This is a genomic window from Paenibacillus borealis (assembly GCF_000758665.1).
Lineage (GTDB): Bacteria > Bacillota > Bacilli > Paenibacillales > Paenibacillaceae > Paenibacillus_AQ > Paenibacillus_AQ borealis.
This window is the reverse complement of the sequence record NZ_CP009285.1, coordinates 2,595,219-2,652,889: the sequence shown is the minus strand read 5'-3', so window position 1 is coordinate 2,652,889 and position 57,671 is coordinate 2,595,219. Positions and strand designations below refer to the sequence as shown.

Genomic DNA, 57,671 nt, shown 5'->3' with positions numbered 1-57,671 from the left:
CCTTGCCTTCAATGACAGCCTGGATCATATCCCGCGGCATGCCTACACCATCGTCGATGATACGGATGACCACCAGACCGCCTTCCAGTGCTGCTTTGATGATGATGGTGCCGTGTGAACGCTTAGGTTCTATCCCGTGAATCAGTGCATTCTCCACCAACGGCTGCAAAATATTCTTCAGCGTATAACAGTTTCTGACCCCCTCCTCCACTTCAAAAACCGCATCAAACCGGTCCTCGAACCTGAACTTCTGAATCGCCAGATAGGCCCCCACCATATCAAGCTCATTCGCCACCAGGGTCTCCGAATTCCCTTTGTTCAGTACCAGCCGGTAGAATTTGGCCATGGAATCCGACAGCTTCACGATATCCGGCGCCTTTGCCTTGCGGGCCACCCAGGAAATCGTCGCAAGCGTATTGTACAGGAAATGCGGATTGATCTGGGACTCCAGCGCTTTGAGCTCGGCATCTTTTTCCAGCAGCTCGGATTTGTACACGGTCTCGACCAGATCATGGATCCGGGCAGTCATATGGTTGAAGCTAAGTGCCATCTGGGTGAACTCATCATTCCAGACTACGGGAACCGATACGTCAATGGAGCCTTCCCGCACCTGCTTCATCGCCTTCAGCAGCACCTTCATGCGTGACAGCAGCTTCACCGTCAGATAATACACCAGCAGGCTCAGTATAATGAGTGCGGCAATCAGCACCATGAAGCTGGTCCGAATCGACTGGTTCACTTTATCCACGAAGTTGCTGACCGGAAAAACACCCACAAGACGCTGATCGGGGCCTGTAAGCGGTACCGCAATCACTATGGACCTGACCCCGCCTACCGTTGCCAGCATATTCAGACTGCTGTTATCCCCGGGCATCACCCCAGTCAGCTGCTTAACCATCTCATCGGTCAGCCTATTGTTGTTATTGGAAGCAACCTTATTATTATTGTCGAGGACGAGAACGCTTCCAACCTCCGGGTTGGCATCCTCCAGCGGCTGGAACAGCACACTTTGTGTCACCTCTATTTCGACCAGCCCGTTAACCTCATTATTGCGTCCGGAGAGTATCTTCCGGTTATACGAGAAGACATCGGCTTTGGCTTCCACGTCAGGCCTCGTTGTCAGCAGCTTCTCTAAATGCAGCCCCCGCCAGTCCGTAGAGTTCTGGGAATCCTTCATAAACCTTTCATACTCCCCATCCCCGCGAATACGGTTCATGCTGTAAAAGCCATCATACAGCTCGAAGATCTCCGGAATTGTCGGATTATTCATATAGACATGAATCGAATGGATGTACGTATTCTGCCGCATAATGTTGTCTACAATCGGGGCAACGTTGTAACGGTAGTCCTGAAGCTGAAAGCTCTCATTAATAAAAGCGCTGTCCAGCAGCGTCTGAATCCTCGAATCAAAAGCGATGATCTCCGAAATGTTCTCAATCATGTCCACCTTTTCATCGATCGTGGTCTTGGTCTGCAGCAGATTCTGTTCCATCACGCTCCGCGCCTGGGAAATAGCTGAATTGTACGCCTGCAGATAAATGATGACCCCTGTGATGATGGACGAGACCGTCAGAATCAGAACAAAGACTCCCACAAACTTCGAGGTCACACTCCAATTGTGAAAAACCCGGGTGATCCGCTTCATGAAACCTGTTAGCCCCCTATATGCCTCAACTCCACCCCATCGTAACACCGGGTTCTGGAATAGTAAATTAGGTTTTATGTTCAAGAGCGGGGTAGACCTACGCTGCTGATTGGCAGAGGGCGTTCTTTGAGCGTGGCCCGCTATGGTGATTAGGCATAATTGTTGTACGGAATACAACTCTGGTTGCCAGTTACCTGGGTGTTTGAACGGATTGTTGTACGAAATACAATAATTGTCCCTTGAAATGGCTGGGAGACGTGGAAATGCTGCAAAAAGTACAACAATTTTCGATTCCGGCCAATCTCACGAGGAAAATGTTGTAGTTTGTGCAGGATTTTTAAAAAGCACCTCTGGGTTAAGATGAGGGGGTTCCTGCGTTGTGTTACTAAGCCGGAGGCCAGTGATTCGCATGGTGAAAAAAGTAAATGATCAAAGCAAACAACCGCCTCCCTGCCGCTGAATAGCGGTACCCGGAAGACGGCTTATGCCGCAACCCTAATAGTACTCAATTAACTTAATTGCATCGTCGTAAGACAGGTGTCATCGCTCTCAAAGGTGGATACTTCGGTCTTGGCTTGTTTCCCGTCATGCGTGACGGTGATCTGAAGCTTCTGGTCGCGCGGGAGCCAAAGGTCGATGAACCCGTTAGGCTGAGACTTCAAGGTCTGCTTCATCACTTCCTTGCCTTCGGCATCTTCAATGTATACGTCGAATTCCTGACCCGCCATTTCCCCCTGGCAACCGGTCAGGCTGTGTGTAGCACACGGATGCGTCTTCTGCACATACGGGGCAACTGACAGGAAGAATTCGTTCTCCGGCAAAGCATAGGTGACTTCATTTGGTCCGCCGCTGTCCACGATGAGCTGGGTGGAGGTGATGGAGGCGGATTGGGATGTCAGCGCGCGCGAGCTGTAATCAGACACCATTTGCTTAATGTCCTGAGCGGCCGCCTGACTGACCGGCTGGCTGCTTCCCTGCGCCCCTTCGACGTCCGCCGTATCCCGTTCCCCGCTTCCGGCATAAATAAAGATTCCGATTGCCGCAACCACTGCACATGTGCCCGCCACGATTTGTTTTCGCATACTCTATATGTTCATCTCCTTGTGGAATTTCAGCCTTAATACAAAATGGGATTTATTAGCCCATTTCTTCCCTCAATTCATGCTCCATAAACAGGATATCACGTTTCATTTCCTTCATGCTAGCTCTGGAAATACGTCCGCTCTCGAACATCAGCTGAATGTTGTCACGCTCCAGCTGAATCCCTGCTCTGGACAGCTCCTGCAGAGCCTCTTCAAACTCCCGTTTGGTGGAGGAGAGTGACTCCGTACGGGTCAATCTCCTTTGCCCCCGTTCATAGCGCATAATCATGGCACTGACCGCTTCGGGTTCGGTGTCCCCCTTACTTTGCAGCTCTCTCAGCTTCTCCAAGACGTATGCAAAATTGGCGGACTGCAGCCGGTTCCATTCCTCACGCCGTTCCTGCCTGCTCAGACGCACCTGCTGAATCACACCTACAAACTCTTCCCAGCTTCTGATTGGAACCAGTTCATTCCTGTACTCCGGATCACGGGTGTGCATAAACAGCTGCTTGTTCAGCCGATTAAGATAACGGTAGGCCGTGTAAGGGTTCACCTGCCGCTGCTTCATCACAGTCAGGGTGTACTCTCTTTGCCACTTGAGCGAAGTAACACCAAGTATCCGCTCCATTTCCTCTGCAGCTTCATTCTTCTTCAGCATGCGGATTCTGGAGGTGTAGGTGCTGATCAAGTGGCTCAGGGCCATTCTGGAATCATCCGTAGCCTGATCGTTTAGACCGGCGACTACGTTACGCAGAATTTCAATTTTGGCCTCTATCTCTTCGGCATTATGCTCGGCTTCATTTTCTTTGCCAAGCAACAGCGGCAGCAGATAGTTGGACGCCAGCAGGGTCCAACTAATCACACCCGCCGCAAGAAAAATAATCAGATCCCTGGCCGGAAACCGGGTACCGTCATCCAGAAAGAACGGCAGTGACATCGTACTCGCGAGTGTGATTGTTCCCCGGACTCCCGACAGAGTGAGAATGAGGGCTTTCTTGAACTCCAGCTTCCAGTGTCCCCGCGGCTCCTCCCCTTCGGGAATATCCATAATCAGCATCCAGATCAGGCGCAGGCCAAGAACGGCCGCTGTTAGTAGTAACGTATACATGATTACCTGGAAATTTCCGATATGCGGATTGTTCCAGACCGTCCGTATAATCTCCGGCAGCTGTGTGCCGAGCAGCAGGAAGACCAGGCCGTTCAAGACGAAGATAATGACGGACCAGGTGCTTTTGGACACGATGCTCAGCTTAGCCACCTCGGGATTCATCTGCTTATAGCCGAAGGAATGGGCAATACCTGCGCTGACGACGGCCAGGATTCCATTGACTCCCAGCTCCTCTGCCGCCATAAAAATTGCAAAGGGCGTCAGAATCTCAATCAGCATATGTAACGTAACGTTCTCCATCCCGAGTCTGCGCAGCCATCTGACTATCCCGTATTTAATCAGCGTGAGCAGCAGCCCCAGCACGACACCGCCGATTGAAATGGTAATGAAGCTCAGGCTGGCTGTTCTGAGGGAGAATGCCCCGGTGACCATGGCGGCCACGGCAAACTGAAACGAGACCAGACCCGAAGCGTCGTTGATCAAGGATTCCCCTTCGAGAATTTGCATCGTCTGATGCGGGATTTTGACCTTCTGCTCCAACGCGCCTACAGCGATGGCATCCGTAGGGGCAAGTGCCGCCGCCAGGGCAAACGCCGCAGCTAAAGGTAGAATGGGCAGCAGCCAATGCAGGAAGTAACCCAGGACAGCTACCGTCAGGAAGACCAGGCCCAGCGCAAGCAGCAATATGGGCTTCTTCAGCTTCCATAATGCCACTTTATCCGCAAGCCTGCCGTCGTTGAACAATAAGGGAGCAATGAAGAGCAGCAGAAACAGCTCCGGGTTCAATGTCAGTTCAAAATGCACAGGCAGCCAGGTCAAAGCCATCCCCAGCACAATCTGAATGATGGGCACGGAAACCGAGGGGATAAACCGGTTCACCAGATTGGACAACGAGACCGCTGCCAGCATCAGCAAAATATACTCAAATAATTCCAAGCGATCAAACCTCCATGTCTGCACTCTCTAGCGCTGCTATAAAAATAAAATTCCTATGTAAACTCAGTATAAACGATCTTCGAGCAAATATCCGCCCCGTGCGTTCCGGGCATGCAAGTCAGGCAGCTTAGTTCACAAGCCGGATTGTTGTAAATTAGGGGTTCTGGGGTTGCGATTACGCACTACGCTGTTCCTCAGAAGTCCCTCCGGCAGTAAAGCGGGCTGCCAAAAGCTCAGCTCACAGTGTGCGGACAGCTACAAATTGTTGCATGTAATGCAGCTTTACTCCTGAATAAACCGGGTGCCCGGAAGGATTGTTGTATGAAATACAGGAATATTTAATATATCGGCTTGGTGGAGGAGAAATTCTTGTATTTCATACAACAATTTTGGATAATAGCCGATTTAACGGGAGAATTGTTGTATTTCGAGCAGGATTTTATTTCAGCGGTACACCATAATATGCAAAAAACCGCCCTTCTCCCCGCATAAATAGCGGTGGCATAGGCGGTCTTTAAAGTGTACGAATTCCCCGGCTTATTTCATAAGCGGGTTAACTTCAAGCTCCATTTGTCCGAGCAGCCCGTCCACAGTGGAGCTTTGCGTGTAGAGACTGTCCAGCAGCATCTGGATCTTCGTATCAATCTGCTGCCAGTTCTTATGGCCCGGCGCAATCCGGGCATCGGCGATCTGGTCGAGTACGGCCAGTTGGATGCTCTCCGGCGAAGGCTTGGAAGCCGCTCTCAGGAATACATCCGATTCAAGCACGGATTTCCGGGACGGGACGAAATATTGCGCGGTAACGCTCATGGCTTCTGCGCTGGTGATGAATTTCAGGAATTCCGCAGCTTCCGCCGGATGCCTGGTCTCAAATACAGAGACTCCCGCATAGCCGAGTGAAGTTCCTGTACCCTTCACACCTGCCGGCATGGGAGCGATATCCCAATCAAAATCGGTAACCGCGCGGGCCTTCGAGGTATAGCTGTATCGGTCCGTATACATCCCGATCCGGCCGCTGTCGAAGGTCAGCTCATCGCCCGGAAGCGGATGGACTTTGTCCTTGAACATCATATCACTGTAGAGCTGCAGCGCCTCTTTCCCTTCCGGGGAATTCAGTGCAAAAACCTCGGCGCTGCTGTCAAACAGCTCCGCGCCATGCGACCAGAACAGCGGCAGCAGCGCATCCGACCAGTTGTTCCAGTCGCGGACCAGCTTGACGCCATAGATGCCGCGCTGCGGATCAGTGATGCTGCGTGCGGCCTTAAGAAATTCCTCGTAGTTCCATTTTCCTTCCTTATACAGCTCCGTTGGCGTCTTCAGACCTTTCTCAAGGAACAGGTCCTTATTGTAATAGATCAGCACCGGAGGCGTGGAGAAGGGGATTCCGAACAATCTGTCCTCCCGCTTGAATATATCAAGCGTTGACGGATAAATATCCGCGTAGTTATATCCGGGGTCTTCTTTGACCTCTGCCGCAATGTCCACCAGCTGGCCGGATTCCAGCAGCTGGGGAATCATCCGCTCCGCCAGCCACCCGGCATCCGGCGCGGTACGGGAGGCCAGCATGATCGACAGCTTCTGCTGATAATCGGCAAACGGAATCGTCATGATCTCTACCTCAATCCCGGGATGGAGCTGTTCATATTCATCCACCAGGCCCTCAACCATTGCCTTCTGCGCATCGTTGCCCCAGATGCTGAACTTCAGCTTCACAGGCTCCTGCACAGCCGCCGTCTCACTTCCTCCTGCTTCTTCTCCGTCCCCGGCTATCCCGTCAGTCGCCCCTCTTCCTGCCCCTGAGGAGCAGCCGGCGGCCAGCAGCACCGCAATCATAAGGCTTAGCAGCCTTGTCCACATCATTACGCCTCCTCCTGCCTGTCCCCGGCGGGTCCGGCATTGTTCATCGCTTCCCAGTTCATCGGCAGCCGCAGCGAGACCGTTACCCCGCGATCTGCCGTATTATCAAGAGTTAAGCCGTAAGGCTCTCCATAGAGCAGCCGGAGCCGCTGATGGACATTGCGCAGCGCAAAACCCTTCTGAATCCGGCCGAAGCCGCCCTGCTCCGTCTCTGGACGGGGCCGGGATTTATTCTGAAACAGCTGTTCTTCAAGCTCCTGCATCCGTTCACCGGTTATGCCAAGACCATCATCCTTGACGGACAGCACCAAGTCTTCCTCTTCTACCGAAGCCGTTAGGACAAGCTGCAGCTTGTCCTGGCCCATGGCATGCTCAATAACATTCTCAATCAGCGGCTGCAGAATCAGCTTCGGCACCACGCAGTAATCAAAAGAAGAGTCAATATGGATCATAGCCTGCAGCTTGTCTCCATGGCGCATGCCCTGGATCCGCAGATATGCTTCTACGAATTTCACCTCATCCAGAACGTACACCATCTGCTCCTGATGGCCTACCGTGTAGCGCAGCAGCTTCCCGAGACTGGTCACCACACCCGAAAGTTCCCGGGTATTGCCCTGAAGGGCCAGCATGTTCACCATTTCCAGTGTATTGTACAGAAAATGCGGATGGATCTGGCTCTGCAGCGCAAGCAGTTCGGCTTCCCGTTCCTTCAGCCGGGTCTCATAGACCTCTTTGACCAGACGGTCGATCTCGCCGATCATCGTATTGAAGCCTTCGGTCAGCTGCCCGATTTCATCGCTCGTAGTGACCGTCGCCCGCTCCAGGAACAGCCCCCGCTTCACCTGCCTCATCTTCGACTGCAGATGGGCAATCGGCTTAATCAGGCGGTTCGACAGCAAAATTGCCGCCGCATAAGCAGCCATCAGGGCTACGATGGAGACAATCAAGGTAGAATTCGTTAGTTCACGTGCGTCCTCCCGGAGCTGCGTACGGGGAATCAGCGAGGTGACCTTCAGTCCCGTATAAGAAGAGCAGGCAGATGCAGTAATATAGGATTCGCCCGAATCGGGAAGCCCCCCTGGCCCTGAGTACAGCATAACCTGATCCTTGCCGGTAATCTGCAGCAGACCGCTCCCGCTCGAACGCACTGTGGATACAATCGAACCGAACCCCCGCGCCGTCAGATCCACCTTGACGATCCCCAGCATGTCATTCGTATAGGGCTCACGGATAACCCGGGCCACGGAGATAATCCCCTGCTTCGCCTCTGTATAATAGGCCGCAGTATGCGGCGGAAGGATGGCAAGACCACCGTCCTCCTGTTCAACCGCCTCCATCCAGTCTGCCATGCTGCGGTCCCACCGCTTCCTGACGCTCTGGTCCAGATTACTGAAGATTCCTCCGTCATTGGTGAACACCAGAATGCTCTCAATCTCACCCCGGTCAAAAGCCAGCGAAGAAATAAACAGATTCATCTTCAGCGTCTCATCTGTAGTTAAATAGGTGTTCGCCGAGCCGTTGCCGCTGTGCTTGCGGAGAATCTGCATCATATCCTCATCGTACAGCGGCGTAAGTGTAAGCCGGTCCAGTTCCTTAATATAATGCTCCAGATTGATATTAATCTGGCTCACAACCTGATTGGAGAGCTCGACGGTACTGCGCTCCACACCGGCAGTATATTTCTTATAGCTGATGGTGCCGATCACGAGAAACGGAATCGTAATCAGCAGGCAGAACAATACGATAAACTTGGTGCGCAGCGGCACATATATAGATTGGTTTGAACCTTTTCTGAATGGCATGCGGACAGCCTCCCCAAACTCTGGATACCCACTCCAACATAGCATAATTCGAGTCCGAAGTCAGAGACGTTCTCCCTGGCTGGCGCAATAGCTTCCTCTACAAAAATACAGCAGACAGCACACCTCTTAAGGTTGCTGTCTGCTTACGTGCATAAGGCTGCTGCCTGAAGAAGTCCGCTCAGCTGTTCTCAAGCTCTCCGGACCAAACCTCCGTCTGCCTCCAGAATTCAGCAGCAGTCAGCGTGCCGCTGTGAATCATATAGGCATAATCCAGCAGATTAGGCAGGCAGGGCAGATCCAGCAGATAGCGGCTGAACGCATGCGCGGCGATCTCCGAGGTCCTGGTCACGCTGGCCCGGATGCGCAGCGGACCCAGGGAGAGGCTGCTGATGTCGTCAAGCCGCTTGTTGGTGTATCCCAGCTCTGTGAACTCCAGATCGTGGAACAGCTCATGCGCGAGATGGATGTCTGTGATTTCCTTCAGCGTGAAGGAACGGCCGGGAAGCAGCACACCGGCACACTGCCGCAGTTCTTCCATGGACGATTTATACAGCGTAATGGCGCGCTCCTTGGCTGACAGCTCAATCTGGGCGCGGAAGCGGATCTGCCCGATGGTGCCCTGCCGTTCATTGAGATTGACGCTGATTCCGCGGTCCCGGCAGATGGCCCCGACATCTGTGCCATAACGGGATTTGAATGAAGTGGCCTGCTCCCTGCCGATCGCCAGCGGGCGCTCTACATAATAACGCCGTTTGCTGTGCGGTATTCTGTGGAACAGCAGATCACTTTTGAGCTCGGCATAACCCAGCACAGCATCGCTTGGCAGTGTACGCGCAGCTGTCTTCATCATCCTGTGCACCTCCTACTGATAGACGACAGCGAGCATTTCACTGTTGTCCTCTAGCAGCTGTGTTTCCACTTCGAGAATGGAGAACAGCTGCTCCTTGGTCTGCATCCCGGTCAGGTCGAGCATTTTTTCCTTATAGAAGACAAAGGTCTTAGGGATGGTCGCATTGGCATCCGAATAGATCGTATTCTCCTCCAGGAACGAGGCAAACCGGTCGGCCATATTCTTCTTCAAAAAAGCCAGATGATACGCATTCGTCTTCTTGAAGCGCACCACGCCCTCGCGGTCCAATACACCGATATGGCTGAGCTTCTTCTTCACCAGCCCGAACATGGACTTCTTGATCTCGCTGGACTCGAACAGGAACCATCTGCCGGAGGCCGCCTTCAGCTCCGTCTTGTCCGCCGGCTGGCCCAGCGCTTCCGCTGCCGTCAGCATCAGCTCGTTCACCGGCACCTCACGGCTGGCCAGATCCTTCGAGCGCAGCTCGGTGGAGCCGGTGGCGATCGCCCGCAGAATATTGCGCTGCGAATCAATCTCGATCGTCACGTCCACCGTAGCCTCATTCGCTCCAGACTGGACGATTTTCTCCATAATCTCTGCCCGGATCAGCTTGATATCCCGCTCCGTGGCACCGACCACAGTCTTCTCGATCTGCTCGCGGACCATCGCCATGCCCACGCCGATCGTGGAGATATACGGCGCATTATTGGCAATCTGGTGCTTGAAGCCCTCCTTCGCAGCCATGGCCGGAACCAGCACCGCTCCGCTGCCTCCGCCGCCCACCAGCGTTATAAAGCCGGTGTCCAGCTCATAATCGCTGATCATCTGATTCACCACAGCCATCACCTTGCGGATGGCAATATCTATCGCAGCCCTCGCTGCGTCTTCCGCAGACATCCCGAGATGGGCACCCAGCGCCTGCCAGGCTATTCTTGTGCTCTCCATATTCCCGCGGGCATAATCCTCCTCCGGCACATGGTTCAGCAGATTCGCCGCTCCTGCCAGAGTCAGCGCATATTCATGCCCGCCTGCACTGCGGACGGTGACGTAATCCGGATCGCCTTCGCGCGGGCTGACCAGACCGATGGCGGGCTGCTCCAGATTCTCCTTACCGGTGAAGCATTCGTATTCCAGACCGGCGATATGTGCACTGCGCGGGCCGACATCCGTGATCTTGCCTCCACCGATCTGAATCATGCTGCCCCCGGCAACGGCGAGTGTCCGTACATCCAGCGAACGCAGATACGTCTTATGTCCGCCCACCTGGGCGTTCTCGATCATGACCTTGCCGTTCTTGATCACGGAGATATCTACGCTGGTTCCGCCGACTTCGAAGAAAATACCGTCCGATATCTTCTCATACATCAGGGCGCCGGCCACACCGGCCGCCAGCCCTGACAGCATGGTCAGGATCGGACGCTTGCGCACCTCGTCGATGCTCATGACACCGCCGTCGCAACGCATGATCATCAGCTGGGAGGTAATCCCCGCTTCTTTGACGGCCTGCTCGGTCATGTTGGCGGTCTCCATCATCTTGGGAATCAGGCTTGCATTGACGACCGCTGTGCGGGTCCGTGTCTTCAGCCCGTACAGCTGGGAGATTTCATGTCCGCCGGTGGCGTATACGCCCCGGCTGCGCGCCGCTTCCATCACTATCAGCTCGTTGGCCGGGTCATCGACACTGTAGGCCTCCGAGGCCACAATAACCTCTGCCCCCTGGGCGAGCAGCTGATCGATCGCCTCATCAATGGTTGCAGCCGTAAGCTCCTTCGAATCAATGAACTTGTGATAGGTGGTGAGATATTTACCGGCAGCCAGCTCGATATTGGCCACATTGGTCTCGGAGCGGGCACTGCGGGCATCGAGCCCCGTGCCCATCCCTACGATGCCGACACGGGCAACATCACCTTCGAGCAGGGCGTTGGTCGCCTGCGTCGTCCCGTGGGCGATGAACTTGATGTCACCGGGAAGAATGGCGTTCTCGCTCATAACCCGCTGGATGATCTGGACAATCCCGCTGGCTACTCCGCGTTTATCGTGATGCGTTGTGGGCATTTTGACCTTGGACAGCACCTCAAAGGTCTCGTTGTCTATCGCAACGGCATCCGTGAAGGTTCCTCCGACATCGATGCCGATCCTGATTTGCTTATTGTTCATAGCAGGTTCTCCTCTCCATGAAGCTTATGTCTCTAATCTGCAATCCGTATTCGCCTAACCAAAACTTAATCTAGAAAACGGTCAGACCCGCGATAATCATCGAGATCATCACAGCCGCGAACATCCATGGCAGTGTCTTGCGCAGCGTCTCAATAATATCTGTCTTGGTGTAGTCGGCGATCCAGACATTGTGCGAGTTGGTCGGATCGCTGACAGCCTGCAGATTGCTCACGATACGCAGTGCCAGCATAGCCGCAACTGGTGCCATGCCTCCGGCAACAATCAGTGCTGCGATTCCGCTGCCGAGCCCCCAAACGTTAAGCGGTCCACGGTAAATCGCAAGCGGGGACAGCAGGGTGAAGACAAGAATGTACATCAGCGGACTGGTTGGAATAATGCCTTCAATCAGCGGCTGAATCAACAACGCCACCGGAGGAGCAGTTACCGCGCTGAGCAGCATCCCGATCCCGATCATCAGGCCGAGCGCACCGGCCACATCCTGAATCCCCTCCACCAGCGCACTCGACAGCACATGGATCGGACGCTTCGGTGTGGCGAGCAGCAGGGTGACAACCGCCCCCATGAAGACTGCAGAGACAATATCAACCTTCAGGAAAAATACCAGCAGCACCGGAACAAGCGGGCTGATGAGCGCAATGGCTCTTACGTTCTTGGTATCCTGAGCCTGGAATTCCGGCTTAAGAGGCATGGCCCAGGCGCGGCGGACCTTGCCGTCTTTGCGGGTATAATAGACGATCATAATCAAGGCAATGACAATCAGCGGAACGGCGCAGATCAGTGAATACGAAGCAATCGTGTTCGTTGGCACCTTAAGCACGTCGGTATATATGGCCCAGGTGGAGACATTGAAGACTACGCCGACCGCATTGGCCAGCAGGACAACAAGGCCGCTGACAAAAGGCTTAAGCCCGGCGGTCAGCATAATCGGAATAGCGATCGTTCCGACGAGAATGACCATACCCAGTCCGTTGGCAGCCGAGAAGATTACAGACGCAGCGAGGAAAAAAATAATGGCGATTGCCAGCGGCTTGTCACCGGCCAGCTCCGCCGCCTTGCGGATAATGGTCTTCGTGATGCCGACCTTGCTGAGAATCTGGCCGAACCAGGCGCCGAAGATCAGTCCTGCGATGGCGGTAGACAGCTTCATGGCCCCGCCGGCGAGCACACCCTTGGTGATGGTGAAGGTGTCCGGGTTATCGGACAGGAGCGGGATGCCCGCGATCGCCGCCAGCAGTATCGCCATCATCGGCAGGGCGAGCAGCGTGGTCAGCTTGCGGGTCATCATCAGGCCCACAAACACAATGAATACTAGTAAAATGCCGATAATCTGCACAGTTTCCAAACCAATTCCTCCTAAAGTTTTGTGAAATATACGTTGTTATAAGAATTATTGTGCTTAATTACCATCGGAAACCAAGCAATCTTGGAATCAAATGAACGTTATAGATTAATCTTGAAAATGACCACCTCCGTATCACCTCCGCGCTTCCCGGTCTTTGAGAGTAACCAGTGTGGGGTGTAAGAAGCTAGTAACAGAGCTATAGCAGCAGTAGCAGTAGCAGTAGCAGCAGCAGCAACAACAGCAGCAGCAGCAACAACAGCAGCAGCAGCAACAACAGCAGCAACAGCAGCAACAGCAGCAATAGCAGCAGCAACACATTTAATTGTATTTCATACAACTAAAAGCTGGCGAAAAGCCGGTTTTATCAGAATAACTGTATTCTGTACAACTAAAAATAACGGTAAGTCCCCTTTTGCGGAATATGGGGGATTATAACTGTATCAAATGCAATTAAAGCCTTCACAGCGCAATAACCGCTCACTTTAGTTGCACAAAATACAGTTAGAGCGCCGCCCGTTACACCTCCAGATAAGCACCATGCGCCACTAGTGTCTGCTGCAGTCTGCTGCAGTCCACCTGCTGGACAGGAACCCCTACTTTTACAGCCAATGCCGCCGCAGTTCCGCCCGCCTGACCGATTGCCCCTACCGTTGGAGTAGTCCGCACAGCCGCCTGGGCTTCAAAAGTAGCAGAGAGGCATCTGCCGACTACTATCAGGTTGTCGATTTCGTTCGTGATCAGGCAGCGGTAAGGGATGCCGTACATCGCCCCCCATTCCAGATGATCCGTTGCGGTTCCTTCACCGTCCGGGCTGTGAATATCAATCGGATACCCGGAGTGGGCGATCACATCCGCAAAGGGCTTCACCGACAGAATATCCTGCGCAGTTAGCGTATACACGCCTTTGATCTGGCGGGAACCGCGGACGCCGATGGACGGGCCTGTGGAGACTACCACAGAATTTTCAAAGCCGGGAATATACTTTTTCAGAAAAATCTCCAGCTCCCGGCACTGCCTGCGCCCTTCAATCTCTGCCTCGCTGAGGCTCCAAGGATCTGTGCTGTCCTTGCCCAGAATCCGTGTCGTATTCATGATAATCTCACCGGGATTGCTCGTCTCGAAGAACAGCACATCCTCTCTCGGAATACTGATCTCGCCGCGCGCCTTGGCCTCCCGGAACTGCTTGTCGAAGCCGGCGACAGATAATCTGGCCGCCGAATCCATCACGGTGATATCAAGGTTCATGCGAGGGAAGTCCTCGCGGTGCTCCCGGATGTACGCCTTAATCTTCTCCGTGTCCACCCCCCTCATCTTCATCTTCAGTGTCATCGGCTGTGACTGCTCATCGGATTCACGGCCTTTGGTGAACGGAACCCCGGACCAGGCAGCCAAGTCCCCGTCTCCGGTAGCATCAATGAACACATCCGCCGTAATCCGGCTGAGTCCTCCCTTGTTGCACAGGGTAAGCGACTCAATGCGTCTGCCGGACACTTCAGCTCCCGCCAGCATCGTATGATACAGCACCTCGCCTCCGCTCTCCTGGAGCATCAGATCCAGCTCGTATTTCATCGCTTCGGCATCGAACGGTGTCACCGAATAGGTATAGTTCGTCGCGTCCGGGATATGCCCCGGTGATTTGCCGAGCGCCTGGAGCCGCTGGATCAGCTCATCAGTGATCCCCTGGATAGCCTGCTTATGCCCGGCATGAAAAGTCATCATCGGCCCGACGCCCGCAGCAGTCAAGGTGCCGCCGAGGAATCCACCTGCCTCAATAATCAATGTCCTGGCGCCTGCCCTTGCTGCTGCAATGGCCGCGATCGAGCCGGAAACCCCGCCGCCTGCTACAACAACTTCATATTTCCGCATCATTACTCCTCCTTTTCCCCATTAAGTTAACGGTTACATTACAGCTGTTCCCTGTACTGCGTGGGAGTGCTGCCCGTATAGTCCTTGAATACCGCCATGAAATGCTTGGAGCTTAGATAGCCTGATAATTTCGCTACCTCATAGATTTTGAGATTCGTTTCCTTCAGCAGCTGCTTGGCCCGGTTCATCCGGCACTCCGAGACATAATCCGTAAAGTTCTGCCCTGTTTCCGATTTGAACAGCACTGACAGATACTGGTGATTCAGATGCACCTGCTCCGCCATATATTGCAGTGAAATTTCCTGATCCAGCCGCTGGGCAACCAGTTCTTTCACTTTACGGATCAATTGCCTGCCCTTCAGGTCTGTTCCGCCCTCTTCCGGCTGGTCGGCCTGGCTGCTCCGGGTTCCGTACTTGCGCCTGTAATCCCCCAGTGCCTGGGCCAGCTCCGTACGGTCAACCGGCTTCAGCAGATAATCGCTGATGCCGTATTTGATCGCCTGCTTCGCATATTCAAAGTCGGCATACCCGCTTAGAATTAGAATGTACAGATCAGGGTACTGGTCACGGACCCGCCGGATCATCTCCAGACCATTCATTTCATTCATTCGTATATCCGTAATCAGAACATCCGGCTTCACGCTCTTGAGCGCCTCCAGCGCAAGTCTTCCGTTCTCTGCTTCACCGACCACCTGAAAGCCGCCGATAACCTCCTCAATCAAATGTTTGAGGCCAGAACGGATCAGGGCTTCATCTTCAACCAGAAACAGCTTGTGCAAGCCTATCCCTCCTCATCCACAATATCCGGGCCGCCGCGCCCGCTTTCGCCGGGCTCCAGAGGTTCACTTCTGGTGAAACGCTTACACTATCAGTATAAAATCTGCACACCTTCAAAGAAACGGTCCGCATTCGAGAAAAGGTATGAAATTTCGAGATTTCTCCGTATCCATCCCTGATGATACCAAAACGGATGTCCTTAACGCCGGTGATCCGGCGGAAAAGACATCCGTGTGTACTTGCTTTTGCACACAGCTACTCAGAGACCTGCTTCCTTACAAGTCTTGCGCTGCTGTGCTGTTATCATACAGCTCAATTAATTCATCGAAGGAAGAGATAATAACATCAGAGCCCTTCAGTTCATCCTGCCGTCCGAATCCGGCGTACGCACAGCCGATGACCGTCTGCCCGTTGCCCTTGCCCGCCTCCACGTCAGACGAACGGTCGCCCACCATCCAGGCGCTGCTGATATTATGATTGTCCAGCAGGAGTCCAAGCAGCTCCGTCTTGGTCGCGGTTCCTTGTCCGCCTGCACTGTATAAGCCCTCGAACAGCTCTTTCAGCTCATGCACCACGACGATGCTGTGAATATAATCCTCCAGCCCGTTGCTGGCGACGAACAACTTAACTCCGCGCGCGTGAAGTGCACGCAGCGTTTCCACTACCTTAGGATACAGGACTGTTCCCCCGGCTTCCAGACCTTCGATCTCCAGCTGCAGCAGCAGCTCATCCGCCCGGCGGTGCACCGCCTCATCCGCTTCCGGCATCACGTTCTTCCAGATTTGTGCCAGCAGCATGCCAAGGCTGCCCAATATACGCTCCTCCGGCGGAGTCGGCCCGGAATACAGCCCTTCTTCGCGCAGAATATCAAACATTTTATGATAGGCCGGTAATAACAGGCTTTCCGTCTGGAACAGCGTACCATCCATATCAAATACGATGGCTTCCGGTTTGTTCAATTTCGGCAGTTGTCTGTGCTCTGCCTGTGTCTGTTCTTCATAACTCATAAGGTGACCCATCCCTTCCAAATTGTTCTGCATATGACCCTCTGGTTCCTCTGGAGCATCCATTACACGACCTTAATGATATAGGAAAGAAGCACGTATTGTCTACGAACCTAAGAATATGTATTGATTTTATTATTTCATAATGATATATTACATATTGTCATATAACACATTGATATAAGGAGTGCTTGCACAATGAAATTAATTATTCAGTTTCTCAAACAACCCGTAACCATCGTCGGGATTATTACTGCGCTGCTGTTTCAGGTCTTTTTCAGCCTCATCTGGATCACCGGCTACGATCATGTCACCGATCGGGTAGATCAGCTGCCTATTGCCATTGTTAACGGAGACGGCAGTGCGGCCCAGTCCATCGCTGACAATATATCGGCTTCTCTGGACTTCGAGCAGGTGAAGGGCCTCTCGCTGGCAGAGGCGCAGGAACAGCTCGGACACCGTACCCTCCGGATGATTATTGAGCTTCCCCAGGGCTTTACTGCTTCACTAAACGATCTGTCGGCCGGGGCCAAGATCCGTTATTATCTGAACGAATCCAATCCGCAAATGGTCTCTAATGTCATGCAGGGCGTAGCAGCCAAAGTCACTGCTGCCCTGGATGCAAAGAGCAGTGCTGCGGGACTTGGCGGCGTGCTCACTGCCATGAAGCTGCCGGAAGCAGAAGCCGCAATGATTCGAAGCAGTGCGGCAAGCCGGATCAGCTCCGATGTGCAGATTGTGAATCCGGCTGCCAACTTCGCTGAAACCATGGTTCCGCTAATGGTCGTTACGGCTTCCTTCACCGGCGGTATGCTGCTGGCGATGAACCTGAGCAAGGCCTCCGCCAGTCTGGCCGCTGTTGCCGGCAAATGGCAGCGTCTTAGCGCCCGGTATGTGCTGATGGCCGGCACCGCACTTGCCGGCTCACTCATCAGCGCTTCACTGCTGCACGTTCTCGGCATCCACTCTTCACAAGGCTTCCTCGGCATGTGGATGTTTGAATTTGTCGTCATCCTCTCCTGCATGACGGTAGCCAACCTCAGCCTTGTGCTGCTCGGCGACGCCGGAGCGTGGCTGAACATTGCGCTGCTGTCCATGCAGATGCTGAGCTCCGGGGCAACGATTCCCCGGGATGTACTGTCACCCTTTTACCAGTCGGTCGGCCAATTCTTCCCTGCTTACTATGCTGTGGACGGCATGCTCGATCTCGTTATTGGCGGTGAGGGTATCCTGCACGACATGCCGGCGCTGCTCTATATTGCCGCTGTTGCTACGGCAGCCAGTGTGCTGCTTACACTTCTCCGCCGGGAGAAAGGCGCAATCCGGGCCGAAGCGGCAGCCAATGCCTGAGCACCGGCGAAGCTTCTTAGCCCCTGACACCTTCCCCGAGTTCAAATTGAGTCCGGCAGCACAGATGTGATATGGTAGGAACGAGAGAGAGGAGCGGCAGACGTTCATGAACATTCAAGATGTAATACTCGGGATTCTGAGTGAGAAGCCCCATTCCGGCTATGATATCAAGCGGCATTTCGAGGAGTATTTCTCCTTCTTCTTCGATGCCAGCTTCGGCACGATTTACCCTACCTTAAGCAAGATGGAGAAGCTGGGTCTGATCTCCAGGGAAGCGGTACGCCAGGAGGGCAAACCGGATAAGAACTTGTTTACAATTACCCCCGACGGTGAACAGCACTTCCAGAAGTATTTACGTCAGCCTGCGGAGAAGGAGGTGCTCCGTTCCGACTTCCTGATGCATCTGTATTTCGGGGACATGGCGGATGAAGAGACGATGCAAACCCTGCTCCGCGAAGCCCTACGGGCCAAACAGGAGATGTACGATGATCTGGAGCATAAGCTGCAGGAGCTGGACAAGATCGGCAAGCTGACGCCCTCCCAGAAGCTCTGTATTGAGCTGGGGCTGGTGCAATACGATGCTTTTATCCGAAGAGTACAAAGTGCACTGGAGAGTTAGAAAGCATTGTTAGTTCTGACTCCCCGCATCATATCCGAAATGACAAAGACGGCAGCCCTGAGCCTACGCCCGGGATCTGCCGTCTTTGTTTGTAATATTTAAAAGGGACCGCAGTGCAAACACGGTAAAGTGTCTGTGCTGCGGTCCCTGCCGTCATTATTTACGGTGCGGTTCAGAGCAAAACTTATATGTGGTCAAAGCTTGCAATCAGTTCGTCGAGAACATCTTTGCTGACCATTTTGCCTTTGAAGTTGATCAGGTTCTCGGCACTTCCGGAGAAGATACAAGTAGGTTCATATTTTCTGAGAATGATCTTTTCGCCGTCCACAAAAATTTCGAGCGGGTCTTTTATGTCAATTCCCATCGTTCTGCGTAGTTCAATCGGAATCACGATACGTCCCAGTTCATCTACTTTTCTTACAATACCTGTTGCTTTCATCATTATGCATCCTCCCTTGAAATAACGCTTAATTCATCATTCAGTGTTAAAAGCTATCAAAGCTTCTAAATAGTAGAAATGATTATGCTATATCTGCATTGTAAAGTGCTATTTCTTTCCTGTCAATTTTATTTCTACATCTTTTGATATTTATCGACAAATTATTCGACAAAGTTTAGAGCATATTCGACAAAATAATAATCAAAAGTCTTTTATATCCATTTTATTCTTTAATAAGTATTTCCCGGCACAAGTTAATCTCCCGCCGCCCAAACTGGTAAGCAGGGACTATACGCCGCCTTCACTTGACAACAAAGTTACACTATCTATATATTTTAATCACTATACTAAATTGGAGTGTTTCCATGAGCGAAGAAGCAGGGAAAGAACAAGCCATCTATAAAGTCATGGATCATATGGCCAATGTGCAGCAGAAATCACAGGCTTTCGTAGACCTGATAACCAAGAAGGAATCACTGTCGCAAAATCAGATCATGCTGATGTTTCAGCTTCAGCTTACGGGCTCCCTTAACATTACGGATATCTCTGAGAGATTTGTGATTACACCGGGTGCCGCATCCTTCATGTGCGATAAGCTGGAGGATCTGGAGTATGTCGAGAGAATACGCACCAAAGAAGACCGCAGAGTGGTTAATATTGTGCTCACCGAACATGGCAAACAGCGTATTCTGTCCTTGTTCGATAAATTTGCAGTGGCCGAGCTCGATAAAATATCCACGACGCTGCAGACCATCGATGACTTAATGGGCAGAATTGTACAGTAACAGCAAAGCTATTTCATCCTGCACAGACTGCATTTCCCTTAGGGAAGTGCAGTTTTTTTGTGCATATCCACAAAATATTATATTGAATATATATTTTAGTTAATATATATTATAGTAACTAAAATATATAGGAATGGCGGTGAATACCGTATGCCTGCACTTAATCAGCTTCAGGAGGACAGGAATCCGCTGAAAGTTTATGGTTCTCGTCTTTGCCGGGGAAATATGGACGCAGCATTAGTGCATGTGTTTGGACATTTACATGTGAAAGGTAATTTAACAACGGCCCGGCTGAAGCTTCTGGGGGAATGCTCCATCGGACGGTCCTGCGCAGCACAAGAGATCACGAGTTTCGGAAGTCTCCGCGTGCAGAGCCTCCAGGCAAAAAAGGTGGTCTCAAACGGGTATTTGTCCGTTACCCGGGACGCAGCCGCAGATGAATTTCAGGCTGATGGCTGTGTGCGGGCCAACAGCTTGTCCTGCGGGAAATCAATACATATCAAGCTGGGTTCCCCATGCAAGGTCAGACACATGATGGCTGAAAGGGAGATTACAGTATCGCCTTCTTCTAAGCTTATAAATGGTCTGATGAGTCCTTTCCGGAGATTACGCTGCGAAACGATTGAAGCTCGCGCTATCACTTTGTACAAGACACAAGCGGACATCGTAAGCGGAGTGAATATTACTGTGGGTCCCGGATGCGTTATTCAAGAAATCCGTTATAGCGGCACTCTTATCGTCCATCCCAAATCACGTGTAGGTAAGACTATTTTAATCCATGAATCCGGAGGTCTTATCAAATGAAACTTACTCTTGACTTCGTGCCCGCTCTGCTGAAATATTCTGCCAAAGGCTGCGTCATTCTTTTCCTGCTGCCCATTCTAAGCACCTGGTTGGCAGGCAGTGCATTATGCGCGGTTATTGCCCCTATAGCTGGTGTTCTACGGACATTCGGTGTCGCCGGTATAGGGATGAACCTAACCCCGTCTTATTCCTTGCCTAACTTTCTCAGTCTGCCATTCAGTTTATGCCTGGCGTTCCTTCTGGCCTTGTCCTTCTATTACACCCGGCGCTTATTGCGGAAATGCATCAGATTTATTCACACCTAATTAACATCCGCCGGCAAAAGTGCTTACAGCAACATAACGTTTAATCGATGGCCACCCGGCTGTTTATTCCTTTCTGCTCTCACAAAACAAGGGGTATTCCCGGCAGCCTTAGTACGGCCCTGGAATACCCCTGTAAATATTCAGGACAACCGGCGTTGCCGGTCATCCTCGTGTTGACCTATCGTAGTTGTCACCCTACGAACGAAGCTCGAAGAGTCTCGCTGTCTTACCTGCCGGCAGCGAGACGCTCAGGCTGCCTTCCGCCGGGTTCCAGCTCCATTCCGATCCATGCGCCTTGGGATAGGCGCAGCGTGCATCCGCTTCCTGTCCCTGCAGCTCCGGAACAGGCAGCTTGATCTCAGCCGCCTCCCCGGCTATCCGCCATACCGCAATATAGCGGATGCCGCCATGGCGCAGGCCGAAGCTGACCCACTCTCCGCTGCTGTCCGGCAGGCCGAGCGGCCAGAAGGCGAACGCCTGCGGAATATGGGCGCGGATGGATTTGTAATAATCCAGCGCCTCCTTCACAAGCAGCCTGCGCCGTGGCGCAAGCTCGGCCAGATGGCCGCTCTGGTGGACGCGGAGCAGCAGCGCATTGACCATGTTGAAGATGACCTCTTCATCATCGCCTTCGCGCAGCGGGTACGACCAGACGGCCGATTGCTCCGGTGTCAGCGCTGCCGGGGAGCCTGCGGCAATGGCCGCATACTGCACATAATCCTCCTGGTCGCTGGTCGACTGGATGCTGTGGCGGCTGAGCATGGCATAGTCCATCCGCATGCCGCCGCTGGAGCAGTTCTCGATCACCAGCTGCGGGTAACGGACGAAGATACTGTCCAGCCAGGCCAGATAGGCCCGGTTATGCTGCAGGAGGCCGTCCCCGAAGCTGTCCGCATCCGTCTCTGTGCCGATCCCGGCGTTGATGTTGTAGTCCATCTTGATATACCCTACGCCATATTCTTCGACCAGCCGGGCAATGACGCCATCGGCATGCTCTATGACCTTCGGGCTGCGGTAATCCAGCTGATACCGGCTGCGGTCCTTCACCCGCTTGCCGTGGCGCATGAAGAACCAGCTGTCATCGGTCTCAGCAAGCTTCGGACTGTTGATCCCCATAACCTCCAGCTCCAGCCACAGTCCGGGAATCATTCCTTTGCTGCGGATATAGTCCAGCACATATTTGATCCCTTCCGGGAACCGCTCGGTCGACGGCTCCCACTGGCCGACACCGTCCCACCATTCTCCGGGGGCATACCAGCCGGCATCGATGCAGAAGTATTCACAGCCGACATCGGCGGCGGCATCAATCAGCGGCAGCAGCTTCTCCGTCGTCGGGCTTCCCCACAGGCAGTTCATGTAGTCATTAAAAATAATCCGCAGCAGCTCATTGTCCTCATTCGGTCTGCGGATAATCCGGCGGTATGCGGTCAGCTGTTCTGTTGCTCCCTGGAAGCCGCCCTGCACAGCGCCTGCAGCAACCGGCACAGAAGTGAACTCTTCGCCCGGGGCCAGCTTCAGCCACCAGTGGTTGTCATGCTCCGTAGGTCCGCTGACCAGCAGCGTAAGCTGGTCGTACTGGTCCGTCAGCTCCCAGTGCCAGGAGCCGTTGTGCTCAATCTGCCAGAACAGGCTTGTCCCGCTCTCCTTGTTCTGCAGCACTGCCATCGGCAGCAGCTCAGCCACCGACCAGGAGCCGGTATTACTGGCGGCAATCCGCTTCGAGCCTCGGTCGGACAGATGAGACATGCCCAGCTCCGGCAGGCTGTAGCTCTTCCACTGTAATTCACTCTGCCAGCCGCTGTGAGCAAGGCTCACTTCGATTTTATCGCCCCGGTCTTTACTGCCCTCTTTATCCACTCCAGTGAGCGCAAAGGAGGAAATATACTCGACCGCAGCATCCGCATCCCCTTCATTGCGCAGCACTGTCCAGGAGCGTACAATCTGCACGCCTGTATAGAACTGATAATGCTGCACTGCCTTCACTCCCGTTAACGGATCAACGAGTGTAATCTCCAGCTTCCGTCCCAGCGGGTTAACCGTATCGCTGTGCCCGCCATACACCATACGCAATCCCGGATACGATGCACGGTGCGTCCGCCCGTGATATTCAGCCCGGTCCTCTCCTGACAGCTGAAGCTCCAGCAGCCTGAAGCCCACCTTGTTCTTATCTTCAATACTCCCCGCTTCCAGCGGCGCCGCGCCGAAATGCAGCAGCCGCACATCCTGTTCCTCCGTAATTTCAATCGTAAGATAAAGTCCGTTCTCGGTAATATCGATCAGCTTGCTGCTCATGTCTAATTTGGCCTCCTGACAAATGATTGTGTCAAATATTGATCTCCTTGGTTTCCCTGTTTCTCGGTCTCCCCTGATTATAAGGTCTTCTCTTGTATTCGTAACTGCTGATTTCTGCGCTGCTGCATAAGTGGCGAAGTAACGGAGGGAGGTTTGGAATTGGAGGAGCGGCAGCGTCCGCCTTTGTCTCCGGATTTCAACCGCTATGAGCGGTATAATCAGGAAATCTGGAGACAACAGCGGCCGGAAATCCAAACATCCCGCAGTTACGTCCAGCCACTGGCCGCCCAGCGCCCTGAAATCGGTGTTACATAAAAAGAAGGCCCCCTCAGTAATAATTCTACTTCGGAGGCCCTCCCGGTACTAAAGCTTTTATTGAGCGGACCCGAATTGAATCCAGGCCTTTTGAATTTCGTCAATCGCTTGATCCTTAGTCTTGCTGCCGCCGATATAAGCCTGCATCAATTCACCGAATTTTTGGTGGAACGTATCCAGCGAGTAGTTCACCGACAGGTCGCCGGATTTCTCGGTTTTCAGGATTTCTTCCATTTCCTTAGGCATTTGCAGGTCAGGCATCGGTGCATCCTTGATTGGAGGAATTACCTTAGCTACAGTGGAGAACCAGCTCTTGCCGTAATCGGAAGTGTACAGCCAGTTGAAGAATTCAATCGTTTCAGCGGCTACAGCAGAATCCTTGTTAATGCGCAGCGCCTGGTCAGCACCGGTGATGATCTGGGACTGCTCAGCTTTGTCGCTGACAGGGTAGCCGGCGATGCCGAGATCAAAGTCTGGAGTGATTTTCTTAATGGCTTCTTCATCCCATGCGCCTTTACCGGTCATGAATGCGGTTTTGCCCAGTGCAAAGTCACTGACTTCAGCATTGCTGTCGCGTTCAAGCGGCTTGTCCGTTCCGTGTTTCACCGTCGTATCAATGAAGTTGAAGAAGTTGTCCTTCAGCACCGGATGATCCGCGAAGGTCGTTTTGCCGGCGATGAAGTCCGCTACGAGTGTCTTAGCGTCGGTACCTGCATCTGTTGCTGCAGCGTCAACGAAGTGCTGGAAGATGTGCTTCCATACCCACCATTCTTTGTAGGCGTTGGCGAATGGCGTGATGCCTTTAGCTTCGAGTTTGGTGATAGCGTCATCCATTTCAGCGGTAGTCTTAGGAACTTCAGTGATGCCGGCATCTGCCAGCAGTTTTTTGTTGTACATCAGGACGAACAGGTTGCCTTTGACCGGAAGTCCCAGCACTTTACCATCCGTGGAGCTCATGTTGGAGCGGACAGCATCCGTCATTGCTGCTGCCAGCGGTTCATTGGTCAGGTCAGCACTGTATTCGGCAAAAGTATCGATATCGCCGCCAGCGGTAGTCTGGAACACGTCAGGCGTGCTGCCTGCGGCAATTTTGGATTTTAACACCGTATTATAGTCAGCCTGCATAATTTCCAGATTGATCGTTACATTGGGCTTAACCTTCTTGTATTCAGCGATGTAGGCGTTGAAAGCGTCTGTGTACTCGGGAGATGCGGTAAACATATTAATCGTGACGGGCTTGGAAGAATCTGTAGCTGTATTCTCGGCTCCATTTGTTCCAGCCGTGTTGTTAGCGGCATTATTGTTGTTGTTCCCGCCGCAACCGGCCAGCAGTCCGCCGACGAGCAGCAGACTCGCAGATAGTGCCATAAATCGTTTTAACATGATGTTGCCCCCTTTTCCTTATGCATCTTGTGGTCTTGCTCATCATTCTAAATAAAAAGAAAAAGGATAAGAATGTACATAAGTGAACTTATGAGGGTAAAAAAGTGTGTTCATGTAACCGTTTCACTTTTCTACCCCAGGCAGCTGCAGCCGGAATTCAGAAGGTGAACAATCATAGTAATTGCGGAACGCCTTGCTGAAATAGTTCTTATCCTTGTACCCCAGCATTTCGGAAATATCCTGAATTTTGAGGCCGGGATCGGACAGCAGTGCTTTGGCCTTGTCCATTCTCACCTTTTGCACATACTCATGAATGCCGTATCCGTACTGCCCCTTGAACAGCTTCATCAAGTATTCTCTGCTCAGGAAATATTTATCCGTGAACATCGATATCTTAATATCCTCAAAATAATGGTTATCAATGTATGCTTTAATATTTTCCAGCACACTGCTGCGGTCTCCGGACAACGTCCGGCTGATCTCTCCGGCATAAACGTCGAATATCTGGTTAAGTACACCCTCAAACTGTTCAAAAGAGGCAAAATCGCTGCGGATGCCCAGGGCATGCAGCCCTTTATCCTTACTGCTGCGGATCTGCGGCGGTACTGCATCCAGCTGGGCGGCGATCTCATTGAGCAGAATAATGAATTCCTGCAGCGTCCTGTCGGCTTCACCCAGCGTGAAATACTCCGCACTCTTCCATTTGGAGACAAACTCGCTGAAAATGCTCCGCGCATGGTTCACGTTACCGCTCTCCAGGCTGCTGCGGATCTGCGGCATCCGTCCGGTCAGGGAGGGATTGTCCTTGGACACCGGCTTCACGGTCGTACTGCCGCTCTGCAGGATCATGCTGTCCTTCATGCTCAGCAGGTCAATCCGGTCCAGTGCCTCTTTGGCCTGCTCATAAGAACCGGCAATACTCAGGAGATCGCTGTACGGATCACCTATTCCGCCGGCACAGACGATGCCGAACAGCTCCTTCAGTGTCGATGCGGCCTTCTTCATATGATGCAGAGACAGAAACGCAGCGTCCGCCCCGTATCCGCCTTTCATCGTAAAGATAGCTATAAACTCCCGCTCCCCCTTGGGACTGGCAAAGCTGAAAGATTCAAACTGTCCGTCACTGTTCTCATTCATTACATTAGTTACGGCAAAATGCAGCAAATCCCGGTCCTCATGAAACCGTTCCTTGCGCACCTGCTCCAGATTGAGCATCCGCAGAATGCCTACAGCGAAATGGCTGGCTGCTCCGTCAGCGCCGATCAGCGGCAGGAAGGCTTCATTGGACTGGGTTTTGAAGCTGCGCTCTATAATGGACAAATACATCTTCTCCTTCAGCTTCGGCAGAGACATATTCAGTGTAATATTGCGGTTGATGAACTCGCTCTCCCGCTTCCGCTTCGCTTCGAGTATGTCCACTGCTTTGCGCAGTGCATGGTTAAGATCGGTCCGGTTGACCGGCTTCAAAAGATAATCCACCACCTTGGAGCGGATCGCCTGGCGCGTATATTCGAAATCATTGTAGCCGCTGATCACAATCAGCAGCAGATCCGGGAACTCCTCCTCGGCGATCTGCAGCAGCTGGGCACCGCTCAGCTCAGGCATTTTCATATCCACCAGCACCAGATCGAATTTCTCCCGGCGCAGCATCTCCAGCCCCGTCTGGCCGTTAGTCGCCTCCAGAACCTGCTCAACGCCCAAGCCCTTCCAGTCTCCCAGAATATTAATTGCTTCGCGCAAGGGCTCCTCATCATCAATAATCAGCACTTTATACATGTTGTCCTACTCCTCCCCGCGGCAGCCGCATATCCATTTGTGTCCCGTGTTCACTGCTGTAAATGGCCAGTCCCGCGTCTTCTCCATATAGGAGCTTCAGCCGGGTGTTAAGATTCTTCAGGCCAATGCTCTCATTGCCGTCCTCTTCCTCCGCATCCGGTTCGCGGTCCTCCCACTGGATCTGCAGCGAGCTCATCACCTGCTCCAGCCGCTCCACACGGATTCCCGGCCCGTCATCCAGCACGGAAATGATACTGCGCTCAGCCGTAACATGCGCCTCAATTCGGATGGTAACCGTAGAAGATACCTTTTCCAGCGCATGCTTGATGCAGTTCTCCACCAGCGTCTGAATCGACAGCTTGGGAATCCTCAGCTCCATCAGGCTTTCATCCCAGTCGTAGACGACCTGCATCCGGCTGCCGAACCGTGCTTTCTGCAGCGCCAGATAACGCTCAATATGCCGCAGCTCTTCCCTGGCCTGCACAACATCCCGCCCGCTGATGCAGTATCTCAGCGTCATGGCCAGATTGTCGACCATCTCGACGATATCATCATTGTTGTTCTTCAGCGCCTTGGTGGAGATGGCCTGCAGCGCATTGTACAGGAAATGGGGATTAATCTCGGCCTCCAGCGCTTTGAGGACCGCGTTTTTTTCAACGATTTTCATTTTATAGCGTTCATTAATCAGTTCATTGGTCTTCTCGACCATCTTATTGAAGTGGCGCGACAGATAGGCGATCTCATCCTTGCCCTCCACCGTTGCCTCGGCATCGAAGCTCCCGGTACTGAAGCGCTTCATCTGCAGCGACAGATTCTTCAGCGGATTCGTAATTCTGTTCGAAGTGACGCTGACCAGCACCACGGACAATACCAGGAACAGCAGGCCGATCGATACATTAAGCTTACGGGTCGTTGTCGCGGCGGCATAGATTTCTGTATACGGAATCGGCTTGACGAGCTTCCAGCCCTCTTTTTGACTGATGTCGTAGATCACCAGGTACTTCTGTTCTTCATCCGACCACGTCACACGCCCGTTCTTCTCCGGTGTCAGCTGGTCCAGCAGCCCTGTCTTCCTGCTTCCCTGATAGAATTCCTTATCGTCCACTGTAAATGGCTCATTATCCGGGCTGATATACATCAGATGCTGGCCGGTGCTGAACGGAATATCCTTCATAATCTCGTCGGTCACCGATGAGTTAAGGTAAAGGGAAAGTACCGCCTGCGGCTCCCTTGAGACAATGGAACGCAGCAGCCGGTGATAGCCCATGAAGACCTTGTCCTTGTTAACAGGATAATCCACACTGCTCTCCGCAGCCGGGACGTCTTCCACAAAAGACTGGTAGGAGCGGTTGAACGGACTCGCCAGAGCACGCTTATACCAGGACAGATTCTCAATCGGCGGATGTTCCGTCACCCGGACGGTAATATTATAGTTCTCTTTGGTGACATAATAATACTTGTGCTCTTTGATCACGTACAGGTACACCGCCTCCAGATCATTGCGGGAGAAATACAGATTCTTCAGATAATCCTCCACATACATCTTGGAGCCGTAGTCCTCTGATTCATGCAGGATGGCATAAGCGAACTCATCATATGAGATTTGCGGCAGGGATAATTGTTCAATTCCGCTTAAATAACTCTCCAGATTACGTCCGACCAGCAGCAGATTGTTGCTGGTGCTCGCAATGCTGTTGTTGACCGATTCCTTGCGCAGCATTCCATAGGAAATGTACGTCAATGAGCTTACCACCAGAATGATGATAATGGTGAACAATAGAATCAGTTTGTTGGCCAGCCTGCGGGAAATGCGCTCCAGCAAAGGCTCAAACAGCTTGTACAGCGCTCGTCTAATCATGTTCTCCGTCTCCCCGCTGCCGGTATCTGGCCCCGGTCTCAGACTCATTTTCATCATCCGGACTCAGTTCACCTTTTTACCCCTAACTGTACTCTTAAATCCATTTTTGAGTATAGGGGTCTGATCTATAATACACAATATAGACTAACCGGAATGGTTATGTGTGGCAAGCCAGGCACAATACTCCCACCCTATAACTCAAGAAGAGGTGCATCCATGTTAAAAACACTCGGCAAAAGATGGCGCGAGAAATTCGAATTCGGAATCTTCACACTCCCGGTTCTGATCTGTATCGCAGTTGCATTCTACATTCCCTTTGCCATGACCATCCGTTATTCGATGACGAAGTGGAACGGGATTTCCAAGCATCCCAAATTCGTCGGACTGGACAACTTCAAACAGATCTTCTCGGGGGATACGAACTTCTCCGATGCGGCCTGGTTCACGATTAAATATGCAATCCTTTACATTGTGATCGTCAACGTGCTGGCGATTCTGCTGGCCGTGCTGCTGGACATGAAGCTGAAGAGCACCTCCTGGCTGAGAGCGGCATTCTTTATCCCTTATATCCTCAGTCTTGTGATTGTCGGCTTCATCTGGAAATTCATCTTCATGCAGGGCTTCAACTCACTGGGTGAGAGCACCGGCTGGGCCATCTTCGACTTAAGCTGGCTCGGGACACCGGGACTGGCGTTCATCTCCATCTTAGGCGTATCCATCTGGCAGTCGATCGGTTTCTATCTGGTCATCTACATTGCCGGTCTGCAGTCTGTGCCGGAAGATCTTAAGGAAGCTGCTACCGTAGACGGCGCTGGACCGATGAGAAGATTCTTCAGCATCACGCTGCCGTTGCTTGCCCCGTCGATTACGATTTCCGTCTTCATGGCATTGACCAACTCGATCAAAGTATTCGACGTCATTCTGTCGCTGACCGGCGGCGGTCCCGGCGGAACCACATACAGCATCGCATATGATATTTACCGGGATACGTTCCAGAACAACCTGTACGGTTACGGTACGGCGAAAGCGCTTATCCTGTTCCTGGCAGTACTTGTCGTGACGATCATCCAGCTGACAGTCTTCAAACGGAGAGAGGTTGAGGCATAATGAAAACAAACAACAACAAGGCCGGCAAGATCATACTGGAAGTTGTTTTGGTCATATTGTCTCTGCTGTTCCTGTATCCGCTGTTCCTGACGATTATTAACTCCCTGAAAAGCTTCAGCGAGGTCATGACCGATGTCATCGCCCTCCCTAAGCATCTGACCTTCAGCAACTACTCCTATGTATGGGAGTTCATCAACTATCCGCGGCTGTTCCTGAACAACTTCATCATTACCGGCGTCGGCCTGCTCGGCATCGTGTTCATCTCCTCCATCGCTGCCTACAAGCTGGCGCGGACCAAATCCAGATGGAGCGGTGTCCTGTACTTCCTGTGCATTATGCCGATGCTGATCCCGTTCCAGTCGATCATGCTGACTGTGCTGCAGACGGCCAAGAACCTGCATCTGTCCGAGAGCACCTGGGGACTGGGCCTCTTGTACTGGGGCTTCGGCGCTCCGCTGGCCGTATTCATCTACCACGGCTTCGTGAAGGGTATCCCTACTGAGATCGATGAAAGCGCGACGATTGACGGCGCTTCCGGCTTCCGCCTGTTCTTCAGCGTCATCTTCCCTTTGCTGAAATCGGTAACCACCACCATCGTCATCATCGATGTGATGTGGATCTGGAATGACTTCCTGCTCCCGCTGCTGATGGTTAACGGCTCGCCGGATACGAAGACATTGACACTGGCCGCCTACACCTTCGTTGGTCAATATACCTCGGACTGGCAGTATGCCATGACCGCCATGGTAATGGCCGTATTGCCATCCATCGTCGTCTTCATCTTCCTGCAAAAGTACATCGTCAAAGGCGTAGTTGCCGGGGCTGTTAAGGGCTGATCCTTGACCCTGCTCCTCCCCCCTCACCCGACGGAGACAAATAAGGCACGGCCTAAGCGGATCGCTTGGGCCGTGCCTTTTGCTGTTGTGCAGGATCTACATATGCGTTTAGTGAGGACGCTGCGTCAGATTTTAATTATTCTCCTTAGCGGTGAAAATCCGGTGACTGCTGCTTCTGAAGTGAGCTTTCCTGCGGAAAGCTTTCAGGCGGCCGTGATCGCTTGTACACAATCGTTCCGTCCTCTCCGCTGTTTAAGCGGGACAAGGTTCTGCAAAACTCTAACAAAAAAAGTAACCCTAACGGGTAAATCGAGCTGAGCTTATGCGGCTTATATGGCCTGTGCAGCTTATGTAAATTTAAGGGCACTAGTGCTCCTCATTTCCTCCTTTAGCTCGCATCCGGGGAATTCAAGGGCACTAATGCCCCTCATTTGCTCCTATGGCTCTCATTCGGGGAATTCAAGGGCACTAGTGCTCCTCATTTCCTCCTTTAGCCCGTATTCAGGCAAATCAAGGGCACTAATGCCCCTCATTTGCTCCTATGGCTCTCATTCGGGGAATTCAAGGGCACTAGTGCTCCTCATTTCCTCCTTTAGCCCGCACTCAGAGAAATCAGAGGGATTTATCCCTTTAGTTTTCCTATTCCGCTCACTTTAGGCTGAATCAGAGGGATTTATCCCTTTGGTTTTCCTATCCTGCCGACTTCTGTGCCTGATCAAGCACAAACTCATCCTTCAAACGGAGCTGCTCTAAATTCCAAAGAAGCTTATCCACAACAGACGAATATCATAATTCCCTATACAGAATAAAAGCCCGCCCGCCGGCAAGGCGTAACGGACTCTATTCTAGTCGCTCAGATGACTTTACTTTATTTCGCTAATAATGGCCTCTTTTTCCTCGTTGCGGACTCAGTACACTTATCCTGCTGTTTCGGGTTCTAAACGGCGGGAAATCAGCGACTTCAGGGCTTCTCTGTCCGTATGGACTGAGAATGCAGCCTTTTGAGTAAAATAACGTCTCTATTGTCCGCATAGCTCCAGCTACTCTCTCCCAGGGCCCGCGCCTTCGTTTGTTTCCCAGTGAAGGCGCGGTAGGTGTCGGTGTCGGTGTTGGTGACGGTGTCGGTGTCGGTGTTGGTGTTGGTGTTGGTGTTGGTGTTGGTGTTGGTGTTGGTGTTGGTGTCAAGTTCGAATGTTACTCATAACCCCTTACCGCCGTCCACCTACTTCTTCCTCTCCAGACATTTGTCCGAGCATTTCTGCTTTTTTCCATGCTCTACTTTTATTCCCTTACTTAATCCGTCCTACATTCTATCTGTTGCATAACACTTCACCGTTCATTGCTCTCTCCTACTCTTATCCACATATTCTCTATATCGATCTTAGCCTTCCGATTAAGTCTCACATCCGCCAACTACTACCGTTTCAGCGCAATCCGGTACACCGGCGTAGCCGTAACACTGTGGAACACGGCGGTGGCTTCACCCTCGAATACCTTCTCTACCGCCATCGCAGCATCAGCGGCCAAAGTTATGCTGCCTGTACGGCGCGGTGTGGTTTCCAGAATGATCTCGCCCCTGCGGAGGACATCACGGAAACGTGACAGGCCGATCTCCCAAGGCAGGCCATTATAAAAGTGGTCATGGAACAGCTGCCCGCCCGCAAAGGCATAGCCCACATTACCGGTATAATCAATGCTCAGCAGCACTTCTCCGGTTCCTTGGAGAACCTCCTCCGGCAGCTGGAGCGCGAGCTTATGGTCATGAAGCCGCCGCGTGGTAAGGGCGATCTCCTTCTGGGGACCCTGCACCTCATAGCTCCGGAACCAGCCTTCCGTCCGTCCGCTGATGGATGCATCAGCCTGCAAAGTGCTCCACTGCGCTTCTGCCACAGCTCCACCGGCATATTCACGGAACGTGAAGGCATTCTGGCCGCTGCTAAGGAATTCAATTCCGTCCGGAGTCTGCACAAGCGGCACCTCCGACAACACTATCCGGCTCTGGCCATTCTCCTCAAGCTCCCACAGGGTTGCTGCTTCCTTGGCACTCATCGCGTAAATCCGTGCTTCTCTGGCTCCGTCACGCTTGATAACGATCATGGACGACACCTGATGCGGAATGAGCATGTTGTAGCTGCTGCCGCTTCCTTCAATTGTTCCGGCATCTGTGGCCACACTGAGAATACCGTCCTGCGCATCCAGCTGGAACTCACCATCCACACCCTCCGGCATCGCGAAGAAATAGGTGACGGCTTCAGCAGATTCCACTGCGGTGACCGGCTGGGCCGTTGCATACTTAAGATTCAGACCGTCAAGTGCAAAGTTAAACGGCAGCAGGAATGAAGCCTTGGGCTTGACGGTCAGCGAACTCCGCTGCGGGAAGCTGATCATCTCTTCCCCAAGCTTAACTTCAAATACAACACCCTCATGCCCATCCATCTCAACATGATCCTGATAATTGTTAACAAACAGGAAGCCGGACTTGCCATCCGTTCGGACAGCATAACGCAGCGTATGGGCATCCTCAGGAGTGACCGCCTCTGCACCTTCCGGAAGCAGGGTTGCCATAGGAGCAAGCCGGTCTGCGAACCGGCGGAGGAAATAATGCAGCGGCCGCAGCAAGCCGTTCGACTCCCGAATCTGTCCGAACTCGCCAATCGGCGCCTGAAAATCATATGTCAGCTTCGGTGTGGTGCTCTCGTTCAGGTAACCTGTTCTGCCCACGGGATTCGTACCGCCATGGAACATATAATACCCGATAAAGTTGCAGCCTCCGGCAAGCTTCATCAGGGTCATGGCCAGTACACTTTCCGGCTCTACCTGGAAGCGGGACAGATACCAGGTCTGCATGCCGCCGCCCATCTCACAGCAGGCAAACGGGTATTTCGTCCGGCTATACGGCGGATTGAACTCGCCTCCCGGCGCCTGATCATCATGGAAATTCACAAATACATATTCAGGTGTCGGCTTCTGGACCTGATTCGGATCGCTGATGCTCCACGGGGTATAGGCATATCCGCCATACAGCGGCAGGACTTCATCTTCCAGGAACGGTGCCTCTCCCCAGCCGGTACTCGTATAGATCGGGGCAATCAGGCCGGAATCCACCGCATACTCCTTGAGCAGGCGCATATGCTCTGAACCCTCCGCACCGCCGATCCCGCCGCTAAGATATTCATCCCCCTGCTTCGCAGTCTGTTCCCAGAGCGCAGCGGCAGCATTGAATTCATTCTCCAGCTGAATGCCGATTACCGGCCCGCCATCCTTGTACATCAGCCCATCAGCCTCCCGGCCAATCTCTGCGAACAATCGTCTTACATAACTCAGGTACCCTTCATCATTGGAGCGGACATCGAATTCCCGCCCGAACAGCCAGTCCGGGAGTCCCCCGTTACGGACCTCGCCATGACAGAACGGACCGACACGCAGGATAACATAGAGCCCGTTATCGTGGCACAGCTCCACAAACTTCCGGAGATCGCGGTTGCCGCTCCAATTAAATTCCCCTTCTATTTCTTCATGATGATTCCAGAAGATATAGGTGGCGATCACATTGATCCCTGACATTTTCATCTGCCGGAGTTCTGTCTCCCAGTCCGCTTCCGGATATCGCGAATAGTGGAACTCGCCGCATATAGCGAAATAAGGCTTGCCGTTCAGCTCCATGTAGTAATTGGTGAAGCTGATCTGGTCACCCTCCGGGTTGCTTCCCCCCAGACGCAGGGTCGACGGATAGATTTCCTTCGGGGCAATATGGGCTTGTATCGTATGCTTCATGTGATTGGCTCCTCTGCAATTTGCTTGTTCTCTTCGTTAATATTTATAAAAAAGCCACCCCAAAGCTATGCTCTGGAGTGGCCCGGAAGCCGTTACATTAGCTTCACCTTTATTGAGCTATTATTTCTGTACTGCCAGGAAGGCATCGATCTGGCTCTGCAGCTCCGTCTGAACCTTGTCAATACCAGCGGATTTCAGCTGTTTGATCAGATCAGCCTGGCCTTTGTCGAGATCATCAATCAAGCCGTATTCCAGCGGAATAGCATAACGCAGCATCACGTTGCCGATGTTGGCTACTTCGTTCTTCACTGGTGTGGAGTCGAAGACGAAGGTTTCAAGCGGGAAATGATAGATGCTGGACTGCCAGCTGTTGAACATGTTGTCTGCTTCCACCGGATACGCCGAATCTTGACGGTTCAGCGGGGAGTTCCAGCCCCAGTTCGAGAAGCCTGTGTAGTTAGCAGCTGCTGGTCCTGCACTGTATTTCTTGTCGCCGTCAGGGATATAGTTGGTTCCGGCAATACCGTACATGGTCAAATCATGAATTTCCTTGTCATTCTGCAGCAGGTCGATCAGCATCAGTGAACGTTCTACGTTCTTGGAAGTCGCATGGATCGCCATACCGTTCTGGGTCGAAATTGCCGCAATTTTCTTCTTGGTTGGAGTAAGGTCAGCAATAGCCAGCTCAACATCCGGCTTGTCACGGCGCATTTCCGTTACATTCGCTGCTACAGTACCCAGGTTCTGAGCGTAGGAGGAAACTTTCTCAGCTTTGATATCCTGCCATACGTCGTTTTTATTGCTGACTACGTTTTTGGACCATACGCCGTTGTCGGCAAGATCCTTGTAGTAGGTAAGCAGCTCTCTGAACTCAGGAGTGTCGTAGATGTTGAAAATTTTGCCGGTTGCATCATCCAGCTTATAAGCCAGCGGCAGCAGGTTAGCGTCTACCAGGTTCCAGTCATTGTTCTGCTCCAGCGTAGCCTGGTCAAGCTCATGCCATTTCCAGCCGTCGGCAGGTTTGGCACCGTATGCGGTAATTCCAGTTTCTTCTTTGGCAACCGTTTTCAGATAAGTAGCATAGGATTCAAGGCTGTTGATTTCAGGAAGATTGTATTTCTTGCGCAGATCCTCACGGTACAGAACCACTTTGTCGGTAACCTCAACGTTGTTGTTAGGAACCATGTAGAGCTTGCCGTCTACTTTAGCCTGCTCCCAGTTTACTTTAGGCATAGCTTCCCAGGTTTGCGGCATGTACTTTGACAGCAGATCGTCCGTCAGCTCAAGGAAGCCGCCCTTGAGCGCCTGATCATTATAGAGAGCCCAGTTGGCTGTATACACAAGGTCAAAATCTTCATTAGCCGCAAATTTCAGCGGATACTTCTGTGTCCAGTCCGACCAGTCGAGGAATTCCGTTTCTACGGTAGCATTGATTTTTTCTTTCAATTTCGTGTTCAGCTCTCCGAACACCTTATCGTAATCCCCCGGCTGTCCGCCGATCAGCAGCATCTTCAGCTTCACTTCTTTGGAAGTGTCCGGAGCGCCGGAATTCGCTGCTGCTCCTTCTGTTGCGGTTGCCGGAGCATTCGTAGCCTCTGCACCTGTATTTGCGTTGTTATTGCCGCCGCATGCACTGAGAATGGTACCCAGTGCCATCATTGTTGCCAGCGTAACTGTAAGTTTCTTTGTCTTATTTTTCATGACCGATGTTTCCCCCTAATTCAATAGTATTGGGTTTATATTGATAACCAGGTTTCCCTGTGATCATCCTTTGACTGCACCAATCGTAAGTCCGGTTACAAAATATTTCTGGATGAACGGATAAGCAAGCAGGATAGGTCCTGTAGCCACAATGGTCATGGCCATCTTCAAGCTCTCCGTAGGCAGATCCGTATTTACAACTGCACCGGAAGCCATCATCGCCTTGCGCATGCCATCCATATTGCCGAGCATTTTGTAGAGGTAGTACTGCAGCGGCATGAGCTCTGATTTGGAGATAAACAATAGTGCGTTATACCAGTCATTCCAGTAGGCCAGGGCAATGAACAGACCAATGGTAGCCAGAGCCGGCTTGGACAAAGGAACAATCAGCTGCATGAAAATCCGGAAATCGCCTGCGCCGTCAATCTTGGCGGATTCTGTAATGGCATCCGGGATGCTGCTCATGAACGATTTCATGACGATAATGTAGAACACGTTCATCAGCAAAGGCAGGATCAGCACCAGCAATGTATCTTTAAGATGCAGATAGTTGACAATCATCAGGTACCAAGGGACCAGACCGCCGCTGAACAGTGTAGTGAAGAAGAAGAAGAAGGAGAAGCGGCCGCGCCATTTGAAATCTCTCCGGGACAGCACATAGGCTGTCATTGAAGTCAGGAACAATCCGAACAATGTTCCGATGGCGGTTACGGATATGGTTATGCCATAAGCTCTGAGCATTTCCTCCGGATACTTGAACAGCAGGCTGTAGGCCTCTGTGGAGAACGCGGACGGGAAGAGCTGGAACCCTTTTTCGATAATCGTGCTCTCCTCACTCAGAGAGGAGGACACGACCAGAATGAAGGGGAAGATACAGAATATAGCGAGCACAGTAAGCATCACATAGCCGATGATGGCCAGTATCATCTTATCCTTATTGCCGCGCTTCCGGCTAACTTCCGGAGTTTTCAAGTTTGCAGTAGTTGAACTCATTTAGTATGACCTCCTTTTCCTAGAATAGAGCACGATCCTTATCATATTTGCGTACTGCATAGTTAGCCAGCATGATGGTTACGAAACCAAGCAGTGACTGATAGAAGCCGGCCGCAGCAGACATCCCGATCTCATTGGAAGTGGTCAGTGAGCGGAACACGAAGGTGTCGATGACGTCGGTTGATGAGAACAGCAGGCCGTTGTTGCCGACCATATTGTAGAACATCCCGAAATCACCGCGGAAGACGTTACCGATAGCCAGCAGCACCAGAATAATAACCGTAGGCATCAGGTTCGGAACCGTGATCTTCATAATACGCTGGAAAATATTCGCCCCGTCAATCTCAGCCGCTTCGTACATTTCAGTATCAATGCTGGTGATGGCTGCAAGATACATGATTGTACCATAGCCCAGCGTCTTCCAGGCGGATACGACCACCAGGATTACCGGCCAGTAGGCAGCGGTATTATAGATGTCCACCGGCTGCATGCCGAGTCCCTTCAGCAATACGTTAATGGTACCTACGTCGAAGTTGAACAGGTTGTAGGCAATGGCTCCAACCACAACCCAGGAAATGAAGTAAGGCAGGAACAATACCGTCTGGGTAATTTTCCGGAACCATTTGCCGGCAACCTCGAACAGCAGGATAGCCGCGCAGATCTGAATCACGTTGTTCACAACGATAAAAGCAATATTGTACAGCGCTGTGTTTCGTGTTACGCGCCAGGCGTCACCAGAATTGAAGAAGAATTTAAAGTTGTCCCATCCGTTCCAGGGGCTGCCGAAGACCCCGCCGGTGTAGTCGTATTGCTTAAACGCCAGTATAATGCCTGACATCGGAATATAAGCAAAGAGCAGGAAGAACAATACCGCCGGTACAAGCATGAGGAGCAAGGATCTGTACTTCTTCACATCATCCCAGAATCCATGTTGTTTCTGTTTCATCTTGAATCCCCTTTCCATCAATCCCTTTTCTCTATAGCTTTATTATAAAGAAGCGCTTTCCTGGTGTGGATTAAGCCTAGCAACTAAAACTAATACTTTTTCAACGATCGGTTAATATATACCATTCCCCAAAAACAAAAAAAACGTTGCCTCCGGATTGATAACCCGGACTGGCAACGTTTGGCAGACTATATTTTCTGTTTCTTGCGGTACTCTCCCGGCGTCATGCCTGTGATCTGCTTAAACTGCCGGTTGAAATAGATAATGTTCTTGTAGCCCATGCGCTCGGCAATCTCATAGATTTTGAGTGTCGGATCACCCAGCAGCTCGAATACCCGGCCCGTCTTGCGCTCATTCACGAATTCACTGAAAGGAAGCCCGTATTCTTCCTTGAACAGATAACCCAAATAGTTCGGTGTGAAGTCGAAATGGGCGGCTACCTCCTTCAGGGTAATCTTCTTCTCCAGATTCTCCTCCACATAGTTCATAATCTCATCGATCAGCTTACGCTTCTGCCGCTGCCGCTTCACATACAGCAGCTCCGACAGCTCGAAGAATCTGCGCCGCATCCAGGACAGAATATCGTGGATCGTCTCGAACTGGAACAGAATATCCGGCTGATGGGATTCCCATTGCAGCAGCTCATACAGGTTCTCGTTCTGCTGCTGCAGATCCGCATGCAGCTTGGAGGTGATGCGGATAATCAGCTCATAGACATCCTTCTTGCCGGCACTCGTGAACAGCTCCAGCAGCTGGTCGTCGATGGCCACCAGATCATATTGAATGATCGCCTCCAGCAGCTTCACCACTGTCTGTTCGATCCGGGCACCCGGCGTCCCGCGCGGCGAAGACTCCATGTTATCCCGGATCAGCCGGTTCTTCCCGAGCAGCCACTTCGCGCTGAGGGCGGCCTGTGCCTGCTGGTAGGATTCGTGCAGTCCCGTTTCATCCTGGGCATATCGTCCGACACCGATGGTTAACGTGCAGGGGGAAGACTCCGCCATCTTGCGGATTAGCTCATCCAGCAGATTCAGGAAGCTGTCCTGCGGAAGGCTGCAGAGAATGACAAACCGGTGATGATGGACAGGAATCAGCGTGCCCAGCTTGCCATCCTCCACGAAGGATTTAATCAATCCGGCCATTTGCCGCGTCTTCACGCGGGCATCCTCCTCGGACAGATCCCGCATTTTCCATTCCAGATCATCGATCTCGACAAGTGCTGCAGCCGCCCCTTTCACCAGAAGCGGAGTGAGGGCACTGCGCAAATGCGGCTCAGCGGGTTCAGGAGAAGGCTCCTCGAACCAGCGCAGGATAAGCTCCTTGTTCACAAGGGACAAGGCTTCGCTGAAGGAACGGTTCTGCTCCCTCTCCTTCTCCATAGCTGCGCACAGAGAATCCAGCATGTCGTACAAATCCTTATCCTCAACGGGCTTCAGCAAATAGCCGGAGGCATTGATCTCAATAGCCTCCTTGGCATAGCTGAAATCCTCATGGCCGCTGATGAAGACGATTTTGACCTTGGGATGGATGACCTTAGCCCTGCGTGCAAACTCCGTTCCGGTCATAATGGGCATCCGTATATCTGACAGGATAATGTCGATCCGCTCCTGCTCCATAATCTTAAGCGCATTGAAGCCGCTGTTCGCCGTTCCTACTACTGCAATATCGAGCGGGCTTGCCAGCACTCTGCGCCGCAGCCACTCCAGATCAACAGCTTCATCATCTACCAGCAATACATTGATACTCATCGCAATCATTTCCTCCTGTGCTTATACAAGATGCTCTGCCCCATAACGGGTCAGCGGCATTCCTCATAGGTCCTCGTGATCCTGAAGCCCGGCAGGGAGAAGCAGCTGAACGGTTGTTCCTCCTCCGTAGAAGCTGGCAATCGTCACACCGTACGCGTCACCGTATCTGAGCTTGATCCGCTCATTGACGTTCTTCACCCCATACCCGCCGGACTGTCCCTTGCCCTGCATCATTCTTTTAACGACCTCCGGACGCATGCCGATTCCATTGTCGATGATCTTCAGCTCAATATTGCTGCCGACTCTCCGTCCTGTCAGACGGATGGCAATCGACTCGCCAAACCAGGCATGCTTGAAGATATTCTCCACAAAAGGCTGCAGCACCAGCTTAATAACCTGCATTTGCATAATCTCCTCATCCACATCAACATACAGAGTGAATGCATCCGCATATTTGACCCGCTGGATTTCCAGGTAAGTCGCCACCTGCTCCAGCTCCTTCTCCAGTTCAATGTACACATTGCCCTGGTTCAGCGTCAGCCGGTAGAAACGCGACAGTCCCTGGACCATCTCCGTGACCTTGCCGATTTCGCCCAGATTGGCCAGGCTGCTTATCGTGGAGAGCGTATTATAGAGGAAATGCGGATTAATCTGCGCCTGCAGGGCTTCCAGCTCTGCCTGCTTCTTCTGTATCCCCTGCACATATACGCTGTTGATCAGCCCCTGAATGTTGGCGGCCATATCATTGAAGGAGTCGGCAATCTGCACAAATTCATCGTTGCCGGAGAATCGGATCCGCTTCTGGAAGTTCCCTTCCTGAAAGGAACGGACCAACCCTACAATCCGGCTCATCTTGCGGCCGGAGATACGCGCCACCAAGAAACCGATCAAGGTCATGACCAGGAAGCTGAGTGAACAGACTGCAATAATGACTTTGCGCAGACGGCCGGCATCCTGGGTCAGATACTTTTGCGGAACCATGGCTTCAATGACGAAATTGCTGCCGGGAATCTCCTCATGCAGACTGAGAAAATTCTCCCGTCCGCCCTTATAATCGGCCGTTCCGCGCTGGAACAGGATGGCTCCGGATGTATCCTCTACCAGCCGCAGGGTAATTCCTTCTTCCACGGGAAAGGTATCAAAACCGCCAAATAGATCCTCCAGGGAGACCGTAATGCGTACATAGCCGATCAAGGTCTTGTAATCGCTGAAGTTAACGAGTCTGCGGACATGCGAGAGATTGCCCAGCTTCTGGTCGGTATCGATCTGCAGCCATAGATTATCGCGCTTCGAATCCTTAAGCGACTGGTACCATTCACTGCCTGCGATCTCGTCCAAAGACAGAATATAGTAGTCGCTGTCATAGATCGGCTCCTCCAGATTGTCTCCGGAAACAATCTGGATATCGCTGTTCGGCGTATAGAGCATGAAGCGGATCTTATTCCCGAACAGCTGCAGCGGTGCTGTAATCTGGGGCACGATCTCATCGATCATTGCCAGATAAATCTCAAACGGTGTTCCCTTCAGCTCCAGCGCACGCTGGAACGGCTGGCTGCCGAACAGGTTGTCCGACATCCGCTGAATTTCATCCATCTGATAGCGGATATTGTTCCTTGCCTGCTCCATTCCCGTCTTGATATTGGACTCGGCCATTTCCGTTCTCGAATCTGTCAGCATGGAATAAGAAATGTAGCCGATGAACACATCGGTCAGCAGGACCAGCAGCAGGTAGGGAATCATCATTTTATAAGTGAAAGGCATGTATTTCTTCAGTTTAGGCATCATTCGCGGGACATCCTCTGCATGGAATTCGTTATTTATATATAAAATGCACCTAAGAAATTACGTAAGGCTCAGTCGTCACTGCGGTGAATATTTGGACTTCCGGCCGCTGTTGTCTCCAGATTTCTCAAATTATACCGCTGTTCGCGGTGGAAATCCGGTGACAAAGGCGGTCGCTACCGCTCCTACAGTTCCAAAATCCCCCTTCGTTCCTTCTCGCTTTGTTATCTTCATTGGTTCATCTTATATATTATCGTTCCACCCGCCGGAAATAAATAGCCGCTCCAGAAGTTCACTTCGCGCCTTATGATTATTCGGCAGTCACCTGCAGCACCACTTCCGCAGAGGCCAGTCCCGTGGACACAGCCCGTACCTGAATGGAGCCGGCTTCATGCGACGCCTGGATCAAGGCCAGACACCAGCCGTTGAACGCACGCCGCAGCGGAGACTTATCCGGCTCATGACTGCTTGGATTTCCGTTGCCTAAGCCGAGCAGAGCTCCGGCTCCCGTCACTTCAAACCGGATCTCGTTATCGGCTGTGGGTACGACGTAGCCGTACTTATCCAGGACAGCCACGCGGACCGGAATCGTATCACTGCCATCCGCCCGGCCCGCCAGCCGGTCAGGGAATAATGCGATCTGATGCGGCTGGCCAGCTGTGACTACAGCATTCTCGGCAATGGCAACACCGCCTCGTTTGCCGATAGCCTGTAGCTCCCCGGGCTCATAGATGACTTCCCATGATAAATACCCGTTCCTATCCACCTGCTGCTCACCCAGACTTCTGCCGTTCAGGCTCAGCTCCACCGTCTCCGTGTTAGAGAATACGCGCACCTCGACCGGCTTACCCTCTGAACCCGGCCAGTTCCAATGCGGCAGCACATGAACCATCGGCTCGTCCTTCCATACCGCCTGCATATAATAATAGCTGTCTTTGGGGAATCCGCAGGTGTCCATCAGCCCAAAATGCGAGTTGATGCACGGCCAGAGATAAGGGGTCGGCTCCCCCCGGTAATCAAATCCGGTCCACATGAAGACGCCGGTCAAAAAGCGGTGATTCACCAGATCATTCCACGCCTGCTGCGGGGTGCAGCCCCAGGAAGGAATGTTCGTGCCGTATTCGGAACAGTAGCCCTTGACCGGATCATCTTCATAAATTCCCCGGGTTGCGGTGTAACTGGCACATTCACTGCCGATCATCAGCCGCTCCGGATATAGCCCGTGGTCACGGATGTCGATATTATGGGTATCCCGGTGTCCATAATTGTAGCCGGTAATCTCTACCACATCGTTATAGCCATTCTCGTTCCAGCCATGGTTCATCGCCGCAGAGGTCGGGCGGGTTGGATCAATCCGGCGGGTCCGATCCGCGAGCGTCTTCAGTATCCGGGCACCTGTCACGGTACCTTCAAGAACCTCCTCATTCTCCAGGTTCCAGATGATGACACAGGGGTGATTCCGGTCCCGGTAGAGCATCCGCTCCAGGTGGCTCAGGCCCTCCGGGCTGCTGTCGAGCTTGCGGTTCTCATCCATCACCAGTATCCCCATCCGGTCACACATATCCAGCAGCTCGGGAGTCGGCGGATGATGGGCACTGCGGTAGGCGTTAGAGCCCATCTCCTGCAGCAGTCTAAGCTTGTATTCGATCAGGCTGTCCGGCAGCGCTACGCCAACACCGGCGAAATCCTGATGGTTGCAGGTGCCTTTGATTAACAGCGGTTCTCCGTTCAGGAAGAACCCTTCCTCCGCATCGAAGCGGATGCTGCGGATGCCGAACACGGTCTCGTACCGGTCAAGCTCGTTCCCATTATAGATAACAACCGATTCCGCCCTGTACAAATACGGCGATTCAATACCCCATAGCATAGGCTGCTCCACCTCAAAGCTCTGCTCCAGCTCCGTCTCAGCATGCCAGTCTGCAAAGGCATCTGCCGAATCCGCACAGATCTGCATTCCATCCGCATCATAGATCACCGTGCGCAGGGATACCGGCATGCCCTCAGTATAATCATTGCGGAGGCGTGTACGGATGCTGACAACTGCCTTTTCTTTGGCAACTTCAGGTGTGGTAATATAGGTGCCGTATTCGGCTACATGCAGGCGGTCCGTATTCTCCAGCCAGACATGACGGTAAATGCCGCAGCCCTCATACCACCAGCCTTCACATTCGGTAGCATCAACTTTGACCAGAATGACATTACTGCCCTCTCCGCCATAGCGGAGAACATCCGACAGATCATAACTGGAGCCAATATATCCGCCATGATGAGAGCCGATCAGATGCCCATTAACCCACACCGTAGCAGTACCTGACACTCCATCGAAATGAACCGTCCACTTACTGCCCGCAGCGTCTGCCGGAAGCTCAAAGGTCTTGCGGTAGAAGCCGGTTCCGCCCGGCAAATAACCATGGCTGCCGTCCCTTGCGCCAAGTTGTCCATCCTGAACATACTGCTGCTCCACACACCAGTCATGCGGCAGGCTGAGTGCGGTCCATTCCAGCTGCTGCTCCCCCATCCCTTTATCGTTAAAAGCGATATCCAGCCACTCGCCCTCCCGGAGAGCGCCCGTATCTGTAATACCGCCTGTCATCCCACCCTTGACTGCATAAGGAATCTGGAGCTCCCCTTTATAAAAGCCCCAGTTCTCATCAAACTTAACTTTGCTTCTAACAGTTCCGGTTCCCACTTCTAGCCATACCTCCTTGATGATGAACTAATATTCATATTGTAGAGTAGATTAGCTGCACGCCGTTAGTACAATGCTAATAATGAATAGCACAAAATGAATATCACCCGGTTCCATAACAAATAAGCCCGAGGGAAGGATGAAGCCGATCCACCGGGCTTATTGCTATTCCGCCAGCGCTGCTTGTGCTTCACAGCTTCTCGCTGACCGCTCCGCCCGCTGCGATCTTCGCATTGAAGGAGAGCTCATTCATCAGCTTATAGGTCTCTTTGTTGTAGGCTTCACCCATGAAATTGGGCTGTCCGCCAATGATTTTGACCGGAGTAATGCTGCTAGTCACCCCGGAACTGCTGATCGAGAAGTTGACCAGCATCGAACGCAGCGTTTTGTCCCCGCCCCGCGTAGAGCGGTTGAATACAAAATTGCCAAGTGAATAATAGATTGGCTTATGCTTGTAGTATTCTATCCCCATCAGACAATGGCTGTGCGCCCCGAGGATAATATCGGCTCCGCTGTCGATCATCTGCTTCGCCAGAGTCCGGGCATACTGTTCAGGGTAGTCCTTGAACTCCTGATTCCAGTGAATATAGACAATGGTATAATCGTTGTCCTTGGCTGATTTCCTAATCGCACCCAGCAGAGGCTCCGCTGTATAGGCAGAAGCCGCACCCGGGCTGTTCTTGCCCGCATACCAGGAGGGGTCAGACAATACCCGGCTTACGCCCAGCAAGGCGATCCGCTTGCCTTTGACCGTCTTGGTGTAAGGCTTAAACGCCTCTTCTATATTCGCACCTGCACCTGTATGTCCGATCTTATTCCTGTCCAGATGGATCAGCGTATCCAGCATGGCGGTTTGTCCATAATCCAGAATATGATTATTCGCCAGGGACACCCCGTCAATGCCAGCGTAGCTTAATCCGGCCAGCGCTGCCGGCTTCGAACGGAAGGCAAACATCTTCTCGGCGGCGTCTCCCCGCACCGATACCGGTGTCTCCAGGTTGGCAAAAGCCAGATCAGCCTTCTGCAGCACTGGCGCTACTTTGACGAACGGGAAGTTGACCCCGTACCTTGCAATCTGCTCGCCGACAAAACCGTCCAGCAGAATATCTCCGGCGAAGGCGAGCTGAATCTTGTCCTGCGGACCCGCCTCTTTGGCGCTGAGACCCGCAGCCGGCGCTAACAGGAGCAGAATCATAATTATAATGGCATATCTGCGCAAGTTCTCTGACTCCTTTTTCACAAATTCAAATAGGGCTAAGAGATATAGAATACCACATAGGCTTGATCAGCGCTTGCCTTCCGGTAAAACTCCTTCACAGCCTGGAAATACGTATACAAATAGTCAAAAAACTCTTCCGGTTCATCATCATCCATCAGCGGATAAATTCCTTCGTCCAGCATCCGCCGGAATTGATATCGTTCCCGCATATATGACTCTTCTATTCCCTCCAAGGCATCAGCGGTTTCTTTCACCTGTTCCGGCTCCAGCGCGAATACCTCGGCATCGGAATAATGCCCGATATACAATGGACCGTTCAGCGGCACAACTGCTCCGAGCGGTGAAGCTTCCTCTGCCTCCCCGCCGCTTAGTATATAATGCAGCGCTTGCCAGGACTTATCGATATCCACCTTCGGTTCGATTCCGTGCAGACTGGTTTCTTCATTCCGGATGGCCTGAAGCAGTTCCGCACTTGCAGTGATGTAGTTGCCAATCATCCCCATGAAGTTGTCTCCTTCTCTCTTCCGTCTTGAACCTATTCTACTATACCGGAAGGAAACAACCAAATGATGGGGACTTTACCTTACCTTTCTGTACCGGTACTAAGCTTGTGCCTTCTTGAGTACTGCCCTGAAGCAGTTCAGGCCGCCCCACTGATCGGTCCGCACTGCATCTGCCGGAAGATTGAAATCGGTCTCGCCCCAATACTGAAATCCGGCCTGCAGCAGAATCTCATTCATCCGCGGCAGGTTTACAGTCGGATAATCAAACGTCAATACAAGCAGACCTTCTCCATTAAGGGTTCTGTGAAACTCCCGTACCGCAAGCACAGAATCCTGCACCGACAGATGCTCAAGCACCGAGATGCAAAAAATCGTATCGAAGCTCTCATCCTCATACGGCAGCGAGGTAAGATCAGCCTGGGTCAGATGCAGCCTGTCTGTTCTTCTGGCCTGCACCTGCTGGGCCGCCAACTCTCCGATATCATCGGTAATATCCTGTATAATCGCTTCCCGTGACAGAATCCGGGCATCAATATCACAGGCGAAGACCTCTGCGCTATAGCCGGCAAGGTAGAATTTAAGCGGGTGGGAAATTCCGCAGGCGGCATCCAGTACAACATCATGCGGGGAAATAAAATTGGTGCACCATTCGTATTCATAAGGACGGCTCCACCAGGATTCCGGCAAATCATAAATCAGCTTCTCACGACGTGCGTCGGCATTCACAAAGAAACGGGAGACATAGGGATGTGTCGGCATGGCCAGGACTCCTTTTATGGGGTGATTTCGGTAGTGAGAGTATATTCACAAATCCGCGTTTCATGCTATACCTGCGTTATAAGCTGACATCAGCTGTGCTGAATTTATATTTTCAGGAATAACAGCCCAACCGCTCTGCGCAAAAAAAACAGGCCCCCTCCCCTTAAGGGCGGCACCTGTTTCTACTATTAAATCATAGGCTATACTATTCTTCCCGCTTTAAACGTAATACGTGAGCAGCTTCGCATCCACCCCATGCTTGGCGATCAGTCCGTCCAGCATTTTGGACCACTCCTGATCCACCGTGCAACATTCAGGATGGGCTTCGAACCAGGCGACCGACCGTTTCACCCCTTCAGCGAACGGTACGGCAGCTTCGAAGTCAGGAACAAGGCGTTTGATCTTGCTGTTGTCGAACACGCTGCTTACCCCCTGATCCCCAATCAGCCCGTCCGCTGTCCCCGGCGGTGTATTGGCGGCGATGAAATCGGTAGAAATATGCACAACCTTCGGCTCTCTGCCTGCGGCCTCACCGATTGCAGCGTAGATCTGATTCCAGTTCAGCACTTCGTCAGAAGTGATATGAATAGCTTCTCCGATAGCCTCCGGATGACCCAGCAGCCCGACGAACCCTTTGGCAAAATCGGAATTATGCGTCAATGTCCATAAGGAGGTACCGTCGCCATGAATGACAAGCGGCTGGCCTTTGCGGATGCGTTCCACCAGCGACCATGGATTACTCCAGCTGGTCAGTGCCGCCGGAATAGCTGTATCTCCATACGTATGGGAAGGACGGACAATCGTAACCGGGAAGCCGCTGTTCTGATACGCCTCCAGCAGCAGCTCTTCCGAGGCAATCTTGTCCCGGGAATACTGCCAATACGGATTCACCAGCGGGGTTTCCTCGGTAATCAGATAATTACGCTGCGGCTTCTGATATGCGGAAGCAGAGCTGATATAGATATACTGCTTCGTCTTACCGGTGAATAAATCAATATCCGTCTGCACATGCTCCGGTGTGAAGGCAATCCAGTCAACCACAGCATCGAATTCGTAATCCTTCAGCGCCCCGGCTGCCTTCTCCTTATCACGGATATCTCCCTGAATCACCTGCGCGCCTTGCGGCACGAAGCTGCTGCGCTCGCCACGGTTGAACAGATACAGTTCTATTCCCCGTTCCACTGCCAGCCGGGACACCGCCTGGCTGATTAGCCCTGTACCTCCGATAAATAGAACCTTCACTCTGCATCCTTCCTCTCTTAGCCGGTAATTTAGCCGATAATTTCTTCAATACGTGTTAAAACATCCCCGGTGAGCTCAATACCCGAAGCCTTCACATTCTCTTCCACCTGCTCCGGCCGGCTGGCACCGACCAGGGCGCTGGCAACGTTAGGCTGACGCAGAATCCAGGCCAGCGCCAGATTGCCTACAGAAATATCCAGTTCAGCGGCAATGCTGCCCAGCTCCTGAACCTTGGCGATTCTCTCCTCCGTAATTCCTTTACGCATCCAGTCGAGCTTAGCAGCCCTGCTGTCCTCTGGAATATCGGAGACCGAGCTGTATTTGCCGGTCAGCAGCCCTTGGGCCAGCGGTGAGAATACGACTTGTCCGATCCCTTTGCGCAGGCCCAGCGGAATGATTTCTTTCTCAATATAACGTTCGAACATATTGTAGATCGGCTGGTTGACCACGATATGATCCAGCAGATAACGGTCGGCAACCGCAAGGGCCTCGGCCATCTGTGCCGCCGTCCATTCACTTACACCCACATAGAGCACCTTACCCTGCCGGACCAAATCATCCAGTGCCCGCAATGTTTCTTCAATTGGTGTTTCCGGATCATACCGGTGGCAATACAGCAGATCCACGTATTCAGCACCGAGCCGTTTCAGGCTAGCATTACATTGCTCGGTAATATGCTTACGGGACAGGCCGCGGTCATTGGGACCGTCACCCATCACACCGTATACTTTGGTCGCCAGCACATAGGATTCGCGCGGATAGCTGCTCAGGGTAGCGCCCAGCACCTTTTCCGCTTCCCCTTTCTCATACACATTAGCCGTATCAAAAAAATTAACACCCAGGGAGTAAGCGGTTTCAATGGCTCTAACGGCATTGTCCTGTTCTACATATCCTCCGTAGGTCAACCAGCTTCCCAGGCTGATCTCACTGACTTTAAGTCCGGTTCCACCTAATCTGCGGTATTTCATGAATCCTTGCTCCTCTCTGAATCCGGCCCTGTTAACCGGTTGCTCCATACACATGTTCATTCTAGAACAGATTGTATATAATAGAAAGAAGTGAAAAATAGTTTATTATATGTCATCCAGTATAGTTGCTATACTCTGGTATAGTGCCTTGGAACAGGAGGAAATCCCTTGAAAGCAGCCAATTCTGCCAGTAATTATATCCCTAAGAACCCCGTCTCTATCGAATGCAATATAGAAAAAACACTGGAGGTACTAGCCGGAAAATGGGCTTTCCTGGTGCTGAGAGAGCTGCAGGGCGGCACGAAACGCTTCGGTGAGCTGCAGCGCAATATCGAAGGCATCAGCCCGCGCGCGCTGACCAGCACCCTGAGACACCTCGAAGATCATGGTGTACTGGAACGCTGCGTATTCCCGACCGTTCCGGTTACTGTGGAATATACGCTGACCCCCAAAGGTGCGGATCTGCATCAGATCCTTCATGAAATGAAGCTGTGGTCCGCTAAGTGGACCTGAGCCCAGCCCGTACCTACTGTTTAGAGAGCATTTCACTGTACAGCTGCCTTACCGATTCTTTCGGCTCAAGCCCTAGTTCGTTGCTTAGCAGTTCCTTCATCGCATGATAATGCCGGATCAGGCTGATCCGGTCCTTTTGGCGGAAATAGATGCCCATCAGCAGCTCATGCGCCTCTTCATCCAGCGGTGACTTATCCAGCAGCAGATGAACCCGGTGCATAGCCTCCTTAAGACGCCCTTCCGCGATGAAGTAGCTGCACAGCTTCTTCGACAGCATGACGTAGAATCCGAGCATCTCTGCTCTCTTGGAGTTGCTCCACCAATAATCGTCATCCGCAAACAGCTCACCCTGGTAGAGCTCCAGAATATACTCATATTTGGGCACCGTAAGCAGGGTAAGCGGATCATTTCTCCTCGCGAAATCCTCAAACTCCCATAAGTCCCCGGCAGCTCCGGCAATCTCCATCCGGTAGCTCCCGCCTTTGAAATGAATGTCCACATGGACCTCTGCTTTTTTGAGCGCAGTCTTCATTTTATATAGCGTGGTGTGCAGATTGGAGTGAGCCTGCACATCACTGCACTCCGGCCATAACGCCTGAATAATCTGGCCTTTGGGTACGTAAGCTGCCCCTTTCAGAAACAGGAAGGACATCAGTTCCTTGGACTTATAAGTTCTCCACTTCACCTTATCCTCCTGGCCGCCCGCACTCAGCACATAGAAGCCCCCGAAGCTGACAATCCTTGCCGGCTTAAGCGGCATCCTCATCTCCTGTTCTGCCGGTAACCGCCGTTTCTTCTGATAGCGTGTAACTGCCCGGTCAAGCTGCACAGGCGTCGGCGGTTTCAGCAAATAATCCAGAGCTTCAATCCGGAAGGCCTCCACAGCATACGCATTATGTGCAGTCACAAAAACAACCTCCAGATCCCTGACGGTCTCCAGCAGTATTCCCGCCAGCTCTACCCCGTTCATCAGCGGCATCTCCATATCCATGAACACGATATCCGGCTGCAGCACCTGTATTTGCTCCAGAGCCTCCAAAGGCCTTTGAAACGCCCCGATCACCTCTACCCGTCCATCTCTTTGCAGCAGATAATGCAACACATCCAGTGCCGGTTTCTCATCGTCGATAATTACCGCTCTTATCATCATATTCCTCCAGTGTGCTTCACTGCGGATAGTCTGGCTGCTGCGTTGTCTGGCAGATAGCCGTCATTACCCTGGAAGTTATACAAGAAAAAAGGCGCCCTCAGCAAACGGTAGCTTAGAGAACACCCGGTTAATGAACAGCTAATCTATGTGATTTATTTCATTGCGGTTGATATATTTTGTGTTTTTAATATTTTATCATGTGCACAAAACGCTGTAAATCGTTGATTGTCTCCGTTCCCGGCTAATCCCCCATTGAAATCCGTAGCTGCATACAATGGCGGTCATAGCTCGTATCCCCTCGGGCTCTGTAGGATTAGTTGGATAAACGTATCTTAATTTGGATCTTTTGCAGCGTCTGAGGTAATTAGTTGGATAAACGTCATTTAGTTTCATGCGTTTCCTCTTCTTTGAACCATTCCCGGCATATTAAGTGCTGTTTATCCAACTGTTGCCTGGTAAGGGCTCCTCCGCTCATGAGCAAGTGGAGAAATTCCAGCTAGTTCCGACCACCCACGCAGCCACACCTTTCCCCTACCCTTCCCAGCTTCTTCAGGCGCTTCTTCAACGTTATCCACATTTGTGGAAATTATATAATTTCCTAAAACACAAAAAAACCGGCACCCACTAAGAGAATGCCGGTAAATGTTAATTGGAAAAAGCGGATGTAGACCGAGTCCGAACAAACAGATTATTCAAAATCTACTTAATAGCCTGCACCAATGCAGCGACTTCTTCCGCAGTACCCAGCTGCAGTGCCTTGGCTGCCAGTTCCTTCATATCCGCCGAGGACAGCTTGGCAATCTGGCTGCGTGCCGGCAGGATGGAGGTTGCACTCATACTGAACTCATCGAGGCCCAGTCCCAGCAGCAGCGGAATCGCTGTGGCATCTCCGGCCATTTCGCCGCACATGCCCGTCCACTTGCCTTCAGCGTGAGCTGCATCGATTACATTCTTGATCAGACGCAGGATGGCCGGATTGTAAGGCTGATACAGGTAGGAGACCCGTTCATTCATCCGGTCAGCAGCCATAGTATATTGAATCAGATCGTTCGTACCAATACTGAAGAAATCAACTTCCTTCGCGAACTGGTCTGCAAGTACCGCAGTGGAAGGAATCTCAACCATAATACCCAGCTGAATCTGATCCGATACCTCCTTGCCTTCTTCACGCAGCTTAGCCTTTTCTTCCAGCAGCAGATCGCGGGCTGCACGGAATTCACCCAGGGTGGCAATCATCGGGAACATAATGCGCAGATCGCCTTGCACACTTGCTCTCAGCAAAGCACGCAGCTGGGTACGGAAGATATCCTGACGGTCCAGGCAGAGCCGGATCGCGCGGAACCCGAGGAACGGATTCATTTCCTTCGGAAGCTCCAGGTAAGGCAGCTCCTTGTCTCCGCCGATATCCAGTGTACGGACAACAACCGGCTTGCCTTGCATATTCTCAAGCACGGTGCGGTAGGCATTATACTGAATTTCCTCGGAAGGCAGCTTGTCGCGGCCCATGTAGAGGAACTCGGTACGATACAGGCCTACGCCTTCACCGCCATTGTCGATTACGCCTGCAACATCATTCGGCGTACCGATATTGGCAGCCAGCTCAACATGCTTGCCGTCTGCGGATACCGTAGGCTCTTCGCGCAGCTTTTTCCATTCTGCGATCTGCAGATCGTACTCCTTCTGCTTGCCTATGTACAAGGCTACTTCAGCTTCACCGGGATTAACCAGCACGTCCCCGCTTAGTCCGTCTACAATGATAAGATCTCCGGCTTTCACCTCAGACATTACATTCTTGGTGCCGACAACTGCCGGTATTTCCAGTGAACGGGCCATAATCGCCGAGTGTGAGGTGCGTCCGCCAATATTGGTGGTGAAGCCTTTTACATATTTGCGGTTAAGCTGTGCTGTATCTGAAGGCGTCAGATCCTCTGCAATCACAATAACCTCTTCGCTGATTTCCGCCGGGCTGACATAGGAAATTCCCAGCAGATGGTTCAGCACACGTTTGGTTACATCCCGCATGTCTGCTGCACGTTCCTGAAGATAAGTGCTTTTCATATTCTCGAACATTTCGATGAACTGATTAGCGACCTCCTGCAGCGCATAGTCCGCGTTTACAGCTTCCTCACGGATTTTGTCCATCACCGGGCTGATCAGCTCAGGATCCTCCAGAATCAGCAGATGGGATTCGAAAATCTCCGCTTTCTTCTCTCCCAGCTCTGCCAGCGTACGTGCCTTAATCCGCGCCAGTTCACCCTTGGAAATCTCCAGGGCGCTCTCCAGCTTGACAATTTCAAGCTCCACATCGCTAACGGTGGTCTTCGTGATGGTGTAGTCCGGATGCTTCAGGATAAACGCTTTAGCAACAGCAATACCTGCGGAAGCTGCGATGCCTGAAATCTTAATCATTGAGCTCGCCCAATCCCTCTTTGATCATTACATCCTGAAGTGCGCCAAGGGCTTCTGCTTCCTGGCCGCCTTCAGTGATCAGGGTCAGGGTATCGCCGCTTTCCAGTCCGAGTGACAATACACCAAGAATAGATTTCAAAGTAACCTTCTTGCCCTTTGCTTCGGCAAAAACCTCTGTGTCCTTAAACTTGGTTGCTGTATTGACCAACGCTGTGGCCGGACGCGCGTGAATTCCGTCTTCGTCGATAATTCTGAATGTTGTTTGCATGTTTCTCTCCAACTCTCTTTATAGTTTATGGTTTCAGCTATTACTGCTTACTAAACAAGAAAAGGCAAAACCACACCTTTGTTAAGGTAGCGGTTTTGCCTGATTTAACAGTAACAACCCGAAAAATATACACTACTTTTTATAACATAACTCTGGCAATATAGCAAATCACTGTGCCTCTCCGCTGTTGCAGATAGAATCCAGATGAATGTTCAGTACCCGGATGATCCGCTGTTTGTTCAGCCGTTCAGGCTCCAGCATGGCGTGCAGGGCTAGTCCGTCGACCACGGCATACAGCCGCTCAGCCTCATTATCCTTATCCAGCTCTTGCCGGAGCAGCCCGTGCCCGTCCAGATAATCAATCAGCTGGATGACAAGCGGATAGATAGCGTCACTAAGCTCACTGTTAGGTTCTCCGGCTGACTTGAGGTGGAAGATAAATGCGAACCACACCTCCATCTCAGCCATGCTGCTGTCGTCTACGGGAAGCAGCTCCAGCAGAACCCTGGCAACCTGTTCTCTGGGAGGAAGGTCCGTCTGCATGATGTTCACGATCCGTCCAGTCACCCGTTCCTTCACCAGATTCATGGCAAATACCAGCAGCTCATGCTGGGTAGAGAAATAATGGCGCAGCGCCCCCAGGGATACACCCGCCTCAGCAGCAATATTACGCACAGTTGCCCCTTTGATCCCCTGATGGATAATGACACGCCAGGTCGCTTCTGCAATATTCGATTTCCGCTCTGAATGATCTACTATTTTTGGCATGTCCATATTGTAGCATAACCTAAACTCGAAACACAATTTAAATAATACAGTTGTATTGTTTAAATATCGCTGCTATACTTCCGTTATTACCAAAAATAATCCAACAAGAGGTGCATTATGAATCTGGTAGCATGGGCAATTGTCGCCTGCGAAGTGTTATTCTGGGTTGTCATTCTTGCCGGTTTCACGGCACGGTATATCTTCAAGCGCAACACGCTGGGCCTGATTTTCCTGGTGCTGACTCCGGTGCTGGACATCATTCTGCTGGTCATCTCCGGTGTGGATCTGGCCGGGGGAGCTTCCGCTACGACGGCGCATGCGCTTGCGGCTGTGTACATTTCAGTGTCCATTGTGTTCGGTAAAAGCATGATCGCCTGGGCGGATGAACGCTTCCGCTACTATGTCACCAAGCAAGGGGCGCAGCCGGTCAAACGGTACGGCCTGGAGCATGCCCGGCATTATTTCAAGGGCTGGGTGAAGCATCTGCTCTCTTTTGTGCTCGCCGCAGGTATTCTCTACGGACTCATTGTGTGGATTGACGACCCCGCCCGCACGGAAGCGCTGTTAAGCATCCTTACGGTATGGTCCGTTGTCGTCGGCATTGATCTGATCATCACCGTTACCTATTTCATCTGGCCGAGACAGGTTAAAGGCAGCGCCCGCTGAAACATCTTCCATACCGTCATCACGGTTTATTCGCCTGTTCTTATATTTTTGACCGTCCGGTTCTCCAGTGTGAAATTCCGGTAGATTCGCTCTCCGCCTTCGCCTGTTGGGGCTTGTGCCAATAATCCTACCTTGATCGTTTCTCCCACTGGAAGGTTAAAGAAGCGCATCATATCAAACCTTATACCATCTGTCGAATAATGAAATGCGAAGGCATTACCGGATCTGGAGGCCTGCAGCCATACCTCATTGCCGTCGATATTACAGCCGTTCGCATCATCCGAGGTCTGGTTCGTTACTACACTGACCACAGCGTGAGTATCGAAATCTGTCAGCTCAAAGCAGGCTTTGGCCCAGACCGTCAGGTCCTGCATCACCATAATGGAAGAAGAATCGTAGGTATCCCGGAAGTCATGGCTTACCTTCACCCGCAGCACGAAATCTCCGGACACTTCTGTATAGAAGAAAGGCGCATTGGTCAGACTCTCAGGGGTAAGCCCTTCTTCAGCAATAGCACCGTTGTTGCAGAAAAAGTCGCTGTTAGCAGTGGCTTCTAATATAATAGCATCATCCTCAAACCTGATGTTTCCCTCATTCATCCACTTGTACGTACTGAAATCCGCTAATGCCATTCATTATTCCTCCCATTTTTGGATAATTCTTATTTATTGCAAACGCATTCTCTTAATATACCAAAAATATAAATCTATCTCAAAAAGTATATTTATGTAATTTGAAAATATATGTGTTGACTTAAACCATGGTTTAAGTCGTATCCTATTCCTGTCGACAACTAATCAACCCCCATGGAGGTCTCCAGATGAAATATGTTTCCATTAGCGAAGCTGCAGCCCAGTTAGGAATTCCGGAATCAACGATCCGTTATTATGAGAAAAAGGGATTATTGCCACAGATGGAGCGTGATGAAGCCGGGCGGCGGATATTTTCAGAGGATCGTATTGCATTCCTCAAGATCATTATTTATCTGAAAAATACACACATGCCTATCAGCAGTATCAGGCAATATGTGGACTGGATGTTAGAAGGGGACAGCACGACTGAACTCCGGCTTAAAATGTTTCAGGAGCACAAGCAGGCTGTGTTGGCGGAGATTGCACTCATGACAGAATCCCTGCAGGGCATCGACAAGAAAATTGCCCGTTATACAAATTATTTATCAAAATAATGGAGAAGAGGTTCTAAAATGAAACTTACAGGAAACACAATTCTTATTACAGGCGGAGGCTCAGGAATCGGGCTCGCTTTTGCCGAACGCTTCATCAATGGAGGAAATACAGTCATCATTACCGGACGGCGTGAACAGGTCCTGCAGGATGCCAAGGACAAGTTCCCCGGCCTGATTACCCGTGTAAGTGATTTGAATATAGAATCCGAGCGTACCGCCTTGTTCGACTGGGTAACTGCGAACTATCCCGAAGTGAATGTGTTAGTGAACAATGCCGGGACCCAGCAGCGCTTCAATGTACTCAAAGCAGATGCGAAGAACAATTGGGCCTATTTCAATCAAGAAATCACAACTAATCTTGAAGCGCCGCTTCATCTGGCTATGCTGTTCGCACCATTATTCGCAGAACGGGAAGCCTCGGCGATCCTTAACGTTACCTCAGGATTGGCTTTTACACCGTTTGCCATTGGACCCATCTATTCAGCGACGAAGGCGGCGCTTCATTCGTTCACCATGAGTCTGAGACTCCAGCTCTCTGATACATCTGTAGAAGTCATCGAAATTGCGCCTCCGGCAGTGAACACGGATCTCGGCGGAACAGGACTGCATGTGCACGGCGAACCGTTAGATGCGTTTACGGATGGAATCTTCCAGGGATTAGCGGAGGGACTGCAGGAAATCGGCTACGGCACTTCGGTGGACCGGCTGCGCATGTCACGGGATAAGATCGACGAATATGCTGACAATATGTATCAGGCAATGAAGAGTTATATTGAATAACATAATCATTGCGAGCATTACGCTTGGTATACAAACAACCCCGCCGCAAATGGACGGGGTTTATTTTTTATTGAAACCTGCCGGGTACGGAAGCCGTAGTACGGGTAACTAACGATTAAAGCCGCACTGCAATGGCTACTACAACCTAAGAGGAGGAAACAAGATGTTCAAGAAAATTCTTGGTAAAGTCCTGCACTCCGTAGAGCAGTCCAAACATGGCGGACACCGCAGACATTCGAGCAGTAATAAAGGGAGGCCAGTCTCCAGAAGGCATTCAAGCAGCAGCCACGGATACAAACGGCATTCCTCTTCAGATGCCCGCCGCGGAGGAACCGGACACAAATACTATAAGAACCGTTACGGCAGTTCAAGCTGATGTCAGCTTGATTACTTCCTACACATTCATAAGGCGCCTGTCAGCATTTGGCTGAGGGCGCCTTTTTTTGAACAGATATCAACGCAGCAGACTCTTATACAATTCTCCGGCTTCACGGATAAATACAGCAGTGTCCGGATAGGCCTCCTGCTCCCCCAGCAGCCGGGACAGCATCTGCAGCATTCCCGGCGACAGCTCCAGCTCTTCCCGCCAGCTCCGCTCCGCCCCTCCCCGTACAGGCTTATAACCGGAATACAGCATGAACAGCATCAGTTGTCCTACATCGTACAAATCCGAGGCGATTACCGGCGGCCTACGTTCAGGCATTATATCCTTCGTTTTTCGCTTCCGCGGCTGCTGTGCCGTATCCGCCTCTCCAATCTTTGCTGCCAATCCGAAATCAATTAAGTACAGGTCTTCATTCTGGAGGATCACATTGGGAATCCGCAGATCAAGGTGAACGTATCCGCGCGAATGGACATGGGCAACCAGCTCCATCAGCTTCAGCGTCGTGGCCAGACACTCCCGTTCACCGTAGACGATCTGCTCATCAAAGATCAAATCCTCCAGCGTCTTCCCCGCTATATAATCGGTAACCAGCCAGTTCAAGCCTTTATATTCGAAATAACCGCGGTATTTAAAAATATTAGGATGATCCATTGCCTGTAGAATGGCACTCTCCCTGGCAAGCATCGCCCGTCCAACCGCTTTCTTGCTGGGTCTGGACTGTTTGAGCGCCCGGAGAGTGCCTTCTCCAGAGTCATAGCAGCGGTAAGTAAGCCCATAGCTGCCCTCTCCGAGCAGGCGGTCTATCTTATATTGTCCGCCAATTACAGCCCCTTCCGGGAAGGGATAATCCTTCCAGGCCCGGATGAATCCGCGCCATCGTTCAAATGCCATAACCATAACACTCCC

At 51.9% G+C, this 57,671-nt stretch carries 48 protein-coding genes (1 of these 48 only partly in view); 13 read left to right on the top strand and 35 right to left on the bottom strand.

Features of this window, described 5'->3' with window-relative positions:
* From PBOR_RS10995 to PBOR_RS10940, 11 genes are all read right to left on the bottom strand, one after another.
* Positions 1 to 1,645 carry the 5' portion of a sensor histidine kinase gene (locus tag PBOR_RS10995; protein WP_042211707.1) on the bottom strand. Its footprint begins 158 nt before the window's first position, so 1,645 of the gene's 1,803 nt are visible here — the first part of the coding sequence; the start codon lies at positions 1,643 to 1,645; its stop codon lies beyond the left edge, outside the window.
* Positions 1,646 to 2,154: 509 nt separating this feature from the next.
* Positions 2,155 to 2,727 (bottom strand): CueP family metal-binding protein, encoded by a 573-nt coding sequence (locus PBOR_RS10990; RefSeq protein ID WP_042211706.1) that lies wholly within the window; start codon positions 2,725 to 2,727, stop codon positions 2,155 to 2,157.
* Between the two features lie 55 nt (positions 2,728 to 2,782).
* A complete protein-coding gene (locus PBOR_RS10985) occupies positions 2,783 to 4,771 on the bottom strand; it encodes a Na+/H+ antiporter (protein WP_042211705.1) in 1,989 nt (662 codons plus the stop codon).
* Between the two features lie 537 nt (positions 4,772 to 5,308).
* On the bottom strand, positions 5,309 to 6,631 hold the full coding sequence (locus tag PBOR_RS10980; protein WP_081971995.1) for an ABC transporter substrate-binding protein: 1,323 nt from the start codon (positions 6,629 to 6,631) through the stop codon (positions 5,309 to 5,311).
* A complete protein-coding gene (locus PBOR_RS10975) occupies positions 6,631 to 8,430 on the bottom strand; it encodes a sensor histidine kinase (RefSeq protein WP_042211704.1) in 1,800 nt (599 codons plus the stop codon). Before PBOR_RS10975 ends, PBOR_RS10980 begins: the two co-directional genes overlap by 1 nt.
* 178 nt (positions 8,431 to 8,608) lie before the next feature.
* On the bottom strand, positions 8,609 to 9,280 hold the full coding sequence (locus tag PBOR_RS10970; protein ID WP_042211703.1) for a hypothetical protein: 672 nt from the start codon (positions 9,278 to 9,280) through the stop codon (positions 8,609 to 8,611).
* Between the two features lie 12 nt (positions 9,281 to 9,292).
* A complete protein-coding gene (locus tag PBOR_RS10965; RefSeq protein WP_042211702.1) occupies positions 9,293 to 11,437 on the bottom strand; it encodes a hydantoinase/oxoprolinase family protein in 2,145 nt (714 codons plus the stop codon).
* A gap of 70 nt (positions 11,438 to 11,507) precedes the next feature.
* Positions 11,508 to 12,791 (bottom strand): citrate transporter, encoded by a 1,284-nt coding sequence (locus PBOR_RS10960; RefSeq protein ID WP_245648246.1) that lies wholly within the window; start codon positions 12,789 to 12,791, stop codon positions 11,508 to 11,510.
* 525 nt (positions 12,792 to 13,316) lie between these two features.
* On the bottom strand, positions 13,317 to 14,669 hold the full coding sequence (locus PBOR_RS10950; RefSeq protein WP_245648127.1) for an FAD-dependent oxidoreductase: 1,353 nt from the start codon (positions 14,667 to 14,669) through the stop codon (positions 13,317 to 13,319).
* Positions 14,670 to 14,704: 35 nt separating this feature from the next.
* Positions 14,705 to 15,445: a response regulator transcription factor gene (locus tag PBOR_RS10945; protein ID WP_042211700.1), complete on the bottom strand. Its 741-nt coding sequence runs from the start codon at positions 15,443 to 15,445 to the stop codon at positions 14,705 to 14,707.
* A 273-nt stretch (positions 15,446 to 15,718) separates the two neighbouring features.
* Positions 15,719 to 16,450, bottom strand: coding sequence for an HAD family hydrolase (locus tag PBOR_RS10940; RefSeq protein WP_042219233.1), 732 nt, complete (start codon positions 16,448 to 16,450; stop codon positions 15,719 to 15,721).
* Between the two features lie 195 nt (positions 16,451 to 16,645).
* Between PBOR_RS10940 and PBOR_RS10935 the strand changes: the two genes are divergently transcribed.
* Positions 16,646 to 17,797: a YhgE/Pip domain-containing protein gene (locus tag PBOR_RS10935; protein WP_042211699.1), complete on the top strand. Its 1,152-nt coding sequence runs from the start codon at positions 16,646 to 16,648 to the stop codon at positions 17,795 to 17,797.
* Positions 17,798 to 17,903: 106 nt separating this feature from the next.
* Positions 17,904 to 18,416 carry a PadR family transcriptional regulator gene (locus PBOR_RS10930; protein ID WP_042211698.1) on the top strand — a complete coding sequence of 171 codons (513 nt, stop codon included), beginning with the start codon at positions 17,904 to 17,906 and terminating at the stop codon, positions 18,414 to 18,416.
* Positions 18,417 to 18,600: 184 nt separating this feature from the next.
* Here the strand turns inward: PBOR_RS10930 and PBOR_RS10925 are convergent, their stop codons facing one another.
* Positions 18,601 to 18,858 (bottom strand): AbrB/MazE/SpoVT family DNA-binding domain-containing protein, encoded by a 258-nt coding sequence (locus PBOR_RS10925; RefSeq protein WP_042211697.1) that lies wholly within the window; start codon positions 18,856 to 18,858, stop codon positions 18,601 to 18,603.
* A gap of 362 nt (positions 18,859 to 19,220) precedes the next feature.
* On the opposite strand from PBOR_RS10925, the gene PBOR_RS10920 reads away from it, so the two are divergent.
* The 3 genes from PBOR_RS10920 (at position 19,221) to PBOR_RS10910 (ending at position 20,749) form a co-directional block, all read left to right on the top strand.
* Positions 19,221 to 19,640 (top strand): MarR family winged helix-turn-helix transcriptional regulator, encoded by a 420-nt coding sequence (locus PBOR_RS10920; RefSeq protein ID WP_042211696.1) that lies wholly within the window; start codon positions 19,221 to 19,223, stop codon positions 19,638 to 19,640.
* 225 nt (positions 19,641 to 19,865) lie between these two features.
* Entirely contained in the window at positions 19,866 to 20,444 is a 579-nt protein-coding gene (locus PBOR_RS10915) for a hypothetical protein (RefSeq protein WP_157764011.1), read from the top strand.
* Entirely contained in the window at positions 20,441 to 20,749 is a 309-nt protein-coding gene (locus PBOR_RS10910) for a hypothetical protein (RefSeq protein WP_042211694.1), read from the top strand. Before PBOR_RS10915 ends, PBOR_RS10910 begins: the two co-directional genes overlap by 4 nt.
* A gap of 195 nt (positions 20,750 to 20,944) precedes the next feature.
* Here the strand turns inward: PBOR_RS10910 and PBOR_RS10905 are convergent, their stop codons facing one another.
* Positions 20,945 to 23,041, bottom strand: coding sequence for a glycoside hydrolase family 36 protein (locus PBOR_RS10905; RefSeq protein ID WP_042211693.1), 2,097 nt, complete (start codon positions 23,039 to 23,041; stop codon positions 20,945 to 20,947).
* A gap of 159 nt (positions 23,042 to 23,200) precedes the next feature.
* On the opposite strand from PBOR_RS10905, the gene PBOR_RS37365 reads away from it, so the two are divergent.
* Positions 23,201 to 23,356 carry a hypothetical protein gene (locus PBOR_RS37365; protein WP_167549507.1) on the top strand — a complete coding sequence of 52 codons (156 nt, stop codon included), beginning with the start codon at positions 23,201 to 23,203 and terminating at the stop codon, positions 23,354 to 23,356.
* Between the two features lie 57 nt (positions 23,357 to 23,413).
* Here PBOR_RS37365 and PBOR_RS10900 read toward each other — a convergent pair whose 3' ends face one another.
* The 3 genes from PBOR_RS10900 to PBOR_RS10890 form a co-directional block, all read right to left on the bottom strand.
* On the bottom strand, positions 23,414 to 24,739 hold the full coding sequence (locus PBOR_RS10900; protein WP_042211692.1) for an ABC transporter substrate-binding protein: 1,326 nt from the start codon (positions 24,737 to 24,739) through the stop codon (positions 23,414 to 23,416).
* Between the two features lie 123 nt (positions 24,740 to 24,862).
* Positions 24,863 to 26,515 (bottom strand): response regulator, encoded by a 1,653-nt coding sequence (locus PBOR_RS10895; RefSeq protein ID WP_042211691.1) that lies wholly within the window; start codon positions 26,513 to 26,515, stop codon positions 24,863 to 24,865.
* The gene (locus PBOR_RS10890) at positions 26,508 to 28,373 is read right to left on the bottom strand and encodes a sensor histidine kinase (RefSeq protein WP_042219232.1); all 1,866 of its coding nucleotides are present in this window, start codon (positions 28,371 to 28,373) and stop codon (positions 26,508 to 26,510) included. The genes PBOR_RS10895 and PBOR_RS10890 overlap by 8 nt, the downstream gene beginning before the upstream one ends.
* Before the next feature lie 216 nt (positions 28,374 to 28,589).
* Between PBOR_RS10890 and PBOR_RS10885 the strand changes: the two genes are divergently transcribed.
* Positions 28,590 to 29,480, top strand: a complete 891-nt coding sequence (locus tag PBOR_RS10885) for a carbohydrate ABC transporter permease (protein WP_042135351.1) — start codon at positions 28,590 to 28,592, stop codon at positions 29,478 to 29,480.
* Positions 29,480 to 30,316 carry a carbohydrate ABC transporter permease gene (locus tag PBOR_RS10880; protein WP_042211690.1) on the top strand — a complete coding sequence of 279 codons (837 nt, stop codon included), beginning with the start codon at positions 29,480 to 29,482 and terminating at the stop codon, positions 30,314 to 30,316. The genes PBOR_RS10885 and PBOR_RS10880 overlap by 1 nt, the downstream gene beginning before the upstream one ends.
* An 876-nt stretch (positions 30,317 to 31,192) precedes the next feature.
* On the opposite strand, the gene PBOR_RS37555 is transcribed toward PBOR_RS10880, so the two are convergent.
* The 13 genes from PBOR_RS37555 to PBOR_RS10820 form a co-directional block, all read right to left on the bottom strand.
* Positions 31,193 to 31,501 carry a hypothetical protein gene (locus PBOR_RS37555; protein ID WP_081971993.1) on the bottom strand — a complete coding sequence of 103 codons (309 nt, stop codon included), beginning with the start codon at positions 31,499 to 31,501 and terminating at the stop codon, positions 31,193 to 31,195.
* A 231-nt stretch (positions 31,502 to 31,732) separates the two neighbouring features.
* Positions 31,733 to 34,090: a beta-galactosidase gene (locus PBOR_RS10875; protein ID WP_042211689.1), complete on the bottom strand. Its 2,358-nt coding sequence runs from the start codon at positions 34,088 to 34,090 to the stop codon at positions 31,733 to 31,735.
* Between the two features lie 120 nt (positions 34,091 to 34,210).
* Positions 34,211 to 35,791 carry an ABC transporter substrate-binding protein gene (locus PBOR_RS10870; protein WP_042211688.1) on the bottom strand — a complete coding sequence of 527 codons (1,581 nt, stop codon included), beginning with the start codon at positions 35,789 to 35,791 and terminating at the stop codon, positions 34,211 to 34,213.
* Between the two features lie 63 nt (positions 35,792 to 35,854).
* The gene (locus PBOR_RS10865) at positions 35,855 to 36,784 is read right to left on the bottom strand and encodes a carbohydrate ABC transporter permease (RefSeq protein ID WP_042211687.1); all 930 of its coding nucleotides are present in this window, start codon (positions 36,782 to 36,784) and stop codon (positions 35,855 to 35,857) included.
* Positions 36,785 to 36,803: 19 nt separating this feature from the next.
* On the bottom strand, positions 36,804 to 37,730 hold the full coding sequence (locus tag PBOR_RS10860; RefSeq protein ID WP_042211686.1) for an ABC transporter permease: 927 nt from the start codon (positions 37,728 to 37,730) through the stop codon (positions 36,804 to 36,806).
* 188 nt (positions 37,731 to 37,918) lie between these two features.
* Positions 37,919 to 39,478, bottom strand: coding sequence for a response regulator (locus PBOR_RS10855; RefSeq protein ID WP_042211685.1), 1,560 nt, complete (start codon positions 39,476 to 39,478; stop codon positions 37,919 to 37,921).
* A gap of 63 nt (positions 39,479 to 39,541) precedes the next feature.
* Positions 39,542 to 41,263 (bottom strand): sensor histidine kinase, encoded by a 1,722-nt coding sequence (locus PBOR_RS10850; RefSeq protein WP_042211684.1) that lies wholly within the window; start codon positions 41,261 to 41,263, stop codon positions 39,542 to 39,544.
* Positions 41,264 to 41,570: 307 nt separating this feature from the next.
* Positions 41,571 to 43,949 carry a beta-galactosidase GalA gene (gene galA / locus PBOR_RS10845; protein ID WP_042211683.1) on the bottom strand — a complete coding sequence of 793 codons (2,379 nt, stop codon included), beginning with the start codon at positions 43,947 to 43,949 and terminating at the stop codon, positions 41,571 to 41,573.
* A gap of 190 nt (positions 43,950 to 44,139) precedes the next feature.
* Positions 44,140 to 45,144 carry a CapA family protein gene (locus PBOR_RS10840; RefSeq protein ID WP_042219230.1) on the bottom strand — a complete coding sequence of 335 codons (1,005 nt, stop codon included), beginning with the start codon at positions 45,142 to 45,144 and terminating at the stop codon, positions 44,140 to 44,142.
* 59 nt (positions 45,145 to 45,203) lie between these two features.
* Positions 45,204 to 45,671 carry a YfbM family protein gene (locus PBOR_RS10835; protein WP_042211682.1) on the bottom strand — a complete coding sequence of 156 codons (468 nt, stop codon included), beginning with the start codon at positions 45,669 to 45,671 and terminating at the stop codon, positions 45,204 to 45,206.
* A gap of 99 nt (positions 45,672 to 45,770) precedes the next feature.
* Positions 45,771 to 46,430 carry a class I SAM-dependent methyltransferase gene (locus PBOR_RS10830; RefSeq protein ID WP_042211681.1) on the bottom strand — a complete coding sequence of 220 codons (660 nt, stop codon included), beginning with the start codon at positions 46,428 to 46,430 and terminating at the stop codon, positions 45,771 to 45,773.
* Positions 46,431 to 46,649: 219 nt separating this feature from the next.
* A complete protein-coding gene (locus PBOR_RS10825) occupies positions 46,650 to 47,672 on the bottom strand; it encodes an SDR family oxidoreductase (RefSeq protein WP_042211680.1) in 1,023 nt (340 codons plus the stop codon).
* 29 nt (positions 47,673 to 47,701) lie between these two features.
* Positions 47,702 to 48,640, bottom strand: coding sequence for an aldo/keto reductase family protein (locus tag PBOR_RS10820; protein WP_042211679.1), 939 nt, complete (start codon positions 48,638 to 48,640; stop codon positions 47,702 to 47,704).
* Positions 48,641 to 48,808: 168 nt separating this feature from the next.
* Here PBOR_RS10820 and PBOR_RS10815 point away from each other — a divergent pair, with 168 nt between their 5' ends.
* A complete protein-coding gene (locus tag PBOR_RS10815) occupies positions 48,809 to 49,153 on the top strand; it encodes a winged helix-turn-helix transcriptional regulator (protein WP_042211678.1) in 345 nt (114 codons plus the stop codon).
* A gap of 13 nt (positions 49,154 to 49,166) precedes the next feature.
* On the opposite strand, the gene PBOR_RS10810 is transcribed toward PBOR_RS10815, so the two are convergent.
* The 4 genes from PBOR_RS10810 to PBOR_RS10795 form a co-directional block, all read right to left on the bottom strand.
* Positions 49,167 to 50,303 (bottom strand): response regulator, encoded by a 1,137-nt coding sequence (locus tag PBOR_RS10810; protein ID WP_081971992.1) that lies wholly within the window; start codon positions 50,301 to 50,303, stop codon positions 49,167 to 49,169.
* Between the two features lie 699 nt (positions 50,304 to 51,002).
* Entirely contained in the window at positions 51,003 to 52,712 is a 1,710-nt protein-coding gene (ptsP, locus tag PBOR_RS10805; RefSeq protein ID WP_042211676.1) for a phosphoenolpyruvate--protein phosphotransferase, read from the bottom strand.
* Positions 52,705 to 52,980, bottom strand: a complete 276-nt coding sequence (locus PBOR_RS10800; RefSeq protein ID WP_042211675.1) for an HPr family phosphocarrier protein — start codon at positions 52,978 to 52,980, stop codon at positions 52,705 to 52,707. Before PBOR_RS10800 ends, ptsP begins: the two co-directional genes overlap by 8 nt.
* Positions 52,981 to 53,148: 168 nt before the next feature.
* Positions 53,149 to 53,748: a TetR/AcrR family transcriptional regulator gene (locus PBOR_RS10795; RefSeq protein ID WP_042219228.1), complete on the bottom strand. Its 600-nt coding sequence runs from the start codon at positions 53,746 to 53,748 to the stop codon at positions 53,149 to 53,151.
* A 117-nt stretch (positions 53,749 to 53,865) separates the two neighbouring features.
* On the opposite strand from PBOR_RS10795, the gene PBOR_RS10790 reads away from it, so the two are divergent.
* Entirely contained in the window at positions 53,866 to 54,414 is a 549-nt protein-coding gene (locus PBOR_RS10790) for a hypothetical protein (protein WP_042211674.1), read from the top strand.
* Between the two features lie 26 nt (positions 54,415 to 54,440).
* On the opposite strand, the gene PBOR_RS10785 is transcribed toward PBOR_RS10790, so the two are convergent.
* Positions 54,441 to 55,046, bottom strand: coding sequence for a DUF1349 domain-containing protein (locus PBOR_RS10785; protein WP_042211673.1), 606 nt, complete (start codon positions 55,044 to 55,046; stop codon positions 54,441 to 54,443).
* Between the two features lie 188 nt (positions 55,047 to 55,234).
* Here PBOR_RS10785 and PBOR_RS10780 point away from each other — a divergent pair, with 188 nt between their 5' ends.
* The 3 genes from PBOR_RS10780 to PBOR_RS10770 all read left to right on the top strand — a co-directional run bounded on the left by PBOR_RS10780 (position 55,235) and on the right by PBOR_RS10770 (position 56,756).
* On the top strand, positions 55,235 to 55,600 hold the full coding sequence (locus PBOR_RS10780; protein WP_042211672.1) for a MerR family transcriptional regulator: 366 nt from the start codon (positions 55,235 to 55,237) through the stop codon (positions 55,598 to 55,600).
* Between the two features lie 18 nt (positions 55,601 to 55,618).
* On the top strand, positions 55,619 to 56,380 hold the full coding sequence (locus PBOR_RS10775) for an SDR family oxidoreductase (RefSeq protein WP_042211671.1): 762 nt from the start codon (positions 55,619 to 55,621) through the stop codon (positions 56,378 to 56,380).
* Positions 56,381 to 56,543: 163 nt separating this feature from the next.
* Entirely contained in the window at positions 56,544 to 56,756 is a 213-nt protein-coding gene (locus PBOR_RS10770; RefSeq protein WP_042211670.1) for a hypothetical protein, read from the top strand.
* Between the two features lie 78 nt (positions 56,757 to 56,834).
* Here PBOR_RS10770 and PBOR_RS10765 read toward each other — a convergent pair whose 3' ends face one another.
* Positions 56,835 to 57,656 carry a serine/threonine protein kinase gene (locus tag PBOR_RS10765; protein WP_042219226.1) on the bottom strand — a complete coding sequence of 274 codons (822 nt, stop codon included), beginning with the start codon at positions 57,654 to 57,656 and terminating at the stop codon, positions 56,835 to 56,837.
* Positions 57,657 to 57,671 lie beyond the last annotated feature (15 nt).

Coding starts and splice junctions, on each gene's coding strand:
- PBOR_RS10990 (WP_042211706.1), bottom strand. CDS start 2,727: ATGCGAAAACAAATCGTGGCGGGCACATGTGCAGTGGTTGCGGCAATC.
- PBOR_RS10980 (WP_081971995.1), bottom strand. CDS start 6,631: ATGATGTGGACAAGGCTGCTAAGCCTTATGATTGCGGTGCTGCTGGCC.
- PBOR_RS10975 (WP_042211704.1), bottom strand. CDS start 8,430: ATGCCATTCAGAAAAGGTTCAAACCAATCTATATATGTGCCGCTGCGC.
- PBOR_RS10970 (WP_042211703.1), bottom strand. CDS start 9,280: ATGATGAAGACAGCTGCGCGTACACTGCCAAGCGATGCTGTGCTGGGT.
- PBOR_RS10965 (WP_042211702.1), bottom strand. CDS start 11,437: ATGAACAATAAGCAAATCAGGATCGGCATCGATGTCGGAGGAACCTTC.
- PBOR_RS10950 (WP_245648127.1), bottom strand. CDS start 14,669: ATGATGCGGAAATATGAAGTTGTTGTAGCAGGCGGCGGGGTTTCCGGC.
- PBOR_RS10940 (WP_042219233.1), bottom strand. CDS start 16,450: ATGAGTTATGAAGAACAGACACAGGCAGAGCACAGACAACTGCCGAAA.
- PBOR_RS10935 (WP_042211699.1), top strand. CDS start 16,646: ATGAAATTAATTATTCAGTTTCTCAAACAACCCGTAACCATCGTCGGG.
- PBOR_RS10930 (WP_042211698.1), top strand. CDS start 17,904: ATGAACATTCAAGATGTAATACTCGGGATTCTGAGTGAGAAGCCCCAT.
- PBOR_RS10925 (WP_042211697.1), bottom strand. CDS start 18,858: ATGATGAAAGCAACAGGTATTGTAAGAAAAGTAGATGAACTGGGACGT.
- PBOR_RS10920 (WP_042211696.1), top strand. CDS start 19,221: ATGAGCGAAGAAGCAGGGAAAGAACAAGCCATCTATAAAGTCATGGAT.
- PBOR_RS10915 (WP_157764011.1), top strand. CDS start 19,866: ATGGACGCAGCATTAGTGCATGTGTTTGGACATTTACATGTGAAAGGT.
- PBOR_RS10910 (WP_042211694.1), top strand. CDS start 20,441: ATGAAACTTACTCTTGACTTCGTGCCCGCTCTGCTGAAATATTCTGCC.
- PBOR_RS10905 (WP_042211693.1), bottom strand. CDS start 23,041: ATGAGCAGCAAGCTGATCGATATTACCGAGAACGGACTTTATCTTACG.
- PBOR_RS10900 (WP_042211692.1), bottom strand. CDS start 24,739: ATGTTAAAACGATTTATGGCACTATCTGCGAGTCTGCTGCTCGTCGGC.
- PBOR_RS10895 (WP_042211691.1), bottom strand. CDS start 26,515: ATGTATAAAGTGCTGATTATTGATGATGAGGAGCCCTTGCGCGAAGCA.
- PBOR_RS10890 (WP_042219232.1), bottom strand. CDS start 28,373: ATGATTAGACGAGCGCTGTACAAGCTGTTTGAGCCTTTGCTGGAGCGC.
- PBOR_RS10885 (WP_042135351.1), top strand. CDS start 28,590: ATGTTAAAAACACTCGGCAAAAGATGGCGCGAGAAATTCGAATTCGGA.
- PBOR_RS10880 (WP_042211690.1), top strand. CDS start 29,480: ATGAAAACAAACAACAACAAGGCCGGCAAGATCATACTGGAAGTTGTT.
- PBOR_RS10875 (WP_042211689.1), bottom strand. CDS start 34,090: ATGAAGCATACGATACAAGCCCATATTGCCCCGAAGGAAATCTATCCG.
- PBOR_RS10870 (WP_042211688.1), bottom strand. CDS start 35,791: ATGAAAAATAAGACAAAGAAACTTACAGTTACGCTGGCAACAATGATG.
- PBOR_RS10865 (WP_042211687.1), bottom strand. CDS start 36,784: ATGAGTTCAACTACTGCAAACTTGAAAACTCCGGAAGTTAGCCGGAAG.
- PBOR_RS10860 (WP_042211686.1), bottom strand. CDS start 37,730: ATGAAACAGAAACAACATGGATTCTGGGATGATGTGAAGAAGTACAGA.
- PBOR_RS10855 (WP_042211685.1), bottom strand. CDS start 39,478: ATGAGTATCAATGTATTGCTGGTAGATGATGAAGCTGTTGATCTGGAG.
- PBOR_RS10850 (WP_042211684.1), bottom strand. CDS start 41,263: ATGATGCCTAAACTGAAGAAATACATGCCTTTCACTTATAAAATGATG.
- PBOR_RS10840 (WP_042219230.1), bottom strand. CDS start 45,144: ATGATTCTGCTCCTGTTAGCGCCGGCTGCGGGTCTCAGCGCCAAAGAG.
- PBOR_RS10835 (WP_042211682.1), bottom strand. CDS start 45,671: ATGGGGATGATTGGCAACTACATCACTGCAAGTGCGGAACTGCTTCAG.
- PBOR_RS10830 (WP_042211681.1), bottom strand. CDS start 46,430: ATGCCGACACATCCCTATGTCTCCCGTTTCTTTGTGAATGCCGACGCA.
- PBOR_RS10820 (WP_042211679.1), bottom strand. CDS start 48,640: ATGAAATACCGCAGATTAGGTGGAACCGGACTTAAAGTCAGTGAGATC.
- PBOR_RS10810 (WP_081971992.1), bottom strand. CDS start 50,303: ATGATGATAAGAGCGGTAATTATCGACGATGAGAAACCGGCACTGGAT.
- ptsP (WP_042211676.1), bottom strand. CDS start 52,712: ATGATTAAGATTTCAGGCATCGCAGCTTCCGCAGGTATTGCTGTTGCT.
- PBOR_RS10800 (WP_042211675.1), bottom strand. CDS start 52,980: ATGCAAACAACATTCAGAATTATCGACGAAGACGGAATTCACGCGCGT.
- PBOR_RS10795 (WP_042219228.1), bottom strand. CDS start 53,748: ATGCCAAAAATAGTAGATCATTCAGAGCGGAAATCGAATATTGCAGAA.
- PBOR_RS10790 (WP_042211674.1), top strand. CDS start 53,866: ATGAATCTGGTAGCATGGGCAATTGTCGCCTGCGAAGTGTTATTCTGG.
- PBOR_RS10785 (WP_042211673.1), bottom strand. CDS start 55,046: ATGGCATTAGCGGATTTCAGTACGTACAAGTGGATGAATGAGGGAAAC.
- PBOR_RS10780 (WP_042211672.1), top strand. CDS start 55,235: ATGAAATATGTTTCCATTAGCGAAGCTGCAGCCCAGTTAGGAATTCCG.
- PBOR_RS10775 (WP_042211671.1), top strand. CDS start 55,619: ATGAAACTTACAGGAAACACAATTCTTATTACAGGCGGAGGCTCAGGA.
- PBOR_RS10770 (WP_042211670.1), top strand. CDS start 56,544: ATGTTCAAGAAAATTCTTGGTAAAGTCCTGCACTCCGTAGAGCAGTCC.
- PBOR_RS10765 (WP_042219226.1), bottom strand. CDS start 57,656: ATGGCATTTGAACGATGGCGCGGATTCATCCGGGCCTGGAAGGATTAT.